Origin of the sequence: Nonomuraea maritima (assembly GCF_900100395.1) — a bacterium.
GTDB classification, from domain to species: Bacteria; Actinomycetota; Actinomycetes; order Streptosporangiales; family Streptosporangiaceae; genus Nonomuraea; species Nonomuraea maritima.
In genome coordinates, this window is sequence record NZ_FNFB01000013.1 from 56,465 (window position 1) to 112,342 (window position 55,878).

A 55,878-nucleotide genomic window follows, 5' to 3' on the forward strand; every position below is an offset into this window, starting at 1 on the left:
GGGCTCGCCGCTGTGTCGCTGCTGCCGGCGAGCCCGGCGCGGCTGATCACGCGGCACGCGACGGCGTTGTTCGGCGCGCTGGCGTCGACGCTGCGCGCGACGGCCGACGCGATCGATCAGTCGGACTCGGCGCTGGCCGCGACGGCGCTGGAGTCGGCGCGGACGACCCAGGAGCACGTGGAGGAGTTCCGGCAGGCGCTCGACACCGGCCGGGAGATCTCCCTCATCTCCCCCGTGCACCGGCGCTACCGCTGCCATCTCGAAGGGTACGAGAAGGCGGCCGTCCCTCTCGACCACGCCCTGCGCAACGTACGGGTGCTGGCGAGGCGGGCGATGGTGGCGCTCGACGGCGGCAGTCAGCTGCCGCCGTGGCTGCCGGGGGCGCTGCGGGAGCTGGCCGACGCGGCGATGCTGCTGTGCGACGAGCTGGCCCAGGGCGGCTCGCCGCGCAAGGCGTGCATGGCCGTGCTCACGGTCGCCTCCCGGCAGGGAAGCGAGCGGTGGGGGTTCTCCGCGGACGTGATGATCGCGCAGCTCCGGTCGATCATCGTGGACCTGCTGGAGGCCACGGGCACCGGGCGCGGGGAGGCGCTGTCGGCACTGCCGCCGCTGGACGCGCCGCACCGGCCCGGACGCTCCTGACGGTTTTGTACCGAGCCCCGAGTCAACACCGGAGTCAGTCAGGGAGCACGAAAGGGAATCCCTGGGGCAAACGTGACCCCAATGTCATATAGATCCGCCATCGTGGACTCGTGCGAACCACGGTCAGCGATCTTGTCAAGGAACGAATGGGCACGTTCGGCCTTGTCGCCCCCTCCATCGCTCAGTGCGCGGTCGGCTCGGCCATCGCCTGGATCATCGCGATCGAGCTGCTGGGCCATCCGCGACCGTTCTTCGCGCCGATCTCCGTGCTGATCTGCGTCGGCATGGGGCTCGGGCAGCGGCTGCGACGCGTGGTCGACCTGGTGGTCGGCGTCAGCGTGGGCGTGGGCGTGGGCGACCTGCTCGTCTCGTGGATCGGCTCAGGCCCGTTGCAGCTCGCCCTGGTGGTGGCCCTGGCCATGACCGTGGCGGTGCTGCTCAACAGCGGGGCGCTGTTCGTCGCGCAGGTGGGCTCGTCCGCGGTGCTGGTGGCCACCCTCGTCCCGGTCGACGGGGCGGGCGGATTCGACCGGATGGCCGACGCCCTGACGGGCGGCGTCGTCGGCGTGGCGGCGGTGGCGCTGCTGCCCGCGAGCCCGTTCTCGATCGCGGCCAAGCACCTGTCGGGCGTGCTGGACGCGATGTCCACGGTGCTGGAGCGGTCCGCGCAGGCCATCGAACGGCACGACATGGACCTGGCGGCGGACGCGCTGGAGGAGGCCAGGACGACGCAGGCGGCGGTGGAGGAGTTCGAGGCGGCGCTGGAGACCAGCAAGGAGATCACCCTGATCTCCCCGCTGCACTGGCACCGGCGGTCGCGGCTCGCGCGCTACGAGACGGCCGCCGTGCCCGTCGACCTCGCGCTGCGCAACGTACGGGTGCTGGCGAGGCGGACGCTGGCGTCGCTCGGCGAGTCGAGCCCACCTCCCGCCGCGCTGGCCGAGGCGATGCGCGAGGTGTCGGAGGCGGCGCTGCTGCTGCAGCTGGAGCTGAGCGCCGGGCGCGAGCCGACGCTCGCCCGGCAGGCGCTGCTGGCGGTGGCCGCCCGCGAACGCCCCCGCGACCTCGGCTTCTCGGCCCACGTCATCATCGCGCAGCTGCGCTCGGTGGTCGTCGACCTCCTCCAGGCGACCGGCATGGACAACAAGGAAGCAGCCGCGACCCTCACCCCATTGGACGACCCGGCCCACCACGACTGACCTCGGACCGAGGGCCCGGCCGGCGGTGACGCGCCCGCCACCGCCGGCCCGGCCAGGGCTCTCCGCCTGGTCACGGTCGCGCCGGGCGCCGGGTGACCCACGGGCGCCGCCAGGACGCCGGCCGGGCACGCCCACCGCGGACACGACCGGTGCGGCTCTCAGGGAGTGAGGACGGCGGCTGCGTTGCGGTACATGATTTCCGGGTCCTCGGACAGCCAGGACTTCACCTGGCGGCTCCAGGTGTCGGCGAGGACTTCGAGGCGGTGTGCCTCGAGGCCGTCGAGGGCGGCCGCGACGACCGCTTCCGGGGCGCTCTTGTCGCCGTCGTACCAGGCCATCATGTCGGTGTCGGCGGCGCCCAGGTGCAGGCCCGTCACCAGGGTCCGCTGTCCGGCGAGCTCCAGGCGGGCGTTGCTGGTCAGCGCCCACTCGGCGGCCTTCGCCGCGTGGTACGCGCCCGCGCCGTCGACGCCGAGCCACGAGACCGCGGACAGCACGTTGAGTATCGCGCCGTCGGCCAGCTGGGGCGCGAAGGCGCGGATCACGTTGAGGGTGCCGTAGAAGTGGGTGTCCATCTCGCGGCGGATCACGTCGAGGTCGCCGGTGACCAGGTTCGCCCCGGTCGAGATGCCCGCGTTGTTGATGACGATCTTCACGTCCGGCGCCGCGGCGGCCGCGGCGGCGACCGAGGCGGGGTCGGTGATGTCCAGGCGCAGCGGGACGGCGCCCGGCACGTCGACGAGCTCGGGGCGGCGGGCGGTCGCGTACACCTTGCCGGCGCCACGCTCGAGAAGGGACAGGACGAACTGCCGGCCCAGGCCCCGGTTGGCCCCGGTGACCAGCACATGTGCTCCGTTGATCTGCATGCGGCTACGCTAGGACCTGACGTTGACGTCAGAGGCAAGTGTTGTGATGGAGGTCACGATGCGGATAGGCGAGCTGGCGGCGAGGTCGGGCGTCAGCGTCCGGGCCCTGCGCTACTACGAGGAGCAGGGGCTGCTGGAGGCGTACCGGAGCGCTTCCGGGCAGCGCCGCTACCCCGAGGCGGCGGCCGACCGGGTCGGTCTCATCCAGACGCTGTACGCTGCCGGCCTGTCCAGCCGGACCATCGCCGAACTGCTGCCCTGCGTCGACGCCAAGGAGAGCACGCCCGAGTCGCGTGCCCGCCTCGCCGCCGAACGCGACCGCATCGACGCCCAGATCGCCGCGCTGACCCGCACCCGCGACCGGCTCGACGCGGTCATCGCGTCTTCCGTGCACCCGTCCAGCGGGTGCTCATACGTCACCGCGACAGGTGCTTGAGGCGGGTGACGGCCTCGTCGATGACCTCGTCCTTCTTGCAGAACGCGAAACGGACGTAGTGCCGGCCGCGCTCCGGCCGGTCGTAGAAGACCTGCGTCGGGATGGCGACCACGCCGGCCAGCGCGGGCAGGCCGCGGGTGAGCTCCAGCCCGTCGGTGAAGCCGAGCGGCCGGATGTCGGTCTGGACGAAGTACGTGCCCGAGGGCCGCAGCACCTCGAACCCGGCCGCCGACAGGCCCTCCATGAGCCGGTCGCGCTTGTCCTGCAGCCCCGCCGCCAGCGCCGACACCCAGTCGAGCTCGTGCCGCAGCCCGTGCGCGACGGCGAGCTGCCAGGGCGCGGACGCCGTGAAGGTGAGGAACTGCTTGACCGTCTGCACGGCCGTGACCAGGGCGGGCGGGGCGCACACCCAGCCGGTCTTCCAGCCGGTGACCGAGAACGTCTTGCCCGCCGAGGAGATCATCACGGTGCGCTCGCGCATACCGGGCAGGGTGGCGAGCGGTATGTGCTCGACGCCGTCGAAGGTGAGGTGCTCGTACACCTCGTCGGTGACGGCGATCAGCCCGCGCTCCTGGCACAGCTCCGCGATGACCGTCAGCTCGTCTCGGTTGAAGACGGTGCCGGTCGGGTTGTGCGGCGAGTTGACGAGGACGGCGCGGGTGCGCGGCGTGACGGCGGCGCGCAGCTCGTCGGGGTCGAACGTGAAGCGGCCCTGTGACGGGCGCAGCGTCACAGGCACCAGCCTGGCTTGGGCCAGGGCGACGGAGGCGGCGTAGGAGTCGTAGAAGGGCTCGAAGGCGATCACCTCGTCGCCCGGCTCGCACAGCGCGAGCACGCTCGCCGCCACGGCTTCCGTGGCGCCCACCGTCACCAGGATCTCGCCCACCGGGTCGTAGGAGAGGCCGTAGCGGGCCGCCCGGTGCTCGGAGACCGCCTGGCGCAGCTCCAGCACGCCCGGCCCCGGCGGGTACTGGTTGGCGCCCGCGGCGATGGCCTGCGTGGCGCGGTCGAGCATCGCGGCGGGGCCGTCGGTGTCGGGGAAGCCCTGGCCGAGGTTGATCGATCCGGTCTGCACGGCGAGCGCGCTCATCTCCGCGAAGATCGTCGTGCCGAAATTGCGCATCCTGGTCACCAGTGGTTCGGTCACGACCCCAGCCTATTAGGCTCGTACGTGATCGTCGGGGCATTGCTCGCCCCGCATCAGCCGCCGCGAATGTCCGCATGCGCCCGGCGCCGGTTTCCTCGTATGGTGGTTCACCTGTGACGCGCATTCGTGAGCTGGACGCCCTCCGCGGCTTCGCGGTGGGCGGCATCATGGTGGTCAACACCTGGCAGTACGTCACCAAGCAGTCTCCCGGCACGCTCGACTGGACGATCCAGGCGCTCTTCCAGAGCCGGTTCTATCCGATCTTCTCGATGCTGTTCGGCATCAGCTTCATGCTGTTCCTGCGCGGCAACAGCCGCTGGGCGCTGCTCAGCCGGCTGTTCTGGCTGTTCTGCCTCGGCAAGATCCAGCACCTCTGGTACGAGGGCGAGGTGCTGACCGACTACGCGTTCTACGGCGCGCTCGTGCTGCTGCCGGCCTCGTTCCTGCCCGGCGGCCCTCCGGTGCTGCTGCTCGGACTGGTGGTCGTCGTCTGGGGAGTGATCGTGGGCGGCGGGGTGTGGCTCATCCCCGGCCTGTTCCTGGTCGGCATGGGGCTCTACCGGCTCCGCCCGTCCAGAGAGCTGCTGCTGCCAGGGTTCGCGGTGTCGGCGCTGGCCATGGCGCTGCTCACCATGGCCTACGCCGACACCAACGACTGGAAGGTCTACAGCGTGGCGGCGCTGGCCGGGGCGGCCGCGTACGCGCTGGGGCTGCTGCTCCTGCTGCGGCCGTGGCTGTCGGCGGCGCTGGAGCCGCTGGGGAAGATGGCACTGACCAACTACGTCACCGGCACCGTGGTGATCGTGCTGGCCTCGCCCGCGCTGAACGCCGACCCGACCCGCTGGTCGGCGGTGGCGCTGGCGGCCGTCACGCTGGTCGTGCAGTACCTGTTCGGCCGATGGTGGCTGACGCGATACAGATATGGCCCCCTTGAGTGGATCTGGCGCTGCCTGACCCGGTTTCGAGTGGTGCCCAACGGGCTAGAGTCAGGCCGTGACCAGAATCGCCCTCTGCCAGATCCCGGTGTCCCCTGACCCGTCGGTGAACCTCAAGAGGGCCAGAGAGGCGCTGGCCCGAGCCGAGGGCGCCGACCTGGCGATCTTCCCGGAGGCCACGCTCACCCGCTACGGCCGGCGCGTCACCGATCTGGCCGAGTCGCTGGACGGGCCTTTCGTGTCCGGTCTCGCCGAGGGCGCCCGCCAACACGGGCTGGCGGTGATCGCCGGGGTGTTCGAGTCCGGCGGCGACCGCGTGCGGAACACCGCCGTGGTCATCGACGCCGAGGGGGCCGTCACGGCGGCGTACCGGAAGATCCACCTGTTCGACTCGTTCGGCGCGAGGGAGTCCGACCTCGTCGCGCCCGGCGCCGAACCGGTCGTGGCGGAGGTGGCGGGGGTCCGCGTCGGGCTGATCACCTGCTACGACGTACGCTTCCCCGAGCTCGCCCGGGCGCTGGTCGACCAGGGCGCCGAGATGTTCGCGGTGATCGCGGCGTGGGGCTCAGGGCCGCTCAAGGAGGACCACTGGGTGACCCTGGTGCGCGCGCGTGCGCTGGAGAACACCATGTGGACGGCGGCCGTCGGCCAGGCTCCCAACCCCGGCGAGTCGTCCGACGGCTACGGGGTCGGCCGCAGCATGCTGGTCGATCCGCTGGGCGTGGTGCGCGCCGACCTGGGCACCGGGCCCGGCGTGCAGGTGGTGGAGGTCGACCACGAGTACACCGCGGCCGCCCGCGCGACCCTGCCGTGTCTCGAACACCGCGTCATGCGGGGGTAAACCACCGCTCCGGCGATCGTAAAGTATGAGGGTGAGCGGAACGCAGATGCAGAAGGTGGTCCCGCCGCGTCTGCTCGTGCCATACCTGTCGGGCAAGCGCACGGTCATCTCGGGTTACGTCTACCGGGTGCAGGACTGCGTGCGGCTGACCACGCCAGAGGCCCTCTTCCACGGGCTCGACCTGTCCTTCGACGGATCGGAGTTGTTCCCCGAGGTGCCCGAGCTCTACGTCATGCGCTGGCACGCCCGCGACGTCGACACCTACGCGGTGCCGTACGGCCCGCACATGGGGGGCGACTGGAGCGACGCGCCGCCGTTCGCCGGCAACGGGTTCACGACGTCGTCCGACCACGTGGTGCCCCAGTTCCACACGGTTCCGACGCCGATCCCGGCCGGAGCGGAGATCATTCACGTGACCGACGAGGGCGAGCGGCGCTTCGCCGAGTACGACGGACTGACCTGGCGGCCCTGCGCATGAGCGACGAGATCACTCCGGTGGCGTCCGGGTTCGTGGCCCGTTTCGGCGAGCGCACGCTGGCCGCGGCGCTCGGCCCCGACGGCGACCAGGTGGTGCTGTTCAGCGAGGTCGAGCTCGACGGTTTCGAGTCGACCTCCGGCTACTGGCGGCGGCTGGTGCCGAGGTCGCAGGTCGAGTCGCTGGTGCTGGTCCGCACGGTGGGGGCGTTCGGCGGCGAGCCGTGCATCGTGCTCGACGAGGACGAGGACGGCCTGCACATCGCCTACACCGGGCACAGCGGCACGAAGGCGGAGGCACTCGGCTACTGGATGGTCGACCACGGCGCGTACGAGGTCGTGGTGCCGCGCGAGGAGGTCTCCTCCATCCGCGTCGAGCGGACGCCGGTGCCGTAGAACGCCGCGTCAGGCGCCGATCGTGCGGTAGCGCGTCCTGCGGGCCGCGAGGCGGGCGGGCGGGTCTTCGGCGAGCAACCCGCCGATCTCGTGCTCCAGGGCGCGGCCCACCCGTTCGCAGAACTGGCGCGGCTCGTACGCGGCGTCGGGCAGCTCCGGGATGACCCGGTCGACGATGCCGTCGCGGCGCAGGTCGGTGGCGCGGATGCGCTGCGCCTGGGCGATCTCGGGAGCGAAGTCGACCGAGCGGTAGAGGATCGTCGAGGCGCCCTCGGGCGGCAGCGGGGCGAGCCAGGCGTGCTGGGCGCACAGCACCCGGTCGGCGGGCAGCAGCGCCAGCGCCGCCCCGCCCGCGCCCTCCCCGAGCAGCAGGCAGACGGTCGGCGCGGGGAGCGTGGCGAGTTCGGCCAGACAGCGGGCGATCTCGGCGGCCAGCCCGCCCTCCTCGGCCGTCTTCGACAGGTCGGCCCCTGCGGTGTCGACCACGGTGACCAGCGGCAGGCCGAGGTCGGCCGCCAGCCGTACGCCGCGCCTGGCCATGCGCAGCAGGGCCGGCCCCGGCGGTGAGCCGACCCGCTGGAGCCGCCGCTCCTGGCCCAGCACCACGGCGGGCGCGGTGCCGAACCTGGCCAGCGCGAGCAGCAGCCCCGGCTCGTTCTCGCCCGTGCCCGAGCCGCTGAGCGGCGTGACGTCGGTGGCGGCCAGCTTGAGCAGGGTGCGCACGCCGGGCCTGTCGTCGCGGCGCGAGCGAGTGATCGCCTCCCACGCCTCCACCGGGCGCAGGTCCTCCTCTGGCGGCTCCCCCGCCTCGACGTCGGAGCCCCCGGCGGCGAGCACGGACAGCGCCCTGATGGCGATGTCGCGGACGTCGTCCGCCGGCACGACCGCGTCGACCAGCCCGTGACGGTGGAAGTTCTCCGCCACCTGCACGCCCTCGGGGAAGGCGTAACCGTGCAGCGACTCGAACACGCGCGGCCCGAGGTAGCCGAGCAGCGCCCCAGGCTCGGCCGCCGTGACATGGCCGAGCGACGCCCAGGAGGCGAGCACGCCGCCCGTCGTGGGGTGCCGCAGGTAGACGAGGTACGGCAGGCCCGCGGAGCGGTGCTCCTGGACCGCCACCGTGATCTTCACCATCTGGACGAACGCGAGCGCGCCCTCCTGCATGCGGGTGCCGCCGGACGCGGGCGCCGCCAGCAGCGGCAGGCGTTCACGGGTGGCCCGCTCGACCGCGGCCACGATGCGCTCGGCCGCGGCCACGCCGATCGAGCCCGCCATGAACGAGAACTCGGAGGCAACCACGGCCACCCGGCGTCCGCCGAGCAGGCCCTCGCCGGTGATCACCGCCTCGTCGTACCCGCACTTGGCCCGGGCCGCGGCCAGCTCGTCGGCGTACGACGAGCCGGGCGGGGCCGGGTCGGCGGGCGGCGCGTCCCACGATCTCCACGAACCCCGGTCGAGGACCGTGTCGATCAGTGTGCGCGCGTCGGGACGGCTCACGTAACGCTCCCTAGAGGTCAGCCGGCGAGGCAAGGGTGACGCACTGCCAGGGGCGGTGCCGCGAATTGCCGATCATCGTACGCTCTCCTCCGAGGTGGATCGTCGCTCGCATGCCTCCAACCAGGCGAGCACGGCTGCACCGTCCTGGCCGAGCGCCGGGGGCGCGGTGTGCCGCCCGCCCGTGAGCCCGTCGAACCGCAGCGGCGGCCCGGGCAGTTCGATCGGCCCGAGCACCGGGTGCTCGACCGTGACGACGAGGCCCTGCGAGCGGGTCTGCTCCCAGGCGTAGACCTCGTCGATCGACCTGATCGCGCCCGCGGGCACGCCCGCCTCGGCCAGCGCGGCCAGCCAGTGGTCGCGGTCGTGAGCGGCCAGCGCCTTCTCCATCTCGGCGATGAGCTCGTCGCGGTGGGCCGTGCGGTCGCGGTTGGTGGCGTAGCGCGGCGTGGCGGGGTCGATGCCGAGCAGCTCGGCGACCTTGCGCCACTGGCCCTCGTTGGCGGCGCCGACCTGCAGCAGGCCGTCGGCGCAGCGGAACGAGCCGTAGGGGGTGATGGAGACGTGGTGGTTGCCGTTGGCCGTGGACACGTGGCCGCCGACCGTCCAGGCGGTGCCGTGGTAGGCGTGCACACCGGTGATCGCGGCCAGCAGGGACGTGCGCACGACGCGTCCCCGGCCCGTGCGCTCGCGTTCGTAGAGTGCGGCGGCGACGCCGTACGCGCCGTGGATGCCGGCCAGCAGGTCGGCGATGGAGGCGCCGACGCGGGTGGGCTGGTCGGGTGATGGGCCGGTCAGCGACATGAGGCCGCCCTCGCCCTGGGCGATCTGGTCGTAGCCCGGACGGCCGCCCTCCGGGCCGTCGTGGCCGAAGCCGGTGATCGACAGGATGACGAGGCGGGGGTTCAGCTCGTGGAGGCGCTCGACGGGGAGGCCGAGGCGGTCGAGGACGCCGGTGCGGAAGTTCTCGACGAGGACGTCGCTGTGGCGGGCGACCCGTTCGACGAGCGCTTTGCCCTCGGGGGTCTTGAGGTCGACGGCGATGGACTGCTTGTTACGGTTGGCTGCCAGGAAATAGGTGGAAATGTCGTTGTCCGGCCCGACGAACGGCGGTCCCCATCCGCGCGACTCGTCACCCCCGTCAGGGTGTTCCACCTTGATGACGCGAGCACCCAGATCGCCCAGCAACTGGGCGGCGTGCGGGCCGGCGAGGGCCCTGGACAGATCGAGTACGACGATGCCTTCGAGGGGTCCGAGCAAGATCAGCCTCCTCTGCGTGTCCGGGTGAAAGAACATTCTCTCAGTTGTCCGCTTCTGTTCCTCTACCCTGGGTCCGATGAACGATCTGGCCCGTTACGTCGCGAATCTGCCGCCCTCGTGCGGGCCGGTCCGGCTCGTGGCCGTCGACGGCCCGGCCGGGTCCGGCAAGACGACGTTCGCCCGGCGGCTCGGCGCCGAGCTGGGCTGCCAGGTGATCCACAGCGACGACTTCCCCGTGCCCTGGGAGGACGGCCCCGGCGGCTGGTTCCACCTGCTGGAGTCGCAGGTGCTGCGTCCTCTGGAGCAGGGCCGTCCGGGCGGGTTCCGGCGCTACGACTGGGTAGGCGGGGCGTACGCCGAGGACGTCGAGGTGCCCGTGGCGCCCGTTCTGGTGATCGAGGGCGTCGGCACCGCGCGCGCGTCGGTGGCCGGGCTGCTGGCCTGGACCGTCTGGGTCGAGGCGCCCGAGCCGGTACGGCTGCGCCGGGTCCTCGATCGCGACGGGCCAGAGCTGGAGCCCCGCTGGCGGGAGTGGTTCGCGGCCGAGCGGGCCTGGTTCGGTGACGACCGCACGCGCGAGCGGGCCGACCTGGTCGTCACCACCTGACCCTCACAGGTGGGCGACGTCGTTGAACCGTACGAGCTCGAAACGGGCGCCGTCGGCGCGCCAGACCGACACGGAGGCGTTCAGCACCGGCGCGAAGGCGAAAACGGCGGCCAGTTCCGCGTCGGGAGCCCCGGCGATGACGTGGCGCAGCCCCAGCACCACCGAGTCGTGGGCGACGACCAGCACGCGCCTGCCGCCCGCCCGCTCGCGCAGCTCGGCGAGGAACCCGCGCAGCCGTACCACGACGTCGCCGAGCGACTCGCCCTCCGGCGGGCGGTAGGCGTAGACGCCCTCGGCCAGGCGCCGGGCGGCCTCCCGGGGGAAGCGCCGCGCGACGGCGGACGGGTTGAGGCCGGCGAGCACCCCCTGCTCCTGGTCGCGCAGGCGGTCGTCCACGGCGACAGGCAGCGGCGCGGCGCCCCACGTCCGCCACGCCAGCCGCCAGGTGTCGAGCGCGCGCAGGTACGGCGAGCACCACACCAGCTCGGGACGCTCCTCGGGCGGCAGCACCGCGAGCAGCCGCCCGAGCGCGGCCGCCTGGGCGCGGCCCAGCTCGCTCAGCGTCACCTGGTCGTCGCCGCGCTCGTAGACGAGAGGCGTCGCGCCCGCCTCGCGATGGGCGAGGTTGGCCTCGCTCTCGCCGTGGCGCACCGCCATGATGCAGGTCGGGGGCATGTCCTCATCGTCACACGCCGCCGCCCTGCGGTCACGCCGTCCAGCGGAGCTGCTCCCTGGTGATCTCGTGGTAGAGCGGCTCGCCCACGAGGAACCTCGCGATCTCCTCCACGGTCGATCTGCCCTGCCGCCGCTGGGCCTCGACGGTGCCGGCCGCCTGGTGGGGCGTCAGCAGCACGTTCGGCAGCGCGCGCAGCGGGCTGTCCACGGGCAGCGGCTCCTCGTCGAAGACGTCCAGCGCGGCGTCGATCCGTCCGGAGCGCAGCTCGTCGAGCAGGGCGTCGGAGTCGACCAGCCACGACCTGGCCGTGTTCACCAGCGCCGCGCCGTCGCGGAGCAGCGCCAGCTCCCCGCGTCCGATGAGGTGGCGGGTGGCCGGGATGGCGGGGGCGTGCAGGGCGACGACGTCGCTGCGGGAGAGCAGGTCGTCCAGCGGCACCAACTCGGCGCCGAGCGCCGCCGCCTCGTCCGCGCCGATCAGCGGGTCCGTGAGCAGCAGCCGCGCGCCGAGGGGACGGACGAGCTCCAGGTACGCCCGCCCGGTGCGGGAGGCGCCGACGACGCCGACCACGCTGCCGCGCAGTTCGCGCCGCGGCCTGGCGTGGGCCCTGGCCGCCGTCCAGCTCGCGCCGGAGCGCAGGTCGTGGTCGAACCGGTGCAGCTGGTGCAGCAGGCTCAGGGTGAAGGCGAGCGAGACCTCGCCGACGGCGGGCGCCATCGCCGCGCCGGTCTGGGTGACCTTGACGCCGCGGTCCCACAGGGCGTCGCTGACCAGGAAGCCCACGGCGGCGCCGGTGTGCGCGACGAGCCGCAGCCGCGGGGCCAGGGCCAGGGTCTCGGCGTCGAGGCGTGGCGTCTCCCAGCCGGTGACCAGCACCTCCGCCTCCTCCATCGGCACGACGGGTCCCAGTTTCACCAGGTCGGCCCAGATCGGCGGCGGCAGGAACATCTCTCGCAGTTCGGGCGTCAGCGACACAGCGATCATCGGCGTCCTTTCACGGAGGGGAGGAGGGGCGCCCGGGGGCGAGCGGGGCGCGTCCGGGGACGGGACCACCCGCGTCGGGGGGCTTCTGACTCGTGATCGTAGGGTGATGCGCATGACAACTGTCGCATTCCTCGGCGCCGGGATCATGGGCGCGCCCATGGCCCGCAACCTTCTCAAGTCCGGCATCGACGTCACCGTCTGGAACCGTACGGAAGCCAAGGCGCGCGCCCTCGAGTCCGAGGGAGCCGCCGTCGCGAGCTCCCCGGAGGAGGCCGTCAGGGGAGCCGACGTCGTGATCACCATGCTCAGCGACGGCGACGTGGTGCGGGAGGCCATCACCGCCGCCGCTCCCGGCCTGCGCGCCGGGCAGGTCTGGGCGCAGATGAGCACGGTCGGCGTGGCCGCCGCCGGGCGGCTCGCGGCGCTCGCCGCCGAGCACGGGCTGACGTACGTCGACGCGCCGGTGCAGGGCACCAAGCAGCCGGCCGAGCAGGGGACGCTGGTCATCCTCGCCGCCGGCCCTGAGAGCGCCCGCCTGGTGCTCTCCCCCGTCTTCGCCGCCCTCGGCCAGCGCACGCTGTGGCTGGACGACGACGGCGCGAGCATCGCGGGCACGAGGCTGAAGATGGCCACGGTCAGCTACAGCATCTCGCTGACCGCCGTGGTAGCCGAGGCGCTCGCCCTGGCGCAGGGGCTGGGCCTCGACGCCGCCCTGGTGCGCGAGGTCGTCACCGGCGGGCCCATGGACAACCCGTACTTCCAGCTCAAGTCGAAGGCCATCCTGGAGGGCGACTACACGCCCAGCTTCACCGTGACCAACGCCGAGAAGGACACCCGGCTCATCGTCGAGGCCGGCGAGTCGGCCGGAGTGAAGCTCGACATGGTGGCGGCGGCCGGCGCTCGCTTCCGCCGGGCGCAGGCCCAGGGTCACGGGGACGCCGACATGTCGGCCACGTACCACGCGAGCTTCGAGGCGTCCTAGAGGTCGTCCACCTCCGCGTGCGCGCGTCCGCCCGACAGCCTCGCGTAGCCGGGGCCGCGGTCGAAGAAGCGGCCGGCCGGCGGGCGCAGGCGGGCGCGCAGCTCGGCGGTGGCCTGCTCGTCGATGCGGTCGCCGTCGAGCACCACGCCGTAGTCGCCGAGCGCCCCGGCGATCGACACCTTGCCGTCGCGCACGTCGGCCGCCACCGCGCGCGGGTCGCGGTCGTACGGTGAGCCCCACCCGCCGCCGCCCGTCGTGCGGATGCGGATCAGCTCGCCCGCCTGCACCGGGTGGTCGTCGACGAGACCGTCCAGCTCCTTGCCGGCGATCTCGACGCGGAACGGGCGTCCGGCCAGGCCGCCCTTCACCCCCCAGCACGACAGGATCGAACGGTCGGCGATCGACATGTAGGAAGCGTCGCGCAGCATCCTGATGTGCTTGTCGTAGCCGAGCCCGCCCCGGTACATGCCGGGGCCGCCGGAGTCGCAGGCGAGCCCCAGCCGCTCGACCCGGAACGGCCAGCGCGCCTCGGCGAACTCCACGGGGATGTTGCGCGAGTCGGGCACGACGTGGATGGTGTCCTCGCCGTCGGCGTACCAGCGGCCGCCTGAGCCTCCGCCGAGGACCTCTCTCATGAGGTACGGCCGCCCGTCGGCGTCGAGGCCGTGGACGCCCGTGTAGCGGATGGTCTCCTGGTCGGCCGGCATGCGCCCGCCGGTGGCCTTGGCCAGCACGCCCGCGAGGACGCCGAGCAGGCGCAGGATGACGAACGTGCGGGCGTTGGTCGGGGCCGGGAAGACCGGGGTGAGCAGCGTGCCCTTCTCGGGGAAGACCATCTCGATCAGCGGCACGACGCCCTCGTTCACGTCGAGCTCGGCCATGCGCTCGGGGGTGTCGGCCAGGTTGCGCAGCACGGGGGCCAGCCACTTCTTCAGGAACACGCCGTCCGCGTAGTCGCCGGCGTGGTTGATCGGGCCCTTGGCCTGGGGCGACGTGCCCGTGAAGTCGATGGTCAGCGGGGCGCGGCCCTCGGTGTGATCCACCGTGAGCGTGATCCGCTGGGTGTGCAGGCGGGGCTCGTCCACGCCGTCGTGCTCGGCGTAGTCCTCCCACACGTACGTGCCCTCGGGGATCTTCGACAGCAGCTCCCTGCGGAAAATCTCGGTGGTCCTGTCGATGATCGCGTCGAAGCAGCGTTCGACCTCCTCACGGCCGTAGCGCTCGAAGAGCTCGGCCAGCCGCCGCGCGCCCATCAGGCAGGCCGAGGACTCGGCGTCCAGGTCGCCGGCGAGGGAGTCGGGCATGCGGGAGTTGCGGGTCATGATGCGCAGCGCCGCCTCGTTGGGCACGCCCTGGTCCCACAGCTTGATCGGCGGGACCATCAGCCCCTCCTCGAACACCGACCTGGCGTGCGAGGGCATCGAGCCGGGCACGGACCCGCCGATGTCGTCGTGGTGGCCGAACGCCTGCACGAACGCGACCACCTCGTCCTCGTGGAAGACCGGCACGGTGACGCACAGGTCGGGCAGGTGGCCGATGCCGCCCTCCGACAGGTAGACGTCGTTGTGGAAGTAGACGTCGCCGGGGCGCATGGTCTCGACCGGGAAGTCGCGCACGACGGGCTGGACGAGCGCGCTGTAGGAGCGGCCGGTGAGCTTGCGCATGCGGACGTCATGGATGCCGGCGCGGAAGTCGTGCGCGTCGCGGATCATCGGGGAGCGGGCCGTACGGGCGATGGCCGTCTCGACCTCGCGCTCGACGGAGGCGAGCGTGCCTTCGACGATCTCCACGAGGATGGGGTCAGCGGTGGTCATCACGCCCCCTGCCGGTCCGCGGTAATCACTACATTTCCGTATTCGTCGATCTTGGCGCTGAAGCCCGGATGGATCGGGATCGTGGAGCCGTACTCCTCGATCACCGCCGGACCCTGCACCGTGGCTCCAGGGCCGAGCGCGGCCCGCTGGTGGATCGGGGTGTCACGGGTCTCCTCGAAGTGCACCTGCCGGACGGACGTCGCGCCCTCGCCCGGCTTCTCGAAGCGACGGATGACCGGCCGCGAGATCGGCCCGATGCCCGACACGCGCAGGTTCACCCACTCCACGTCGTGGCGGGGGTCGTCGCGGTAGGCGTAGCCGTACAGCTTCTCGTGGGCGTCGTGGAAGCGCGCGACCACCTCGGCCCGCCAGGCGTCGTCCACCTCGCCGGCCGGCACGGGCACCCGCACCTCGTACGCCTGGCCGTAGTAGCGCAGGTCGGCCCCGCGCTGGAAGACCGGCTCGGCGAAGCCCTCGCGGCCGAGCTCGTCCCCCGCCTGCTGCTCCAACTCGCCGAAGATCGCGGCCGCCGCGTCCAGCGACAGGTCCCGGGTGACGTACGTACGGACGTAGTCGTTCTTGACGTCCACCGTGAGCAGCCCGAACGCCGAGACGTTGCCCGGGTCGCGCGGCACGAGGACCGACGGCAGGCCGAGGATGTCGATCAGCCGGCAGGCCAGCAGCGGCCCCGACCCGCCGAACGTCACCAGCGGGAAGTCGCGCACGTCGAGCCCCCGCTGGACGGTGAGCCGCCGGATCGCGTTGCTCTGGTTGAACGCGCTGATCTCGAGGATGCCCGTCGCCGTGCGCTCGAGGCTGAGGCCGAGCTTGCCGGCCAGCGCCTGGATGCCCGCGCGGGCGGCGTCGGCGTCCAGCGGGATCTCGCCGCCGAGCAGGTGCGGCGGGATGCGGCCGAGGAAGACATGGGCGTCGGTCACCGTCACCTCGGTGCCGCCCCTGCCGTAGCAGAGGGGGCCAGGGTCGGCGCCCGCGGAGCGCGGCCCGACCTTGAGCGTGCCCTCCGGGGAGACCCACGCCACCGAGCCGCCGCCCGCGCCGACCGTGACGATGTCGATCATCGGGATCTTGACCGGGTAGCGGCCGATGCTGCCCTCCGTGGTGACGGAGGGCTCCCCGTCGGTCACCACGGCCACGTCGGTGGACGTGCCGCCGCCGTCGAGAGTGATCACGGACGGGTGGCCCGCCGTGGAGGCGATGAGCGCCGCGCCGAGCGCGCCGGCCGCCGGGCCGGACAGGACGGTGGTGATCGGCTTGTTGACGACCTCACGCGCCGACAGGATCCCGCCGTTCGACTTCATGACCGAGAACCGCCTGCCGAGCCGGGTGGACAGGCCCGCGAGGTAGCCGCGCATGACCGGCTTGACGGCGGCGTCGACGAGGGTTGTCACCGAGCGCTCGTACTCGCGGTACTCGCGCAGCACGTCGCTCGACAGCGAGATCACCGCCTCGGGGTGCTCGCGCCACAGGATTTCGCGCATGCGGCGCTCGTGGGAAGGGTTGGCGTACGAGTGCAGGAAGCAGACCCCGATGGCGGTGATGCCCTTGGCGCGGAACCAGCGGGCCACCTCGACCGCCTGCTCCTCGCTGAACGGCCACACCTCCGCGCCGGTGTGGTCGAGCCGCCCGCCGACGGTCTTCACCAGGTGCACGGGGACGATCCGCGGCGGCTTCACCCAGAAGTAGGAGTTGCCGTAACCGTCGGGGACGCTCTGCCTGGCGATCTCCAGGACGAACTCGAACCCCTCGGTCGTGATGAACCCGAGGTCGCCGATCCGGTCCTCCAGCAGCCGGTTCGTGGCCACCGTGGTGCCGTGCACGATGCCCGTGACGTCGAGCGGGCCCAGCTTGCCGACGCCGGCGAGGAAGCCGTCGGCCGGGTCGGCCGGGGTCGACGGGGTCTTCGTGGTGAACATCTCACCGGACTCCTCGTCCACCGCCACGACGTCGGTGAACGTGCCTCCGGTGTCCACACCGATACGGACGCTACGCATGGGCTCCTCAGATTCGGCGACGGCCGAGCACTTCGTCGATGACTCGGGGCGCGTTCTCGGTGCCGACGTACGCGGCCAGCCGCACCACCATCTCCTGGGACTTGGCGAGTTCCGCCTCGACCCTCGCCTTCCCCGACTGGCCGGCCTGCACCCCGAAATAGGCCCCGATGATGGTGCCGACGACCCCGGCCACTCCGGCGAACAGGGTGGCGAACTGGCCGCTCGCGAACACGGCCGCCCAGAAGGCGGCCAGGACCGCGACGATGCCCACCACGACGACGAGGAAACCGTACCGCCACCGCGTGGCGTCGGCCTGGGCGGCCGTCAGTTCGTCAGGCGTCATCATCGCCTCCAGTGCGGGCGGAGCGGTGGGGGGCTTGTCGGTGACCACAGTTGATCCTCCCTGTTACGTAGGGGAGAAATGTCCCACGCGGTCAGGTGACTAGCCAAGCCACTAAGCTGACGGCCCGTGACTGAACTGTCTGCCTTGTCTGCCGTTCCCTCTGGTGCCAGAGATGCCGTACTGAAGTTCTACTTCGGCCCCATGGACTGCGGGAAGTCCACCCTGGCGCTCCAGATGAACTACAACCACGGCCGACAGGGCCGGCGGGGGCTGGTGCTCACCAAGCACGACCGCTCCGGCGGGCCCAAGGTCACCAGCCGGATAGGGCTCGGTCTCGAGGCCATCGAGGTGGACGACTCCCTCGACCTGCTCGGGCTGGTGACGTCGTACGAGCGGGTCGACTACCTCATCTGCGACGAGGCGTGCTTCTACACCGTCGAGCAGATCGAACAGCTCGCCGACCTGGTCGACGAGCACGGCGTGGACGTCTACGCGTTCGGGTTGGCCTCCGACTTCCGCGCGACGATGTTCCCTGCGGCGCAGCGTCTCTTCGAGCTGGCCGACGAGGTGTGCCGGCTGCAGGTCGAGGTGCTGTGCTGGTGCGGGCGTCCAGGACTGCTCAATGCCCGCGTGGTCGGGGGCGTCATGGCGCGTACGGGCGAGCAGGTCGTGATCGGCGACACCGGCGACGAGCCGGTGCGCTACCAGGTGCTCTGCCGCCGCCACCACCGCTCGGGCCAGCTGGGCGAGGGCTCCGGCGGCGCCGCGACCGCTTGACGCGCTCCCCGGCCTGAAGGCCGGAGCGCCACGGACGATCCCGGCAGCCGCCGACGCCCGGTCAGATGGCGCAGGTGCCGTCCTCGCACCCGTCGGCGGGGGTCGCGAGCTGCACGATCGGCGTCTGGCCCGTGCGCTCGGCCACCTCGTCGATGGCGGCGGCGAAGGTGTCCTCCGGCTGGGCGCCCGAGACGGCGTACTTGCCCTCGAACAGGAACAGCGGCACCCCGGTGACCCCGAGAGCGCGGGCGCGGTCGAGGTGCTCGCGCACCGCGTCGGCGCCCTCGCCGGTGTCGTCCACACCGACCTCGGCGGCGAGGGAGGCCAGCACGTCGCTGTCGGACACGTCGAGCCCCTCGACGAAGTACGCGCGGAACAGCCGCTCTGCCATCTCGGTGCCCCGGCCCTGGCGGGCGGCGAGCTCGGTCAGGCGGTGCGCCTCCAGCGTGTTGGCGCTGAGGGCGTCGGCATAGTTCATCTCCAGCCCGTCGTCCTGGGCCACGCCGACGACCCGGTCGATCATCTGCCGGGCGTTCGGGCCGAACTTGCGCTCCATCGCCGGGATGATCGACTCGGACTTCTCGGGGGTGCTCGGGTCGAGCTGGAACGGGCGCATCGTCACCTCGATGGTGCCGCCCTTGGCCCGGAACCGCTCGGCGGCCTTGGCGAACCGGGCGTGCCCGATATAGCACCAGGGGCACACGACATCAGAAAAGATCTCCACCTTCATGTACGGTCCCAACCCCGCCGCTCACTCCGTGATTCCTGCCCGATGAGTCCTGCACCGACGCCCTCCTCCAGCCGACGCGTCACCCAGCGACCGACTCCTTCGACCGGTGCGTCATCCGGCAGCCACTTCTCGGGCCGCTCGCCGCTCCTCCAACCGGTGGGGCCGGTACCGCGCGTCATTCGGCGGCCAGTTCCTCCAGCCGGTAGGGCAGGTACGCCGAGTCGTCCACCAGCGCCGAGGCGCCGCGCCACCAGCCGAACCACTCGCCGCTGCGCCACATCCAGTCGACCCGCTCGATGGCGGCCACCACGTCGCCGACCGTGAGCCAGTCGCCGAGCTGCTCCTCGGTCGCGCCGTGGCGCAGCGCCCACGCCCGCAGCGTGGCTGCGGCCTCGGCAGAGACCTCGCGCGCGTACGGGTCGGGGCTCTCGCCCGGCAGCCGGTGCGGGCCGAGCCCGGCCGCCACGCCCCAGCTCCACTGCGCCTCGGCGGGACGCGAGTAGCGCAGCGACTGGAAGTCGAGGTTGGAGCCCAGCTCGCCGCTGGAGCGCCGGGTGACGACCGCGTCGAGCCGTCCGCCCGCGTCGAAGTGGACGACGAGCCGCTGCCCCGGGCTCGCGTCCCCCGGCAGGTCGAAACGGTCTTCCGCCTGCCACGAGTTCAGGTCGACCTCGGCGACCGGCGGACCCCACACCTGGTCGGCGGCGTCGTCGGAGACCCAGGCGGCGAGCATCTCCAGCGCCGACAGGTCGGTCCACGGCTCGATGGCGACGGCGGTGCTCAGCACCTCGTCGGGTGCGGGCAGCTTGCCGCCGCGCGGTCGCGTCCACCACTCCTCGCCCAGCTCGCGGCTGCCGACCAGAAGCGCGGCGACGGCGGCCAGCTCGGCGGAGCGCCGGGTGAGGGACGCGCCGACGGCCAGTTCGAGCGCCCGCGCGGTACGGTCGTCGCCCAGCACGGGGCGCACGTCGGCGACGAGCGTCGCGGCCGTCGGCCGCTCCTCGCCCAGAAGGTTGCGTACGACTTTCCTGGCCTCGGTACGTGCGTCTTCAGCGTGTGCCTCCCGCATACCGCCACGCTACGCCGGGAGATCCTTTTCCGCGAGCCTCGAATCCCCCGCCGACCTGCACCAGTGCACCCACCGGTGACGGGCGGGACGGCGGCGGTGGTTCAGTGGCGGCGGTTCAGTGGCGGCGGTTCAGCGGCGGCGGGAGGTGCGGCCGACCAGCCAGCCGAGGGCGGCGCCGGCGAGGGCCACGGCCGCGCCCATGCCGAAGGACGCCAGCATCACCCACGGGCGGGTCTCGGCGGGCCGCCGGGCGGGGCGCTCGTAGACCGCTCCTCCGTGCTCGACAGCGGGGCTGCGTGCGGTCGTCACTCCTGCGGGGCCGGTCGGCTGTGCGGGGACGAATGGCCTGGCGGGCACGCTCTCCCGCACCCCGCCCGCACCCCCTTCGCCCGCGTACCGAGGGGTGCCGGGAGCTCCGGCGCCGCCGGAAGCCGTTCCGTGGGCAAGGCCCGCATCGGTGAGGACGGTGGGCTCCCCGCCGGCGAAGGCGGGCGCGGCGACGGCGGCTGGGGTGTTGAGGTGGGTGTCCACGGCGGTGAAGAAGTCGGCTGCTGTGCGGCGGGCGACCGAGGTCAGCATGCGCTGGCCGACGCCGCCGATCATGCCGCCCACCACGGCGTCGGCGTCGTAGTCGACGCGGGTGCCGCCGTCGGTCTCGCTCAGGCGTACCCGCACGGTGGCGTCCACGGTGCCGGGCGCGCCCTGGCCGCGCGCCCGCAGGGTGAAGCTCTCCAGTTCCAGCGGGTCGGACAGCACCACCTCCCCCTGGTAGACGCCCTTGATCGAGGCCACTCCGGCGGTGAGCGTCATCCGGTACGCGTCCGGCCCGGTCTCCTCCAGCCGCTCGCACCCCGGGATGGTGCGTACCAGCACCGCCGGGTCCTGGAGCGCCGCCCACACCAGGTCTCTCGATGCGCCGATCACGGCACTGCCCGCCACGTTCATGTGCTCACTCTAGGCACGGGGACCCCGCCCGATAAGGGCAAGACCTGCCAGAGGCGAGCCGCGTCGTGTCGCGGTGGCAGGATAGTGGCCCATGATCGAAGGGCGGCGGAGAGGCGCGGGACGAGCCGTACGGACGGCAGGTGTGGCGGGCTTAGTGGTCCTCGCCGCCTCGTGCGCCCCGGCCCGCGGGCCCGTGACCGCCCCGGCCACCCTGACGGCCCGGCCGCATGGCGGCGAGAGCACGCCGTCCGCCGGGCCCACCGGGCGGCCGTCCCCCACTCCCACCCCCGCTGTCACCGCGCCGCCGGGCGTCAAGCCGCGCGCGGGCGAGGTGCGGACGATCGCCGGGTCCGGTGGCCTGCCGCCCGTGGTGAGCATGATCCCCACGAAGCGCAAAGTCGTCTTCCTCACCATCGACGACGGATGGGAGCAGGACCCTGGCTTCGTCCAGCAGGTCCGAGACGAGCGCGTCCCGGTCACGGTGTTCGCCATGCGCGACGCCGTCGAGGCCCGAGGCGTCCCCGACCAGGCCGGCGGCACGGCGAGGTACGTCGGGGCCGGCAAGTGGGACTACTTCCGGCAGCTGCGTGACGCAGGAGCCCCCGTCGAGTCGCACACGCTCACCCACCCCGACCTGCGCACCCTCGGCTACGCGGCCCAGCGCCGCGAGATCTGCGGTTCCGCGCAACTGCTCGGCAAGGAGCTGGGCAGGCGGCCCGAGCTGTTCCGCCCGCCGTACGGGAGCTACAACACCGACACGCTGCGGGCCGCGAAGAGCTGCGGCATGGACACCGTGCTGCTGTGGTCGGCCACCGTCCAGCCCGGCGGCAAGATCGCCTACCAGGTGCCCGACAAGAAGCTGCGCCCGGGCGACATCCTGCTCGTGCACTTCCGTCCCGGTCTGGCGCATGACTTCCGCGTCCTGGTGAACAAGATCAAGCGCCGCGGCTTCGCGCTGGGCGACCTGCGCGCGTACCTGGACGCGGCCAAGTCGTAGTGACTTGCCCCTACGGGGACACACCAGGGTCATCCGGCCGAGAGGTCAGTGCCCCATGGAGATGAGTTTCGATCGCAGTGATTTTAATTCCTTCGAAACGGTGACATCAGGGATGCTCATGAGCCGGTCTACAAGCGTTGCCGTCTCATCTAAGCAGGCAGGGTTGCTGATGTTCTCGATGATCCATGTATCGCCGTCAGGGTAAAACTCAGCATCCCCTCCTGTGTCGACGACTGAGATGGGGCCGACGGTCGTCTTCGTTCCGTCGTGCTCGAAGACGACGTCTACCACTCCGTACCAGGGTCGCCCCCACCCGACCGTTTCAGGCCCCATAGTGAGGGTCAGACGATCGATCTTGTTGTCCTCGACTGTAAAACTAATATCCTTCGATTTTTCGTACGGCATCTTCGGAATTTCCGACGGCATCGGAAAATCGTAATTTACGGATATCATCAGCGGCCCCCCGGTGGCATGACACACCGGCAGAAGTCCCGCCTCCCGCAGCTTTAGCGTTGCCCTGGTGATCAGAGATGGACCGGGAGCTCGGTTCTCAAAGGTGATGTCCACGTGTGGGCCATGCAGGTTTTCAAGTTTTTCACCCCCAGCCCCTTCCGATAAGTCGGTGCCGTCGATCCCTCCCTCAATGTAGGCAGCGACACGCGCGACCTTGAGATTGGGCTGCCGCGCTGCTTCTGATATACCGGTGCGCGCTTGCACTTCGCCGCTCTCTGCCTGAGAGCGCCCGGACTTCGAGGAATCATTGCTGTAGTAGATGGTGACCCCGACAGCAACAACAGTAACAACAAGCGTGAGCAGACCGATGATGTTGGACCTGTCCCTCCAACTGGAGCTTGAGTCGCGGACGGCGGACGGCATGTCGGCTGCGGGAGCTCGACTCGAAGCTGTGGAAGTAGCGGGCGACGAGTTATCCAGTGGCGCCGACGTCGTCGCCACAGGCGCAGAGGGGGATGCAGCTGGTGTGGATACCTCATGCACGTCCGGCCTCTGCACAGACGGTAACTCTGCACTGGCTCCATCCGCCGGTGGACTTGTGCTTGCACTTTCGTCGGATCTATCTACTGGGTCTGCCATCGACATCCTTCGAAGATCGATAAGTCCATGTCCTCGGTGAACATGCGAACAACTTGATCATCTTCATGGTCGGGAATGGATTCGAACACCATTTGTGATGATATTCGCCCACATCCGCATCGACGAGCTGCACATACCGAAAAGAAACATTGCCTCATACTGTGGCCACGCGCACGGCGATCTTGGCACCCTCATCCGGCTCGAAGAACACCGAAATTGGGATGACCAGATTTCCCCAGGCAACATGAGTGCAGCCCCCTCGACTCGAGGCCGGCTCGAGCGGGGGGTACAGCCTTGGCCGCAATCGCGCGGGGGAAGGCGTGGAGAGGCGTGGAGGTAGGGCTTGACAGAAAGGCAAATGGATGACCCCCAGGGCACCCACCAAGAAGCCAAGTGATACATGCGCGCCGAAGCGCACGTACAGCATCTGGCTTGCACCAAGGCGGCCAACGCTATCGCCGCGCTCTTCAGAAAGGGGCTGCACACTACTGGCGCGAACCACTCCCGGAGCGCGGTCCCGTCGACAGAGACGGGCAGCCATCGCTACGCACGTGATCCGCGCATGACAAGCGAGCCCGACCACCACCACAGGAGTACAGCTAGACCGCTGTGACCAAGGTCGCATCGCGTTGCTCTACGAGCTGTAGTACTACTATGCATAGAAGTACTACAGCATGTAGAGCTCAGGAAGCTGCGGGGATATGGACGCACTTGACCTTGCGCGGTGGCAGTTCGGGGTGACCACCGTCTACCACTTTCTGTTCGTGCCCCTGACCATCGGTCTCGGGATCTTCGTGGCGGGTCTGCAGACGGCCTGGCACCGGACCGGCAAGGAGCACTACCTCAAGCTCACGAAGTTCTTCGGGAAGCTCTTCCTGATCAATTTCGCCATGGGCGTGGTCACCGGCATCGTGCAGGAGTTCCAGTTCGGGATGAACTGGAGTGAGTACTCGACCTTCGTCGGCGACGTCTTCGGCGCCCCGCTCGCCCTGGAGGCCCTGCTCGCGTTCTTCATGGAGTCGACGTTCCTCGGCCTGTGGATCTTCGGCTGGGACCGGTTGCCGAAGCGGATCCACCTCGCCTGCATCTGGGCGGCGGCCATCGGGTCCAACCTGTCGGCCACCTTCATCCTCTCCGCCAACGCCTGGATGAAGCACCCGGTCGGGTACGAGGTCGTGGACGGCAAGGCCAGGATGACCGACCTGTGGGCGGTGCTGACGAACTCGGCGGCGCTCGCCCAGATCCCGCACGTGATCGGGGCGGCCTTCATCGTGGCCGGCGGCTTCGTCCTGGCGGTGTGCGGCTACTGGCTGCTGCGGACGGGCGCCCCGATGTGGCGCAGCGCGGCCCGCGGGGCGCTGGTGATGACGGCCGTCGCGGGCCTGGTCGTCGCGGGCACCGGCGACACCTCGGCCAGGCTCCTGTACGAGCAGCAGCCCATGAAGCTGGCCGCGGCGGAAGGGCTCCGGCACGACACCGCGGGCGCCGGCTTCAGCATCGTGCCCGGCCTCGAGATCCCCAAGCTGCTGAGCTTCCTGTCCACCCACGAGCCCGACTCCGTCGTCCAGGGCACGGACGACCTGCAGCGGCGCTTCGAGCAGCAGTTCGGCCCCGGCGACTACCGTCCCGACGAGACGATCGTGTTCTGGTCGTTCCGTGTGATGCTGGCGTTCGGGTTGACCACCGTCGGCCTGTCGCTGCTCGGCCTGTGGCTGACCCGCCGCAGGCGGCAGTTCCCCGCCTGGCTGTCACGGGTGCTGCTGCTGGCGCTGCCGCTGCCGCTGATCGCGGTGATCGCCGGTTGGCTGCTCAGCGAGATCGGCCGCCAGCCGTGGACGGTCGCGGGCGAGCTGCTGACGGCCTCCAGCGTCTCGCCGGGCGTCTCGCTCGCGGCGGTCGCGACCTCCCTGACGGTCTTCACGCTGCTGTACGGCGCCCTCGCGGTGGCCGAGGGCGTGCTGCTGGTCCGGCACGTCCGCGGCGGCGTCGAGGAACACACCCCCACCCCGGTCGCCGAGCGGCGCGAGCCCTCGCTGATGTACTGACCCTGAGGAGCACACAGTGGTCGAGTTGTGGTTCGTCATCATCGCCTTCCTCTGGACGGGTTACTTCGTTCTGGAGGGCTTCGATTTCGGCGTCGGAATGCTCGCGCCGCTGGTGAGCAGGTCGGCCGCCGAGCACCGCGCCGGCCTGCAGACCATCGGCCCGGTCTGGGACGGCAACGAGGTGTGGCTGATCACCGCGGTCGGGGCCATGTTCGCCGCGTTCCCCGCCTGGTACGCGGGCCTGTTCAGCGCGTACTACCTGCCGATGCTGCTCGTCCTGGTCGGGCTGATCGTGCGCGGCGTCGGCCTGGAGTGGCGCGGCAAGGTGGCCGGCACCTTGTGGTGCGACCTCGGCATCGCGGCCGGCAGCGCGCTGCCCGCGTTCCTGTGGGGCGCGATCTTCGCCCACCTGCTGTTCGGCAGCACGTCCGCGGCGCTGCTCGGCGGCGCGTTCACGCTGACGGTGTGCCTGCTGCACGGCGCGGTCTTCCTGGCGCTGAAGACCACGGGCCAGGTACGCCGCCGCGCCCGCGTCGCCGCGCTGGCCGCGGCCGTGGTGACCGTCCCGGTGGCGGTGGCGGCGCTGTCGGGCCTCGGCACGTTCCCGGCGCTGGCCGCGACGGGGGCGCTGGCGGCGGCCACGGCGCTGATCTGGCGGCGGCGGGAGGGCTGGGCGTTCACGGCGACCGCGGCGGCCGTCGTGCTGACCGCGCTGGCGGTGTTCCTGCAGCTGCGGGTGCGCCCCCTTCCGGGGTTGACGCTGGCCGAGGCCGCCTCGGGGGCGTACACGCTGACGGTGCTGAGCTGGATCGGGCTGGCGACGCTGCCGTTCATCCTGCTCTACCAGGGGTGGTCGTACTGGGTGTTCAGGAAGCGGGTTCAGGTGGCCGGCTGACCGCCCAGGTAGAGGCGGCCGAGCCGGGGGTCGGCCGCCAGCTCGCGCGCGGGCCCGGAGATGTGCACGCGCCCGAGGTCGAGCACGCAGCCGACGTCGGCCATCTCCAGGGCCCTGCGCGCGTTCTGCTCCACCAGCAGCACCGCGACCCCGGCCCGGCGCATGAGGTCGATCTGGTCGAAGACGACCTGCGTGTTGCGCGGGTCGAGCCCCATCGACGGCTCGTCGAGCAGCACCACCGACGGCTCCAGCATGAGCGCGCGGGCGAACTCCACCTGCTTCTGCTGCCCGCCCGACAGCAGCCCCGCCATGCTCCCCCACCGCTCGGCGACGACGGGGAACAGCTCCTTGACGACCTCGATGCGGGCGTCCAGCCGGGCCTGGTCGCGGACGGTGTAACCGCCGAGCCGCACGTTCTCCGCCACCGTCATCTCGCGGAAGACGCTGTGGCCCTGCAGCACGTGGGCCAGGCCGAGGGCGAGCAGCCGCTGCGGCGTGAGGCCGGTCACGTCGCGCCCGGCCAGCATCACCCGGCCGGAGCGGGGCGCGAGCAGGCCGCTCGCGACCTTGAGCGCGGTGGACTTGCCGGCGCCGTTCGGGCCGACCAGGCAGACCACCTCACCCGCGCGCACGGTCACGGACAGGCCGCGCAGCACCGGCGCGGCCCTGCCGTACCCGGCCACGACGCCCTCCAGGGCGAGTACCTGTTCGGCAGCGATCGGACCAGACATCGGATCAGACACCGGATCAGACACCGAGATACGCCTCCAGCACCCGCGGATCCTCGCGCACCACGGACGGCGGGCCCTCCGCGATGGGCGCGCCACGGTCGAAGACGATCACGTGGTCGCACATGCCCATGACCATGTCCATGTTGTGCTCGACCACGAGGAACGTGCGGCCCTCTGCGTTGAGGTCGCGGACGAGCCCCGTGATCCGGTCGATGAGCGCCGGGTTGACCCCGCCGGCGGGCTCGTCGAGCAGCACCAGGTCGGGCTCGGCCATGAGGACGGCGGCCAGCTCCAGCAGCTTCTGCTGCCCGTACGACAGGTCGCGGGCCTCGGCGTCCTCGAGGTGCTCGATGCCCATGCGGCGCAGCCAGTGGCGGGCCCGCTCGACCTCGCCCCTGTCGCGCAGCCCGGCGAGCAGCTCGCGCAGGCCGGTACGGCGCACGGCGACGAGCATGTTCTCCAGCACGGTCAGCCGGGGGAAGACGCGGCACAGCTGGAACGTGCGCCCGATGCCGGCGTGCGCGATGCGGTGCGGCGGCTGCCGGGTGATGTCGCGGTCACGGTAGAGCACGCGCCCGGCGTCCGGCCTGATCATGCCGGTGACGATGTTGAAGAACGTGGTCTTGCCGGAGCCGTTCGGGCCGATGAGACCGTTGATCCGGCCGTCGAGCAGCTCGACCGTGGCGCCGTCGACGGCCCGCACGCCGCCGAACGCCTTGGTCAGCCCGTCCGTGCGCAGCGAGGTCACGGGGTCACCTCATGAAGGCGCTCGCCGGCGCTGCGGTCGGGGATGGACGGCCCCGCGCGCCGGCGGGTGAACCGGGCGAGGATGCCGTCCGGCATGAACAGCACGACGAGGATCAGCACCAGGCCGGTCGCGGTCAGGTGGATCTGCGTCTCGCCGAGCGCGATGAGGAAGTACTCGCCCGCCGGGGCCACGATGAGCGCGCCGAGCAGCGGCCCGTACAGGTGCCGGACGCCGCCGAGCAGGCTCATGAGCACCATGTTCGAGCCGATGAGGATGGAGAAGACGAAGATCGGGTCGAGGCTGCCGAACCAGAGCGCGTAAAGGCCGCCGGCCAGCGCCACGAACAGCGCCGACAGGGCGAACGCCGTCACCTTGTAGGCGGCGGTGGGCACGCCCAGCGACTCGGCCTTGTCCTCGTCCTCCCTGATGGCCAGAAGGCCCGCGCCGAAGCGGGAGCGGGAGACGTACCACCAGGTCAGCAGGGCGAGCGCGAGCAGCGCGAGGAACAGGTAGAAGAACGCCATGTGCGTCTGACCCCGGTGCAGGCCGGGGAACGGCGAGGGCACCTGGAGGCCGGACGACCCGCCGGTCAGCGAGCGCCAGCCCTGCGCGACGAGGTTCGTCATCGACACGAGCGCGATCGACACGATCACGAACGACGCGCCGCGCACCCGGACGGCCGCGACGCCGACCCCGGCGGCCAGCGCCGTGACCAGCGCGGCCGAGACCGGCAGGGCCACCGCCCACGGCACGTCGAGGCGGGTGACGAGCAACCCGGTGCCGTACGCGCCCAGGCCGAAGAACGCCGAGTGGCCGAGCGAGACGTAGCCGGTGAAGCCGCCGAGCAGGTTCCAGGACGTGGCCATGGCGGCGTACATGACGGTCAGGGCGCCGGCGTACACGAGGTAGTAGTTGGGCACCAGCCACGGGTAGCCGAGCGCCAGCGCGGCGATCAGTAACGGGAACGCCCTAGAAGCGATGCGCAAGCCTGCCTCCGAAGAACCCCTGGGGGCGCACGAGCAGCGTCAGGAAGAGGAAGACGTAGAACATCATCGTGGCCCAGGTGGCGTCCACGGTTACCAGCACGACGCCCTCGACCACGCCGAGCAGCACGGCGGCCAGCGCCGCGCCGACCACGCTGCCGAGGCCGCCGACCACGATGACGGCCATGAGCTTGCCGATCCAGACCCAGTGCGAGGCGGGGAAGAACGGCGTGATGAGCGCCAGCACCGCGCCGCCCACGGCGGCGGTGGCCAGGCCCACGCCGAACCCGTACCCGGCGACCCGCTCGGTCGGGATGCCGACCAGGCGGGCGGCCTCGCGGTGCTGGATCGTGGCCCGCAGCGCCCGTCCGAACCGGCTCTTCACCAGCACGGCGAACAGCACCGCGAGCGTCAGCGCGGCGACCGAGAACGCGATGATCTTGTCGTACGGCAGGTGCACGCCGCCGACGGTGAGCGACCTGGTGGCGTAGTCCATGCTGACGGAACGGTAGGAGCCGGTGTAGAAGGTGCCGAGCAGGCCCTCGATGGTCAGCGCGAGCCCGAAGGTGAGCAGCACCGACATCATGGCCAGGTTGTCGGGGGCGAGCCGGGCGACGAGCAGCCGCTGCACGGCCACGCCCAGCGCGAAGAACAGCGGCACGGTCACCGGCAGCGCCAGGAACGGGTCGACCCCGAACGCCGTGTGCGCGGTGTAGGTGAGGTAGGCGGCGAGGAACAGGAACGCCGGATGGGCCACCATGACCACCCGCATGACGCCGAAGTACAGCGACAGGCCGGAGGCGAGCAGGGCGTACAGGCCGCCGGTCAGCACGCCCAGGGCCAGCCCCTGCAGGAGGAGGGTCACCACGCCTGCTTCGGGTAGACGAGGCCGGTGGTCCCCGCCTGCTCGGGCAGGACGATCTCGACCTTGCCGCCCACGTACTGCTGGATCATGTGCGCCTGCTCGGGCCTTCCCTTCTCGTCGAACGACAGCGGGCCGACGACCGTCTGGAAGGTGCCCTGCCGCAGGTGGTCGGTCAGCTTGTCCTGGCACGTCGGGCTCGGGTCGACGCACTGGACGGCGTTCACGGCGGCCTCGACGATCTGGCCGACGGTGTAGCCGTTGGCGGCGTCCTCGTGCGGTTCGCTGCCGAACATCTCGCGGTAGCGCGCCACCATCTCCTGGTTGCCGGGGAAGTCGGCGACGGCCGACCAGCCGACGGGCGAGACGATGTGCTCGGCCGCGTCCTTCACCGCGTCGGGGAACTCCGGCAGCGTCGGCCCGGTCGAGAACGCGGCGAGCTTGGGCTGGACCTTCAGCTCCTGGAGCGCGCGCACGAGGCCGACGGCGTCCTCGAACTGGGTGCCGCCCACGACCACGTCGGGCTTCGCGGCGGCGATCTTGGCGGCGATGGGGGCGAAGTCGGTGGTCTCGGGCGGGTAGACCTCGTCCACGACGGTCTTGATGCCGGCCGCGGCCAGCTTGTCGCGCAGCCCGTACGCGGTGCCCTGGGCGAACGGGTCGTCGAGGCTCGCGTACGCGGCCGTCTTCGGCCGCTGGTCGGCGGGCAGCTTGACGAGGTAGTCGGCCAGATAGTTGTAGTGGTCGTCGGCGATGGCAGGGGCGGCGTAGAACAGGCGGGTGAAGCCCTGCTCGAACACCTCGGCCGCGGCCCCGGCGGGTTCCACGAACAGCATGTCGTACGACTCGGCGACCTTCGCCGCGGGGATCACCAGCCGCGAGGAGAACGGCCCGAAGACCAGGTCGACCTTGTCCTGCGTGATCAGGGACTCGTAGTCGGAGCTGACCCGGTTGGGGTCGGAGGCGTCGTCGCGGAAGATCAGCTCGACCTTCCTGCCGAGCAGGCCGCCCTTGGCGTTCACCCGGTCGGCCCAGACCTGGTAGCCCTCCTGGATGCCCTTGCCCGGCTCGGAGAAGTCGCCGGTGAGCGGGAGCGAGATGCCGATACGCACCGCGCCCTGCTGCTGCCCCGGCGACTGCGCCACGCCGGGTTCGTCGGTCTTCGCGCACGCGGTCAGTCCCAGAGCGCAGAGGGAGATGATCGCCAGGCCCTTGTGCAGTCGTGTCATGGAGGGGACCCCCGTCATGAGAGGCGGAGCGAAAGCGCTTTCGGAAGCGCTTTCGGAAGCGCTTTCGGTTACGATTACACGGGATCCAGCCCCGGACAAGAGGGGGTTCGTGCACCGGATGGCCGAGCGACCTTCCTCTCCCCCACCGCCCCGCCTCGTCGACGTGGCGAAGGCCGCCGGGGTCTCGCTGGCGACGGCCTCGCGGGCGCTGACCGGCAGCAGCGGCGTGAGCGCCGAGGTCGCGGCGCACGTCAGGGCCGTGGCGTCCCAGGTGGGCTACGTGCCCAACAGCCACGCGCGGGCGCTGGCCGGCGGGCAGGCGTCGATGGTGGGGCTGGTCGTCCACGACGTCGGCGACCCGTACTTCGGCGAGATCGCGCGGGGTGTGCTGCGGGAGACCGACCGGCGCGGTTACCTGGCCCTGATCAGCCAGACCGAGCGCGACCCGCGTGCCGAGCTGGCCAGGATCAGGGCGCTGCGGGCGCACCGGGTGACCTCGATCGTGCTGGCCGGGTCGGGGTACGTCGAGCCGGGCACCGAGGCCGACATCGCCGCCGAGGTGCGCTCGGTGACCGCGGCGGGCGGCCGGGTCGCCGTGATCGGCCGCCACCACCTGCCGGTCGACGCGGTGCTGCCCGACAACGCCGCGGGCGCCGCCGCCCTCATGCGTCATCTGCTCGGCCTCGGCCATCGGCGGCTCGGGGTGATCGGCGGGCCGGAGAACCTGACCACGGTCGAGGACCGGCTGGCCGGCCTGCGCACGGCGTACGGGGAGGCGGGGTTCGACTGGCGGGCGGTGCCGGTGGCGTCCGGCGACTTCACCCGCGAGGGCGGCGCGGCCGCGACCGCCCGGCTGATGCGGGCGCACCCCCGGCTCACGGCGGTGGTGGCGCTGAACGACCCGATGGCGGTGGGCGCGCTGTCGTGGCTGCTCAACGCGGGGCGGCGGGTGCCGGATGAGGTCTCGGTGGCGGGCTTCGACGACGTGCCACCGGCGCGCGACGTCTATCCGCCGCTCACCACGATCCGCCTGCCCATGGTCGCCATGGGCAGGCAGGCCCTCGACCTGGTGCTCCGCCCACCGGCCACCCGCCCGAGACGCCGCCGCACCGGCCACGAGCTGGTGGTACGGGCCTCGACGGCCGCCCCTCCGACCCACTGAAGCAGGGGCCTCGACGGCATCCGACCGACACGGAACCCTCCGCACCACGCGATGGCGGTGCCCTGAAATCTCGATTTCGAAAGGGCCGAAATGGGTTTCGGGCTATCCTTCATGCGGATACAGGTCGCCGCCGAGGCGTTCCTGGAGCAGGCCCAGCACGTCGCGCCGGGACAGCACCGTCCAGAGGTCGCCGGCCAGGTGCGGGCCGGTCGCGGCGGCCATCCAGGCGTCGCGGCCCGTCCTGCTGGCGAAGGTCCTGATGGAGAACGCGCCGTCCGGGGTCCGGCAATGTCCCGTACGGACGTCGCCGGGCTCGGCCTGCAGCCGCGGCGCGCAGCCGACCCGGGCGGAGAGCTGCTCGACCGTCAGACCGGCGGTGCCGGGCAGGTGGCCGCCCCCGGAGGAGCAGGCGGCGACGAGCCCGGCCAGCAACACGATCGACGCCAGACGTGGAAATGTCGTCATGTGCGGTGGTACGCAGCCCCGCCGGGCGCGGTTCGAGAACCTGCTAGCTCGGTGTGGGCGTCGGGGTGACGCGGTGATCGGTCAGGTGCAGGTCGCCGTTGAGCGGCCCCTTCAACGCCTCCAGCACCTCCAGCGGGCCGAGCACCGTCCAGCGAGGGCCGACCAGGTGCGGGTTGTACTCCGGCGCCTGGTCCATCCACGCGTCCTTGAGCGTCTCCGTCCTGAAGGTGTTGACGAAGAACTCGCCGTCGGCGGTCTTGCAGTAGCCCGTACGGATGTCGTCGGCCTCCACCTGCATCTTGGGCGTGCAGGCGACCTTGGCCGAGAGCTGCTCGACGGTCAGGGGGGCGGCGTCTGCCGGCTGTTCGTCTCCCGCTGCGACGTAGTCGCCCCAGCCGCCCCCGGAGGAGCAGCCGGCGACCAGCCCGGCCAGCAGCGCGAAAGCGGCCAGACGTGGAAATGTCGTCATGCGCGAAGATACGCACCCCCACCGCCGCAGGTTCAGCGCCGCACGACGCAGCCTCACCCACTCCGGCTCAGCGCAGCACGACGCAGCCCCTCGCCTGGAGGCGGTGCAGGACCTCCGGGTCGCCGTCGAGTTTGTTCCAGCGCAGGTCGAGCTTCTCCAGCGCGGGCAGGTCGCCGAGGCTTTCCGGCAGGTCGCGCAGCCGGTTCTCCCGCAGGTCGAGGTGGGTGAGCCGGGGCGGCAGCGCGCCCGGCAGCTCGCGCAGCAGGTTGCCGCGCAGGTCGAGCACGCGCAGCTCGCCGAGCCCGGCGAGGGAGCCGGGCAGCCGGGCGATCCGGTTGCGCTGCGCGTGCAGCTCGCGCAGCCGCGCGAGACCGCCGATCGTCTCGGGCAGCGCCTCCAGCCGGTTGTGGTAGACCCGCAGCTCCACCAGCGCCCGCATGCCGCCCAGCACGTCGGGCAGTCGCCGGAGCCGGTTGTGGGTGAGGTTGAGGTAGGCCAGCCGGTCGAGCCGTCCGATGGCGTCGGGCACCTCGGTGAACAGGTTGTCGCTGAGGTAGAGGTAGTCGGTGAGCGGCAGGTCGCCGAGCTCCGGCGGGATCTCGGTGAGCCGGTTGTGGCCGAGGTCGAGCATGCGCAGCCGGGTCAGCCCGCCGACGGCGGCGGGGATCTCGGCGAGCGCGTTCTCCGCCAGGTTGAGCGATTCGAGCCGGGCCGACTTCCACAGCGAACCGGGCACGGAGGTCAGCCCGTTGGCGCCGGCCGCGAGGTGCCGCAGGGTCGCGGGCAGCCGGTCGGGCAGGGCGCCGAGCCGGTTGCCGTACAGGAAGAGACTTTCCAGCTGCGGCGGGCAGCGCGGGACCGACGTCAGCTCGTTGCCGTCGAGGTGGAGCGCGCGCAGCGCGGCGAGCGACGAGAGGTCGGGCAGGGCGCGCAGGCGGTTGCCGTCGAGCCGCAGCTCCTCCAGGGAGGCGAGGCCGGCCACCCACGCGGGCACCTCGGCGATCTCGTTCCAGGCCAGGTCGACGACCCGGGTGCCGGCGGGGATCGGGGGGAAGACGGTCAGTCCGTCAGCGGGGGCGCGCACGGCTCCCATGATCGCACGCCCGAGCCGTACGCCAATTCCCTTTTTGTCCGATTCAGGGCGATAGTTGAAGCAGCAACGGGGAGGTGAGAGAACGTTTCTGTTCACCTGGCCCAAGGAGACGGGCGTGGCATTCAAACGCTCTACCAAGGCACCCCGGTCGAAGACCGGCAGCCAGCCGTGGCTGCACCTGAACGGCATGGAGATCCAGGAGTTCGGCACCGTGCGGATGTTCCCGCTCGGCCTCTCGCGGGACGCGCGGGAATACTCCTGCCAGCGGCTCAACCAGATCCTGGCCGACACCCAGATCCTCTACGCGCTCTACAAGAAGCACCACTGGATGATGCGCGGCCCGACGTTCTACCAGCTGCACCTGCTGCTCGACAAGCACGCGGGCGAGCAGCTCGAACTGGTCGACGAGATGGCCGAACGCGTCCAGACGCTGGGCGGTGTCGCCGTCGGCGACCCGAGGCACGTGGCCGAGATGACGGTGATCCCGCGCCCGCCGAACGGCGTGGAAGAGGTGCCCGCGATGCTGTCGCGGCTCGTCGAGTCGCACGAGACCATCCTCATCGCCGCCCACGACGCCGCCTCGCGCACGGCCGAGATGGGCGACGACGGCACCAACGACCTGCTCGTCTCCAGCGTCATCAGGACGAACGAGCTGCAGAGCTGGTTCCTCATCGAGCACCTGGTCGACACGCCGCTGGTCGAGCGGCACGAGAGCTGAGCACCGGAGGCCGGCGCGATCACCGCCCGCTCGTCCGCAGGTGGAACAGCTCGGACGGCGAGATCGGCATGCGGTCGATCGGGATGCCCTCGGCGTCCTCGAGAGCCGAGGCGACGACCGCCGATACGGGGATCACTCCGGCCTCCCCCGCCCCCTTGATCCCGAGGGGGTTGAGCGGTGACGGGGTCTGCAGGTGGGCAGTCTCGACGTGCGGCACCTCGGTGGCGTACGGCATGAGGAAATCCATGAACGAGGCGTTGACCAGCTGACCGTGCTCGTCGTAGACCATGCGCTCGTACAGGGCGCCGCCGACACCCTGGGCCACGCCGCCGTGGATCTGACCCTCGACGATCATCGGGTTGATCAGGTTGCCGCAGTCGTGCACGACGGCGTACCTGACGATCCTGATCTCGGCGGTGTCGGGGTCGGTCTCCACGATCGCGGCGTGCATGCCCGCGGCGAACGTGCAACGGATCGGCGAGTAGAACTCGCGTCCTTCCAGCCCCGGCTCGTCGCCCTCGGCGACGGGCGGCCGGTTCGGGTCGGCGGCCCCGGCGAACTGCGTGGCCCGCGCGGTCTCCTCGTCGAAGGCGTAGCGCAGCGGGTTGGCGAGCACCGCCACCGTGGACAGCGGCATCGACGCCTGCGGCGCGCCGGCCACGTGCACCACCCCCTCGGTGATCTCGAGGTCGGCGGGGTCGGCCTCGAGCGCGTCGGCCGCGACGCGCAGTGCCTTCTCGCGCACCTTCCGGCAGGCGAGCGCGATGGCGTTGCCGCTGACGACGGCCGCCCGCGAGGCGAACGTCCCGACGGCGTAGCCGAGCCGGCGGGTGTCGCCGGTGACCACGCTGACCCGCTCGATCGGCACGCCGAGCTCGGTCGCGGCGATCTGCGCGAAGGCGGTCTCGTGGCCCTGTCCCTGCGAGGTGAGCCCGGTGGAGACGTGCACCTGCCCGTCGGAGGTGATCTGCACGTGCCCGCCCTCGTACGGCCCTGGCCCGGTGCCCTCGACGTAACAGCCGATCCCGATGCCTCGACCGGGAGCTCGCTCGAAGTCGTCCCAGCCGATGAGCTCCTTGAGCATCCGCAGCATGCGCGGGTAGTCGCCGCTGTCGTAGATCAGCGGCCGCCCGTCCTGGAACGTCATCCCCTGGTCGTACGGGAAATCCTCGGGCTGGATGAAGTTGGCCGCGCGGACCTCGGCGCGGTCCTTGCCGAGCCGGCGGGCGATCTTGTCCATCGTCCGCTCCATGCAGAACACGCCCTGCGGGCGTCCGGCCCCTCGGTAGGGGGTGACCTGCACGGTGTTGGTGTAGAGCGAGCTGAACTCGACACGGTAGGCCCCCACCTTGTACGGCCCCAGCAACTGCGTGGACGTGACGATCGGCACGATGATCCCGTACGGGGTGTAGGCGCCGTGGTCGTGCAGGATCGTCACGTCGAGCCCGAGCAGCCGCCCGTCGTCGTCGAACCCGACGCGCACGTGCTGGACCTGCCCGCGCTCGTGGGCGGAGGCGACGAAGTGCTCACGGCGGTCCTCGGTCCACTTGACCTCGCGGCCGAGCGTCATGGCGGCCCACGGCACGAGGATCTCCTCGGGCCACGGGTGCACGATCTTGACGCCGAAGCCGCCCCCCACGTCGGGCGCGATCACCTCGACCTGCGGCAGCGGCACACCGAGCACCGCCGACACCGCCATGCGGACGCTGGTGGAGGTCTGGGTGCTGGAGTAGACGCGCAGGTCGCGGCCGTCCCAGCGGGCGTACACGCCGCGCCCCTCCAGCGGCGTGGCGGCGCTGCGCTCGATGTCGAGCCGGAAGGACAGCGTGTGCGGCGCGGTCTCGATCGCCTCCCGCGCGCCGCGGCCGTCCGGCCCCGGCACCTCCTGGACGAGGTGCGCGCCGACGTTGCCCGGCACGTCGTCGTGCACGAGGTGGACGCCTGAGACTGCCTGCTCCGGGCCGACGACCGGCTTCAGCGGCTCGTAGTCGACCTCGATGCGCGCGCAGACGTCCTCGGCGGCGTACCGGTCGGTCGCGACGACCATGACGACGGGCTCGCCGACGTGCCGGACGACGTCGCGGGCCAGCGGGAGCGCGGTGCGGCCGTGGGTGAGCGCGGGGTGCGGGATCAGCAGGGGCAGCGGCCTGCCGACGCGTTCCGGCAGGTCGTCCCAGGTGTAGATCGCGACGAGCCCTTCGACGTCGAGCGCGGCCGTGACGTCGATGTCGCGGATCCTCGCGTGGGCGTGCGGCGAGCGTACGAACGCCGCGGCCAGCGCGTCGCGCCCCAGGTCGTCGACGTAGCGCCCGCCGCCGGTGAGCAGCCGGTGGTCCTCGCGCCGCTGGACGGGCTCGCCGAACAGCTTCGTCGTCATGACTCCTCCGCCCGCAGCTCGGCGGCCCGGTGGACGGCCTTGACGATGTTCTGGTAGCCGGTGCACCGGCACAGGTTGCCCGAGATGCCCTCCAGCACCTCGTCCTCGGTCGGCGCCGGGTTGTCGGCCAGCAGGGCGGTGACGGTGCACAGGAATCCTGGCGTGCAGAAGCCGCACTGCAGGCCGTGGCACTCGGCGAACGCGCGCTGCACCGGCGACAGCCGTCCGTCGCCCGGCGCGAGGCCCTCGACGGTGGTGATCTTGGAGCCGTCCACGGTGACGGCGAACGTCAGGCACGACCGCACCGGCCGCCCGTCGAGCAGCACCGTGCAGCACCCGCAGACGCCGTGCTCGCAGCCGACATGGGTGCCGGTCAGGCCGAGGTCGTGGCGCAGGCAGTCGGACAGCAGCCGCCGCGCGGGCACCCGCAGCCGCCGGGCGGCCCCGTTCACGGTCACGGTGATCTCGAACCGGGTCTCATCCCGCACGGGCCGCCGCCCCTTCCCGCGCCGCGTCGCGCAGCGCCCGTTCGGCCAGCACGCCCACCAGGTGCCCGCGGTAGGCGGCGGTGGCGTGGATGTCGTCCTCCGGCTCGGCCGCCTCGCGGACGAGCGCCGCCGCGCCGGCCCAGTCGGCCTCGCCCGGCGGCCGGCCCGTGCACGCGGGACCCACGTCGACGACGACGGGGACGGGCCCCACCCCGATGCAGGCGGCGCGGGCCGTGGCGACGCGACCGTCGTCGACGGTGACCACGGCGCAGACGCCGGCCAGCGCGTAGTCGCCGTGCCGGCGCGCGATCTCCAGGAACGCGCTGCCCGTGCCCGGTCGCAGGGCAGGGAAGAACGCGGAGACGGCCAGCTCGCCCGGCTCGATCGCCGGCTCCATGGGCCCGGCGAAGAAACCGGCGGCCGGCACGTCACGGACGGCGACGCCGCCGTCCCACCGGGCGACCCGCACGTGACCGCCGAGGACGGCGAGCACCGCGGGCAGCTCCGCGGCCGGGTCGGCGTGCGCGAGGCTGCCCACGACGGTGCCCCGGTTGCGGATCACCGGGTGGGCGACCAGCTTGAGCGCCCGGGTGAGCAGCGGGTGCGCCCGCGCCCGCTCCGCGTCGGCGTGCCGGACGGTCGCGCCGACGACGACGCCGTCCGCGGTGCGCTCCAGGCGGTCGAGCCCGGCCACCCGGTTGATGTCCACGAGGTCGCTCGGCTCGGCCAGGCGCATGTTGAGCATCGGGATGAGGCTCTGCCCGCCGGCCAGCACCTTCCCGCGCACCTCCGCGAGCGTCCGCAGCGCCTCGCCGAGGTCGCGCGGCGCGTGGTAGGCGAACGGCGGCGGCTTCACCCGGCTCCCTTCCCGGCGGTGCTCTCGACGCTCGCGCCTGGCTCTGGGGTGCGCCTGGAGATGGCGCGCAGCAGGTGGTATCCGCCCAGCACCACGATCGTGCCGAACGCGATGCCCTCCAGCGTGAAGCCGCCGCCGACGAGGTGCGTCACGGGTCCAACGGCGAGGATGATTCCCGCTCCGGTCGGAACCATGTTCACGGGATCGGCGAAGTCGACCCTGTTCTCGATCCAGATCTTGGCGCCGAGCAGCCCGATCATGCCGTAGAGGATCACGGTGACGCCGCCGAGCACGCCGCCCGGGGTCGCGGCGACGAGCGCGCCGAACTTGGGGCAGAGCCCGAACAGGATCGCGATCACGGCCGCGATGTAGTAGGCGGCCGTGGAGTAGACCTTGGTGGCCGCCATGACGCCGATGTTCTCGGCGTACGTGGTGGTGGGCGAGCCGCCGACGGCGCTGGTCACCATGGTGGCCGCGCCGTCGGCCAGCACCGCGCGGCCCACGTACGGGTCGACGTCGGCGCCGGTCATCTCGCCGACGGCCTTGACGTGGCCGATGTTCTCGGCGATGAGCGCGATCACCGCGGGCAGCACGAGCAGCACCGCCGAGGCCCTGAAGTCGGGCGCGTGGAAGTCGGGGATGCCGAACCACGGCGCTTCTGCCACGGCGTCGAGGTTCACCCGGTCGTGCGGGAACGCCGTCGCCACGCAGTACGTGCCCTCGACGGGACACAGGTTGCCGGCCGCGTCACGCAGGTTGGCCCCGGGCAGCACGGAGGTGATCGGGCCGCTCAGGCGGTCGAGCACCCACGACAGCGCGAAGCCGGCGACCAGCCCGACCAGCACCGCGATCCGCCCGACGAACCCCTTGAACAGCACGATGACGAGGAACGTGACGAGCATCGTGACGAGCGCGACCCAGTGGTCCTGCGTCCAGTAGACGTCGGCGACCACGTACGCGAGCCCGAACCCGATGAGCATCACGACCGCGCCGGTGACGACGGGCGGGAAGACGCGGTGGATGATCTGCACGCCCAGGAAGTGGATGGCGAGGCCGGCCAGCGCCAGCACGAACCCGGCGACCAGGATGGCGCCCGTGACGACCGCGTCGGCGCCCGCGGTGTCGCCGCCGGCCACCGCCCTGATGGCGAACACGCCGCCCACGAAGGAGGCGCTGGTGCCGAGGTAGCTCGGCACCTTTCCGTTCACGATGAGCAGGAACAGGATCGTGGCGACCCCGGACATCATCACGGCGACGTTGGGGTCGAGCCCCATCACCAGGGGGAAGACGAACGTCGCCCCGAACATCGCGATGACGTGTTGCGCGCCGAACCCCACCATGCGGGGCCAGCTCAGCCGTTCGTCGGGCCTGACCACCTCACCGGGCGCCAGGTGTTTGCCGTCACCGTGCTTGGTCCACATGTGAGCCCCCTTTGTACCGGGCGGGCCGGCGGACGTTCCGCTGCAAGCGCATGGGCGCCTGCGGGCACATTAGGCTCACTGACACGCGCTTACACGGGCATGTCTTGCCAAATCTAACCCGCCGGTCAGAGAGAACCTCGCGCACGCGCTGATGAGGAACATGTGAGGGATGGCCGGAGACCCCCGCGCACGCGCTGATCACGGGGGTGGGAGATCGCGTACGCGGTGATCACGGGGGTGGGAGAGCGCGTACGGGGTGATCAGGGGCGGGCGGTGGGTTCCGTGGTCGCGGCGGCGTCAGGGGTGGCCGGGAGAGTGTCGCGGCGGCGGGCGGCACGCAGGACGTGGTAGCCGGCCAGGAGGACGATCGTGCCGAGCGCGATGCCGCTGAGCGAGAACGTGCCGGTGATGGGCAGCGCGACCGGCCCGATGGCGCAGATGATCCCGGCCCCGATGGGCACGAGGTTGACCGGCGACGACAGGTTCACCCGGTTCTCGATCCAGATCTTGGCGCCGAGCATGCCGATCATCCCGTACAGGACGGTCGTGACCCCGCCCAGCACGCCGCCGGGAGTGGCCGCGACGAGCGCGCCGAACTTGGGGCAGAGCCCGAACAGGATCGCGATCACGGCCGCGACGTAGTAGGCGGCCGTGGAGTACACCTTGGTGGCCGCCATGACCCCGATGTTCTCGGCGTACGTGGTGGTGGCCGGGCCGCCGACGGCGGTGGACACGACGGTGCCGACGCCGTCGGCCATCACGGCCCGGCCCATGTAGCCGTCGACGTCCGCGCCGGTCATCTCGCCGACGGCCTTGACGTGGCCGACGTTCTCGGCGATCAGCGCGATCACCACGGGCAGCACGAGCACGACGGCCGACGCCTCGAAGACGGGGCCGTGCAGGGAGGGCAGCCCGATCCAGTCGGCCTGCGCCACGGCGTGCAGGTCGACGCGGAAGTGCTCGACCATCTTGCCGCTGTCGTCGGGCGACAGTACGGGGCCGCCGACGAGGTCCCATCCCCACGACAGCAGGAACCCGAAGACGAGGCCGAGCAGGACTCCGATGCGGCCGAGGAAACCGCGGAACAGCCCGACGAACACGAACGTGGCCGCCATCGTCAGCAGCGCCACCCACGGGTCCTTCGGCCAGTAGACGTCGGCGGCGACGTACGCCATGCCGAACCCGATGAGCATCACGACGCCGCCGGTGACGACGGGCGGGAAGACCCTGTGCAGGATGCCGACGCCGAGCCGGTGGATGACGTACCCGCACACCACCAGCGCGACGCCGACGGCGAGCAGCGCGCCCGTCACGGTGGCGTCACCGCCGCCGGCCGCCCGGATCGCGACCACGGCGCCCACGAACGAGGCGCTCGAGCCGACGTAGCTGGGCACCTTCCCCTTGACGAAGAGCAGGAAGAGGATGGTGGCGACGCCGGACATCATCACGGCGAGGTTGGCGTCGAGACCCATGACGAGCGGGAAGACGAAGGTGGCGCCGAACATCGCGATGACGTGCTGGGCGCCGATGCCGACCATCAGGGGCCAGCTCAGCCGCTCGTCCGGCTTGACCACCTCACCGGGCGTCAGGTGCTTCCCGTCGCCGTGCAGCTTCCATCCCAACGCCACGCCACACCTCTGCTGTCTCCCCTGGTCGGGGACATAACCGGACGAATGTTGCAGAGCACAATAAGGGGTGGCAGAAGGTGGTCGATGCGGGGGTCAGCGGACGTCGATCGAGAAGCCCTCGCCGCTGACGACCTGACCTGCCCTGATCTTGGCCGTCTTGCGCAGCTCGACCTCACCGTCGACGAACACCATGCCCGCGGCGACGAGTTGCTTGGCCATCCCGCCGGTCTCGGTGACGCCGCAGTATTTCAGCAGGTCGCACAGCGGGATGAAGTCGGAGCGCAGTTCGAATTCCACGCGACCAACCCTAGACGCTCCTAGATGCCGCGCATCCGCAGCACGTGCAGGGCCAGTGTGAGGTTCAGTCGCAGGTGAGGGTCGCTGGTGAAGGTGCCCAGCATGCGTTCCAGCTTGCCGATGCGGTAGCGCAGGGTGTTGTAGTGGAAGTGCAGGCGGCGGGCGGTCTCGGCGACGTTGAGGTTGGTCTCCAGCAGCACCTGCAGGGTGCGGCGCAGGTCGGCGTGCTCGGCGTCCTCGTCGCCGGCCAGCGGCCCGAGCGTCTCGCGGACGAACGCGTGCAGCTCGTCGGTGTCGTTGACCAGCGACAGCAGCCGGTAGACCCCGAGCTGGTCGAAGTGGGCCACCGCGCCGGGCCCGTGCAGCTGCCGCCCCACCCTGGCCGCCTTGAGCGCCTCCGTGTACGCCTCCGGCAGCGTCTCCACGCCCCGGCTCGGCCGCGAGGTGCCGGTGGAGAACGTGGCGCACGGCACGTCGGCCAGCGCGGCGGCCGCGTCCCTGGCCAGCCGCGCGACGTCGGTGGCGGCGCCCACCACGGCCACCACCTCGTGCGAGAACCCGGCCACGGCGCCGCGTGGGTCGTGCCGCCTGGTCGCCGCCGTCCAGCACGCCACCAGCCGGTCCTGGGCGGCGCGCTCGTCGCCGTCGGGGTCGAGCTCGGCCACCAGGACGGTCACCGGCCGCGCGAGATCCCAGCCGAACGCGGCGGCGCGGGCCGTGACCCGCTCGGTCGCGCCGGCCCGGCCGGTGAGCACGTCGCGCAGGAAGTCGGCGCGGTACTTGCTCTCGACGGCGTTGACGGCCTCCTGCCGGGTGACGACGAGCGCGGCGACGGTGGCCGCCCGTTCGAGGATGCCGACGTCGGCCTCGCCGATCGCGCCGGACGCGCTGTAGGCCACGATCCTTCCGTGGTGGTGCCCGCCCGCCAGCACGGGCGCCGACGCGAACGCCCGCCCCCTCCCGGCGGACGGGCCCGTCCGGCCCTCGCGCGCGATCGCGGTGCGCAGGACGGTCACGTGCTCGGCCGGACCGGCGGTGGCCAGCACCCGGCCGGCGCCGTCGACGGCCGCCACCGCCACCTCGAGCAGCTGCGCCACCTCGGCGGCGACCTCGCCGAGCCCGCCGCCGGCCAGCACCACGTGCACGAGCGCCCGGTGCGCCTCCTCCGCGCGGGCCAGCGCGGCGGCCTGGCGGTTGAGGATGTCGGTCAGCACCTGGTTGAGGATGTCGTCGAAACCGACGTCGTCGGGCAGCAGGATGAGCGGGAACCCGAGCCGGTCGGCCTGCGCGACCATCTCGGCGGGCAGCTCGTCGACGTACCGGCCGAGTTTGATCGCCAGGGCGGCCAGCCCGCGCTCGTCGAGGTCGGTCACCAGCCGTCCGAGCGACTGGGGCGTGTTGCGCAGGGGGTAGCCGGTGGTCAGCAGCAGCTCGTGCGGCTTGACCCAGGCGAGGATGTCGGGCACCTCCATCACGTTGAGCCGCTGCACGACGCGGCCCACCCCGCGTTCCCCCGCGATCAGCCGGGCCCGCGCAAGGGTGGACACGCCGAGCACCTCGCCGACGGACACACCGTGGATGATCGTGCCGGTGCTGGAGAGACGGACGGGCGGCTCCATGGGGGCATTGTGACTCCGAAGCCGTCTGGCAGGAAGAGCCAACCTTCGCGCTCGCTGTTGGCAAAATTCTCCGTACGGAGGGGTTCGCGGTCCGTTCTACGGTCAGGTCCAGGATCGATCAGGAGGTCCGGTGACCGTCACTACTCACGCGCGCGGCACCCACGTCCGGCGCGCGCACGCCACGGGTGCGGCCAGCACGGCGATCCGCCCCGTCCTGCACGCCCAGCGCCGTCCCGCCCGCGTGCTCGCGGTCTTCCCTTACGGGGTGTACCTGGAGATCAGGACCGACCAGGAGCCCTCGGTGATCGCCCTCATCACCGGCCGGGCGACCCGGCTGCCCAACTCCGTGCTGCTGGCCGAGCCGCTGCCACCGGTCGAGGTGGACGACGACGCGTCGGTGGGCGACCGGGCGATCGAGCTCGGCCCGCTGACCCTCGGCGTCCGCCGCTGGTGGGACCCGGCGCCGCAGCTCGGCCCGCTCACCGCCGGCGCGCTCGCCGCGTCCGCCGCCCTGCTGACCCGTCCGCCCAACGCGGGGCTGGCCGGCAACGCCTCGGTCGACCTGCTCGCGAGCAGCTGCGCGCGGGGCTGGCTGCTCGGCGCGGTGACGGCGGCCGAGCAGCTCGTGGGCCTCGGGCCCGGGCTCACTCCGAGCGGCGACGACGTGCTCGCCGGGCTCCTCGTGACGCTGCGGCACCTCGGCGCCGCGACGGGCGCGGAGCGGGCCGTCCGGCTGGCCGGATGGCTCGCGGCGACCGTGACGTACGACGCCCGCACCCGTACGACGCCCATCTCCGCCACGCTGCTGCACTGCGCGGCGCGCGGCCAGGCCAGCCCGGAGGTGATCGACGTGCTGCGCGCCCTCGCCGGACGGCAGGCGCTCAGGCCGGCGCTGTGCCGGCTCCACGGCCTCGGCCACACCTCGGGCTCCGACCTGGCGCAGGGCGTCGGCATCGGCGTCGAGACGGTCCTCGCCCTGGGCGGCGCGCGATGAGCGGGGCGACCGTCCTGGTACGGCCGGGCTCCTACCACGACTCGGTCACCCTCATGCGCGTGAGCCGCGCGGTGTCCGCCCTGCCCGGCGTCGAGGTCGCGATGGTCGCGATGGCCACGGCGCTCAACGTCTCGATCATCGAGGAGCTGGGGTTCGCCGTCCCCGAGGCAGGCCCCGGCGACCTGCTCGTCGCGGTGCGGGCGGACGACCCGCGGGCCGCCGTCGAGGAGGCAGAACGGCACCTGTCCGCCGCGCACCGGCCGCAGGCCGCGCCGGAGGAGCAGCGCCCGCTCACCACCCGCTCGGCCGCGACCGCCGCCGAGGACGCCGGGCTGGTGCTCGTCTCCACGCCGGGCGAGCACGCCTTCGCCGAGGCGTACGACGCGATCGAGGCCGGGCGGCACGTGATGATCTTCAGTGACGGCGTCCCCGTGGCACAGGAGCGCCGGCTGAAGGAGCTGGCCGAGGCGAGGGGCGTGCTCGTCATGGGCCCCGACTGCGGCACCGCCGTGATCGCCGGCGCCGGCCTGGGCTTCGCGAACGTGCTCTCCCCCGGCCCCGTCGGGGTGGTGGCGGCCTCGGGCACCGGTGCGCAGCAGGTGACGTGCCTGCTCGATCGGGCGGGGGCGGGCGTGAGCCACGTCCTCGGCGTGGGCGGGCGTGACCTGTCGGCCGAGGTGGGCGGCCTGTCCACGGTGCGGGCGTTGCGCATGCTGGACGACGACCCGGGCACCGAGCTGATCGTGCTCGTCTCCAAGCCGCCCGCGCCCGAGGTGGCGCGGGCGGTGCGCGAGCTGCCGTTGCGCACGCCCGTCGTCCCGGCGCTGCTGCGCGAGGGCGGGACGGATCTCACCGAGGCAGCCGAGCAGGCGCTGCGGCTGCTCGGCCGCCCGGTGCCCGAGTGGCCCGCGTGGCCCGCGTGGCGGGGGGCCAGGCCCGCGGCCAAGCGGGTCACCGGCCTGTACTCCGGGGGCACGCTCGCCGCGGAGGCCGCCCTGATCACCGGGTCGCGCGACATCGTCGACTTCGGCGACGACGCCTACACCCGGGGCCGCGCCCATCCGATGATCGACCCGGCGCTGCGCGTGGAGGCGCTGGCCACGGCCGGGGAGTCCGACGTGGTGCTCATGGACGTCGTCCTCGGCCACGCCGCCGACCCCGACCCCGCCGCCTCGCTCGCCCACGCGGTGGCCCGCAGCCCGGCGACCGTCGTCGTCGCCCTGATCGGCACCGAGGGCGACCCCCAGGACCTGCACCGCCAGGCCGCCGCCTTCCGTGAGGCGGGCGCGGCGGTCTTCACCTCCAACGCCCAGGCCGCCCGCCACGCGAGGAGCCTCCTGTGACCGGTCTGCTCGACACGCCGCCGCGGGTCATCACCGTGGGGGCCGGGTTGTTCGACGAGGCGCTGCGGGCGCAGGCCGTCCCGACCGTGCCGGTCGAGTGGCGTCCGCCGCTGCCCGGCACCGGGGAGGCGCTCGCCACGGTGCTCGCCGACCCGCGCAGGCGGGCCGCCAACGAGCTGGCCGTGGGACGGCTGCTGTCCGCCCGTCCGCAGCTGGTGGGCGTGCGCCGCGCCGCCGAGGTGCTGCCCGTCCGGACGTTCCTGCACGCGGGACCGCCCATCACCTGGGAGCGCGCCTCAGGGCCGATGCGGGGCGCGCTGATCGGCGCGATGCTGCTGGAGGGCCTGGCCGCCGACGCGGACGAGGCCGCCGACCGGCTCGCGGAGGGCGCGGTCGAGCTGCGGCCGTGCCACGAGCACGCCGCCGTCGGACCGATGGCGGGCGTGGTGAGCCCGTCGATGTGGCTGCTCGAGGTCCACGACGCCGAGCACGGAGGCACCGCGTACTGCTCGCTGAACGAGGGGCTGGGCAAGGTGCTGCGGTACGGCGCTTACGGGCCTGAGGTGCTGGAACGGTTGCGCTGGATGGACCGGGTGCTCGGCCCGGCTCTCGCGGCGGCGCTCGGGCGTACGGGCCCGATCGACCTGCGCGCGCTGATGGCGCAGGCCCTGCAGATGGGCGACGAGCTGCACAACCGCAACCGCGCGGCCACCTCGCTGCTGCTGCGCGCGCTGGCCCCTGCCGTGGTCGAGGCGGCCCCGGGCGAGGCGGCGGCCGTGCTGCGCTTCATCGACGGCAACGACCACTTCTTCCTCAACGCCGGCATGGCCGCGGCCAAGGTGAGCACGGACGCCGCCCGCGACGTGCCCGGCTCGACCCTGGTCGTCGCCATGGCCCGCAACGGCACCGATTTCGGCGTGCAGGTGTCGGGCCTGGGCGGGCGCTGGTTCACCGGTCCCGCCGGTGTGCCCGACGGCCTCTACCTCGGCTCGTACGGCCCCGGGGACGCCAACCCCGACATCGGCGACTCCACGATCACCGAGACGGCGGGCCTCGGCGGGTTCGCGATGGCGGCCGCCCCGGCGATCGTGCGGTTCGTCGGCGGCGAGGTGGCCGACGCGGTCAAGGCCACGCGCTCGATGTACGAGATCGCGCTCGCCGAGCATCCCGCCTACCAGATCCCCGGGCTCGGCTTCCGCGGCACGCCGGTCGGCATCGATGTGACCCTGGTGGCCAGGACGGGCCTGCCGCCTGTGGTGAACACCGGCATCGCCGGTCGCGTGGCGGGAACGGGCCAGGTCGGAGCGGGTTTGGTCAGGCCGCCGGTCGAGGCGTTCACCAGCGCGTTGACGGCCCTGGCGGACGCTTCTCCACAGCGCCCCTGAACCATGACAAAAGTTAACGTACGCTTCCGTTCCCGATTAACCGCCGATATGTTAACGAACCTCGTAATCTGCAAGTAGCGCGTTGACGCACGTGACAGATGGGGGCACAGCATGGCAGCCGACCGCTTGCTCAGCGGTTCCGGCCCGGACGGTGGCGCGGGGGGCGCGCCCAAGGGCCAGGGTCGCCTCATAGGCAGGCGGTACCGGCTGGTGTCACCCGTCGGCCGGGGCGGCATGGGGGTCGTCTGGCAGGCGCACGACGTGCTGCTCGACCGCGACGTCGCGGTGAAGGAGCTGATTCTCCCCTACGGCCTCGACCAGGCGGGGCTGCAGGTCGCGCACCGCCGGGTGCTGCGTGAGGCCCGCTCCGCCGCGCGGCTGCAGCACCCGGGCATCGTGACCGTGCACGACGTCGTCGAGGAGGACGGCCGGCCCTGGATCGTGATGGAACTGGTCCGCGCGTGGTCGCTGGAGCAGGCCGTCCGCCAGAGCGGGCCGCTGCCCGTCGTGCAGGCCGCCGAGATCGGCATCCGGGTGCTCGACGCGCTGCGCCACGCGCACGCCGCCGGCATCCTGCACCGCGACATCAAGCCGGGCAACGTGCTGCTGACCGCCGACCGGGTGGTGCTGACCGACTTCGGCATCGCCGCCGTCGAGGGCGACGTCACGATCACGCAGACCGGGCTGCTCATGGGGTCGCCCGCCTACATCCCGCCGGAGCGCCTGTCCGGCCAGCAGATCACGCAGGCCGCCGACCTGTGGTCGTTCGGGGCCACGCTGTACGCCGCCGTCGAGGGACGGCCGCCGTACGAGGGGCCCGATGCCGTGGCCGTGCTCGGGTCGGTGCTCACCCGCGACCCGATCAGGCCGCAGCGGGCCGGGGCCCTGCTGCCGGTCGTCGAGGGCCTGCTGCGCAAGAACCCGGCCGAGCGGATGACGTCCGAGCAGGCCGCCCAGCTGCTGGAGGACGTGCTGCGCACGCACGGCGCCGCGCTGCCGCGCCGGCCCGACACGCTTCCCGGCCCCGCCGACCCCACGCCGGCCGGGCTGCTGCCGCCGCTGGAGACGCCGTCGGGGCCGATGCCCTCGCGGATCGTGGAGACGCCGTCGGGGCCGGTGCGGGTGCCGTACGAGTCGGGCTCGTACACGTTGCCTCCTACGGCTTCACCTCCTGGAGGGGCTCCGGCCGACCCGCCGTCCGGCTCCTACGACGCGCCGGCCGGTTCGTGGGGTGGCTACGACTCGCTGTCCAGCCCGTCGGGCGGGGTTCCCCGGTCGCCGCTGGGCGCGCCCACCGGACTCGGGACCGGGCGCGACTTCCGCGACGACACTCCGGGCCTTCGAACGGGCCCCCAGCCGGGGTCACAGCCGGGATCGCAGACGGGACCGCAGCTGGGCTCACAGACGGGCCCGCAGACGGGACCGCAGTTGGGCCCGCGAACCGGTCCGCAACCCCAGCCGATCCTGCCGCTCACCTCCGACAGCCGTACCTCCGGCGCGACCCCGTGGCCGCTGGCCTCGCCCGCCGACCTGAGCGAGCAGTCGCGCGACGCCTACTCACGCGACACGGGTCGGGACACAGGGCGGGACTCAGGGCGGGACACGGGCCAGAACCGCCCGGCCGCACCGCCGGACACCGCGCCGCGCACGGGCAGGAGTCGGCGTCGCAAGGAGCAGGACGACGGTTTCTGGGCCCGCGAGGGACGTCCGGCGCCGATGCTGCTCATCGGCGCCCTGGTGGCGGTCGCCGCCGTCACCGCCGCCGTGCTGTTCCTGCTGGTCCGCTCCGACGACCCGCCGCCCGCGGCGGGCCTCGACGCCGACACCAGCGAGACCACCGCGGTCGGGACGGAGCCGTCCGCCATACCCGAGGGGTACCAGGAGCACAGCGGGCGCGGGTTCGCCGCCGCCACGCCGGACGACTGGAAGCCCAGCACGTCAGGCCGGACGACCCGGTTCGACGGGCCGAAGGACTCCGGCCTGCGGATCCTCGTCGAGCCGTCCACCCCGCAGCCCGACGGCGGGCTTTCCGTGCTCGCCAAGAAGGAGGCGGCCGGCGGCCTGGAGAGCTACATCCAGGTACGGCTACAGGCGGTCAATTACCGCGGCACGAAGGCCGCCGACTGGGAGTACACCTACACCAGCGACAAGGGCGTCCCCATGCACGCGCTCGTCCGCCACGCCACCATGGACGGCGCCGCGTTCCTGATCACGTTCGACCTCCCCCAGCTCAAGTGGGACGACCAAGCCGAAACCCGCAAAACCTTCCTCGACACCTTCCAGCACATCGACTGACGCCCCTCTCCGGCTCGCGGCCTCTTCGCCCTTCGAGCCCCGACCTTCTCCCGGTAGGGGCTCGACCTCTGGCCCGTGCAGACGCGCACGCTCAGCGGGGGTAGAGCTTGGCTGCCAGGGCGTGCAGGTGGGCGCGTTCGTCGGCGGTCAGGGGGGCGAGGGTTTCGTTCTCGACCTCGGCGATCACGCGGTGTGCCTCCTCCAGTGCCGAGCGCCCGGCGGCCGTCAGGGTCACGCGGTAGCGCCGGCGGTCGGACGGGTCGCGTTCGCGGTCGGCCAGGCGCATCTCGATCAGGTCGTCCATGAGACGGACCATGTCGCTCGGGTCGAGGCCGAGCCGGTCGCCGAGCCGCCGCTGGGCGGCCGGGCCGAAGTCGTCCAGGGCGGTCAGCACCGCGAAGTGCCACAGCCCCAGCCCGGTCCGCGCCGACAGCCGGTCGGCCAGCGTGCGGCGGTTGGCCACCGCGGCCTTGTGCAGCGTGAACGTCGTGACGGCGAGCAGCGACGGCGGGGTTTCCATGCCCGTTAGTGTAGGTTCTAACCAATCATTGGTATCTACCAACTATTGGAGCACCCCATGGATGTCCTCGTCCCCCGTCTGCTGGTCGACGACTTCCCGACGACCGTCGCCTTCTACGAGGGCGTGCTGCGCGACCTGCTGGGCGTCGAACCGGTCAAGGTGCTGCCCGACCACCGCTACGCCCACTGGGACATCAGCGGGCAGTCGGCCCTCGTCCTGTACGGCCGCGAGAACATCGCCCAGCTCACCGGTTCGACGGCCACGGGCCCGGCCGCCGACACGACGATGCTGGTCATGAAGGTCGACGACGTGGACGACGCCGCCGGCTGCCTGGTACGGCACGGGGCGGTGCCGGTCGCGCCGCCGCAGGACCGCCCGGAGTGGGCCCCCGGCCTGCGCACCGCGCACCTGCGCGACCCGGAGGGCCGGCTGATCGAGCTCCAGTCGTACTGAGCCGCCTCAGCCCCCGTACGCGCGCAGCACGGCCCGGCGGATGCCCTCGTACCCCGTGCACCGGCACAGGTTGGAGCTCAGCAGCGCGTCCAGGCGCTCAGGGTCGCGGGCGACGGAGGGGTCCGCGTCGAGCGCGCCGACCACCAGCATCACGAAACCGGCGGTGCAGAAGCCGCACTGCAGGCCGTGCTCGGCGGACATCGCCTCCTGGAAGGGGTGCAACCGGCCGTCCGCGGCGAGCCCCTCGACCGTACGGATGTCGCGGCCCGCGGCCTGCACCGCGAGCATCAGGCACGAGCGCACCCCCTCGCCGTCCACCAGGACGGTGCACGAGCCGCAGACGCCGTGCTCGCAGCCGAGCTTCGTGCCGGTCAGCCCGCATGCGCCGCGCAACACGTCGGCCAGGTTCCTGCGCGGCTCGACCGTCACGTCGTAGGCGGTCCCGTTGACCGTGAGCCGGATCGGTACACCAGCGCTCATGCCCGCCCCCTGCCGTCCTGCGCGTCCCGCAGCGCCTCCGTCAGCGCGCGCCGGACGACCACGCCCGTCGCGTGCCGCTTGTACTCCACGCCGGCGTGGAGTTCCTGGTACGGGTCGGCGGCGGCCGCGGCCAGCTCGCCGGCCCGTGCGAGGACGGCGGGCTCCGGCTCGCGGCCGGCCAGCCAGTCCTCCGCCTCGCGGGCGCGCCGGACGGCCGCGCCGGTCATGCCGATCCGCGCGCCGGCGATCGCCCCGTCCCGCAGCACGAGCGCGACGACGGCCGCGGCCTGCGCGAAGCTGAGGTGCGTACGGTGCTGCTCGACGAAGGCGACGCCCACCGCGTCGCTCTCGGGCAGCAACGGCAGCTCCACCGACGTCACGATCTCGTCCGGCTGCCGTACGGTGCGGAACGCGCCGAGGAAGTAGTCGCTGGCGGTCACCGCGCGGCTGCCCGACGGCCCGGTCAGCTCGATCACGGCGTCGAGCGCCGCCGCGGTCGCGCACCACTCCGACTGGGGATGCGCCCAGGCCAGACTGCCTGCCATGGTCCCGCGCACGCGGACCGGCGGGTGCGCGATGAACGGGCTCACCCTGCTCAGCAGCCGCCCGAGAGCCCCGGGCGCGACGGCCGGCGTCTCGAAGGCGCGGTGCCTGGCCAGGGCGCCGACGCGCAGCGCGTCCCCCGTCACGGTGATCGTGTCGAGCGCCCCGACGCCGTTGACGTCGACCAGCAGCGTGGGGCGTTCCAGGCGGAAGTTCATCAGGAGCAGCAGGCTCTGGCCGCCCGCCAGCACGCGGGAGGTCTCCGGCCGCTCGGCGAGCGCGCTCACGGCCTCGGAGAGCTCCGCAGGGGCCACGTAGTCGAAGGGTGCCGGTTTCATCGCACCCCCGCCTCCCGTCCGGCGACCGCGCGCCGGCACTCCTCCGGGGTCAGCGGGAGCTGGATCCCAGGCTCCCCGAGAGCGTCGACGACGGCGTTGACGACGGCGGGCGGCGTGCCGATGCACCCGGCCTCGCCGGTGCCCTTGGCGCCCAGCGCGGTGTTCGGGTTCGGGGTGACGGTGCTGCCGAGCGTCAGCGGCGGCAGTTCGCCGATCGTCGGCAGCAGGTAACCCAGCAGGTCGGCGGCCTGCGGGCGGCCCTCGTCGTCGTAGGGCATCACCTCGTACAGCGCCTGCCCGAGCCCCTGCACGACGGCTCCGCGCACCTGGTCCTCCACGATCTCGTCGTCGAGCCGCACGCCGCAGTCGTCCACCGCGACCAGGCGCAGCACGTGCACGACGCCCAGCTCCGTGTCGACCTCCACCACGGCGACGTACGCGCCGAAGGCGTACGCGGCCGGGGCCGCGTAGACGCCCTCGACCCGCAGCGGCTCCCCCGCGGCGGCCAGCTCGCCCAGCGTCCGGCTGCGTCCCCCGGCGGTGACGACGCCGTTCGCGTACGACGCTCCGGGGCCGGCGCGCCGCTTCGCCTCCTCGATCAGCTCCAGCGCGGCGCGATGCAGCGCCGAGCCGCCCACCTGCGTCGACCGGCTCCCGTACGTGCCGACGCCCTGCGGCACCTCCGCGGTGTCGCCCTCGACGAGCGTCACCTGGCGGGCGGGGACGCCGAGGGTGCGCGCGACGAGCTCGGCGAAGACGGTCTCGTGGCTCTGGCCCGTGGCGCAGGTGCCGACGCGCGCGACGACGCCGCCGCCGGGGGCGACGTCGATCGCGGCCCACTCCTGGGCCACCTCCTTCTGCTCCAGCCCCGACCGTTCCGCGAACATGCACAGCCCGACGCCGAGCGGCCACGCGCCGCCCGCCTCCCGGCGGCGGCGCTGCTCCTCGCGCCAGTGCGCGTAGTCGGCCAGCTCCAGGGCCAGGTCGAGGGCCTGCTCGTATCGGCCGCTGTCGAACCACCTGCCGGTCGGCGACTCGTACGGGAACGCCTCCGGCGGGACGAGGTTGCGGCGCCTCAGCTCGGCCGGGTCCATGCCGAGCCGGCGGGCGAGCAGGTCGACGGTGCGTTCGACGGCGTAGACCTGCTCGGGGCGCCCCGCGCCGCGGTAGGGCGTCGTGAGAGCCGTGGTGGTGACGACCGTGCGGACCCGGGCGTGCACGTCCGGCGTCCGGTACACGCCTGCGGCGGCGCGCCCGGTCTCTCCCGGGACGAACGCGCCCACCGGGTAGCCGCCGACGTCGGCGTCGACCTCCAGGTCAAGGGCGAGCATCCGGCCGTCTGCGTCGGCGGCGAGCCGTACTCGCTGGTTCTGGCCGCGACCCTGCGGGGAGGCGAGCAGGGACTCCGCCCGGTCCTCCAGCCAGCGCACCGGACGGCCCAGGCGCAGCGCCAGCCGGACCACCACGAGGTACTCGGCGTAGGTGCCGCTCTTCGAGCCGAAGCCGCCACCGCTGTCGGCCACGCGCACCCTGATGCGCTCGGGGTCCCACTTGAGGTCGGCGGCGAGGTCGTCGCGCAGCCGGTGCGGGGCCTGGTGCGAGACCCAGACGGTCAGGCGGCCGTCCTCCTCCGGCACGGCGAGAAGGGCTCGGGGCTCCATGGGGGTGGGCACCAGCCGGGGCTGCCGGTAGACCCCTTCGACGACGACCGCCGCACGCTGCCAGACCTCGTCGGGGACGGGGTCGCCGAACTCCATGTCGGTGACGACGTTGTCCAGCCCGTCGAACAGCTGGACGGCCGACGCGGCGGCCTCGCCCGGGTCGACCAGGGCCGGCAGCGGGTCGATGTCGACGCGCACGGCGTCGGCGCCGTCCTCCGCCACGTAGCGGTCGGCGCCCACGACGACGGCGATCGGCTCCCCTACGTACCGGACGCGGTCCACCGCGAGCGCCGGGCACGGCCTGTGTGCCGATCCTGGCGTGGCGAGGTAGACCGGCACGAGCGGGACCTCGTCGCCGAGGTCCGCCGCGGTCCACGCCGCCACGACGCCGTCGGTGGCGGTGGCCGCGCTCGTGTCGACCGCCACCAGGCGTCCGTGCGGGACGCGGCTGCGGACGAACGCGGCGTCGAGGCAGCCGGGCACGTCGAGGTCGCCGACGTACCGTCCGGCTCCCGTGATCAGCCGGGCGTCCTCACGCCGCCCGAGCCGCCAGGACGCGGCGGCGTCGGGCACCCGCACCGACACGGGCGCCGAATCCGCCGGCAGAACAAATCCCCCTACCTCCCGCAGTTTCTCCATGCCCCTCACGCCCATTCACCGACAAACCCACATTCACCCTCGATACACCGCCCTAACCCACAAACCGCACTGCATTCCTCACCCGGCCCATTCCCCACCCCCACGGACCGCCGCACGCGCACACCCCCACGCGAACGCGGCACGCCGGTACCTCACCACCCGCAAAAGGACTGCCACCTTCGTCGGTGAGAGTTGTGTCCCTGGGGGTTCGCGTCACGGCATTGGCGACTCTTCCGCCGGCGAGGTCGTGGCCGCACTTCGGTGGTGGAGGTGTGGGGGATGTGTCGCCCGCACAAAGGTGCGGCCATCGCCCCGGTCGGTGGGAATTCGCGGGAGCGCAAACGCTCCTCACGCGGCACATTCCTCTGCCGCCTGCGGACGCGGGACCATGGCCTGGTCGGCAGGGGTTTACGCACATGAAGCCAGGGCGGTGGTGGGGTAAAGTCTGCGCATGAGGCTGGCGAGCATTTCCCTTTATCCCGTCAAATCGACCACCGGACACGACGTGCCCGTGGCCGAGGTCGAGCCGTGGGGGCTGGCCGGCGACCGCCGCTACCTCATCACCGAGACCACCGACGCGGGCAGCGAACTCCTCACCGCCAGGGAAGAACCCCGCCTGCTGGCCTGCGTCCCGGTCCTCGACGACGGCGCGCTCACGCTCACCGGCCCGCACGCCGATCCGCTGCGGGTGGTTCCCGGCACGACCCGCTCCACGGTGAAGGTCCACCACGACCCGGTGGAGCTCACCGACTGCGGCGACGAGGCCGCCGCCTGGCTGTCCGCGCTGGTCGGACGCCCCCTGCGGCTGCGCTGGATGGACGACCCGACCCGCCGCCCGGTCAACCCCGCCTACAGCAGGCCCGACGACCGGGTGAGCCTCGCCGACGCCTACCCCCTGCTGCTCACCTCGACAGCGTCACTCACGCGGCTGCGCGACTGGATCACCGAGACCGCGCTCGAACGCGGCGAGGAGGCCCCCGAGCCGCTGCCGATGCGCCGGTTCCGGCCCAACCTGGTCGTCGAGGGAGCGTCCGAGCCGTTCGCCGAGGACGAGTGGAAGCGCGTCCGCATCGGCGAGGTCGACTTCCGGGTGTCCAAGGGCTGCGACCGGTGCGTGCTGACCACGGTCGACACCGCCGCGTACACGAAGGGCAAGGAGCCGATCCGCACCCTTTCCCGGCACCGCAAGCGTGACGGCAAGGTGTGGTTCGGCATCAACCTCATCCCGGACGGAGTGGGCCGCATCACCCAGGGCGACCCGGTCACCATTCTCTGATTCCTCCTAGTCCGAGCGGAGCGGCCCGAGCGGAGTTGTGCGAGCGGAGTTGTGCGAGCGGAGTGGGTTGGATCGCGCAGGGCGATCCGACTCGCATTCTCGGAAAGCAGCACCGGCGAGGGTGGCCGGCCCGCGGTCGGGCCCTTGGGCGAGCTGCAGAACTTATCGCGCTTTAGCAAGAAAAAAGCTTCACAGCGGTCTTTAGGGCGATGTTGGGGGATTATGGGAAACTTCACGGGTGACAAACGCCCCCGCGAAGCCCGCCGTCTCGTCCCCTGACCGGATCCGCGCCGTCCAGCGACGCACGCTCGTGGTCCTGTCCGCGGCGCAGATCGTGGGCGGCGTGGGCATCGCCGTCGGGCTCGCGCTCAGCTCGGTCGTCGTCGACCGGCTGTCGGGCTCCACCGTCATCAGCGGCCTCGCCGGCACCGCCACCGTGCTCGGCGCGGCGTTGCTCGCCCTGCCGACCGCCAAGGTGTCGGGGAGCGGCGGGCGGCGCGCCGGGCTGTCACTCGCGTACGTGGCCGCGCTCACCGGGTGCGCGATCTCGGTGCTCGCGATCAGCCTGCACACCTGGCCGCTGCTGCTGGGTGGCCTCGTGCTGGTGGGCGGCGGCAGCGCGGCCAGCCTGGCCGCCCGCTACGCGGCCACCGACCTGGCGCCCCAGGGCCGCTCGGCCCGGCACCTGTCGCTGGTCGTCTGGGCCTCCACGGTCGGCTCGGTGGCCGGCCCCAACCTCGCCAAGCCCGCCGACCAGATCGGCATGCGCCTCGGGCTGGTGGAGACGGCGGGACCGTTCGCGTTCGCGGCGCTGGCGTTCGGCCTGGCTCTGGTCGTGGTCCTCGGCTTCCTGCGTCCTGACCCGCTCGTGCTCGCCCGCACCCAGAACGGCACCCCGAACGCCGCCCCGGGAGGCGGCCGCACCGTCCGTACCGCCTGGCAGGTGTTACGGACGACCCCGGCCGCCCGCCGCGCCCTCGTCATGATCGCGGTCAGCCACACGGCGATGGTCTCCATCATGTCGATGACCCCGGTCAAGCTGCACCACGACGGCTCGAACCTGGACGTCATCGGCATCGTGATCAGCCTGCACATCGCCGGCATGTACGTGCTGTCGCCGGTCGTCGGCTGGCTGGCCGACCGGGCG

General features: G+C 72.2%; 54 protein-coding genes (2 of these 54 only partly in view). 22 read left to right on the forward strand and 32 right to left on the reverse strand.

Translation table 11 applies throughout. The annotated features are described in order from the left end of the window. Both BLR04_RS21165 and BLR04_RS21170 read left to right on the forward strand, forming a co-directional pair. Nucleotides 1-642: the 3' portion of an FUSC family protein gene (locus tag BLR04_RS21165; RefSeq protein WP_176903209.1), read on the forward strand. Its footprint begins 435 nt before the window's first position; only the last 642 of its 1,077 coding nucleotides appear in the window; its start codon lies beyond the left edge, outside the window; the stop codon is at nt 640-642. A 110-nt stretch (nt 643-752) separates the two neighbouring features. After that, a complete protein-coding gene (locus BLR04_RS21170; protein ID WP_090767964.1) occupies nt 753-1,841 on the forward strand; it encodes an FUSC family protein in 1,089 nt (362 codons plus the stop codon). A gap of 158 nt (nt 1,842-1,999) precedes the next feature. Here the strand turns inward: BLR04_RS21170 and BLR04_RS21175 are convergent, their stop codons facing one another. Beyond that, nucleotides 2,000-2,707, reverse strand: coding sequence for an SDR family oxidoreductase (locus BLR04_RS21175; protein WP_090767967.1), 708 nt, complete (start codon nt 2,705-2,707; stop codon nt 2,000-2,002). 58 nt (nt 2,708-2,765) lie between these two features. Here BLR04_RS21175 and BLR04_RS21180 point away from each other — a divergent pair, with 58 nt between their 5' ends. Beyond that, nucleotides 2,766-3,143: a MerR family transcriptional regulator gene (locus BLR04_RS21180; RefSeq protein ID WP_090768324.1), complete on the forward strand. Its 378-nt coding sequence runs from the start codon at nt 2,766-2,768 to the stop codon at nt 3,141-3,143. Here the strand turns inward: BLR04_RS21180 and BLR04_RS21185 are convergent. Continuing rightward, nucleotides 3,124-4,290 (reverse strand): pyridoxal phosphate-dependent aminotransferase, encoded by a 1,167-nt coding sequence (locus BLR04_RS21185; protein WP_090767970.1) that lies wholly within the window; start codon nt 4,288-4,290, stop codon nt 3,124-3,126. The two genes, BLR04_RS21180 and BLR04_RS21185, sit on opposite strands and share 20 nt — an antisense overlap. A 113-nt stretch (nt 4,291-4,403) precedes the next feature. Here BLR04_RS21185 and BLR04_RS21190 point away from each other — a divergent pair, with 113 nt between their 5' ends. The 4 genes from BLR04_RS21190 to BLR04_RS21205 are packed head-to-tail and all read left to right on the forward strand — an operon-like array spanning nt 4,404 to nt 6,936. Next, the gene (locus BLR04_RS21190; RefSeq protein WP_218129099.1) at nt 4,404-5,324 is read left to right on the forward strand and encodes a DUF418 domain-containing protein; all 921 of its coding nucleotides are present in this window, start codon (nt 4,404-4,406) and stop codon (nt 5,322-5,324) included. Beyond that, nucleotides 5,284-6,066 (forward strand): carbon-nitrogen hydrolase family protein, encoded by a 783-nt coding sequence (locus BLR04_RS21195; protein ID WP_090767975.1) that lies wholly within the window; start codon nt 5,284-5,286, stop codon nt 6,064-6,066. Before BLR04_RS21190 ends, BLR04_RS21195 begins: the two co-directional genes overlap by 41 nt. Nucleotides 6,067-6,097: 31 nt before the next feature. Next, a complete protein-coding gene (locus BLR04_RS21200) occupies nt 6,098-6,544 on the forward strand; it encodes a hypothetical protein (protein ID WP_245740393.1) in 447 nt (148 codons plus the stop codon). Continuing rightward, entirely contained in the window at nt 6,541-6,936 is a 396-nt protein-coding gene (locus BLR04_RS21205; protein WP_090767981.1) for a hypothetical protein, read from the forward strand. Before BLR04_RS21200 ends, BLR04_RS21205 begins: the two co-directional genes overlap by 4 nt. Before the next feature lie 9 nt (nt 6,937-6,945). On the opposite strand, the gene BLR04_RS21210 is transcribed toward BLR04_RS21205, so the two are convergent. Then, a complete protein-coding gene (locus BLR04_RS21210) occupies nt 6,946-8,433 on the reverse strand; it encodes a carboxyl transferase domain-containing protein (protein ID WP_090767984.1) in 1,488 nt (495 codons plus the stop codon). A 72-nt stretch (nt 8,434-8,505) separates the two neighbouring features. Continuing rightward, nucleotides 8,506-9,726: a CaiB/BaiF CoA transferase family protein gene (locus BLR04_RS21215; protein ID WP_090767987.1), complete on the reverse strand. Its 1,221-nt coding sequence runs from the start codon at nt 9,724-9,726 to the stop codon at nt 8,506-8,508. A 40-nt stretch (nt 9,727-9,766) separates the two neighbouring features. Here BLR04_RS21215 and BLR04_RS21220 point away from each other — a divergent pair, with 40 nt between their 5' ends. Beyond that, nucleotides 9,767-10,297 carry a uridine kinase family protein gene (locus BLR04_RS21220; protein WP_090767990.1) on the forward strand — a complete coding sequence of 177 codons (531 nt, stop codon included), beginning with the start codon at nt 9,767-9,769 and terminating at the stop codon, nt 10,295-10,297. A gap of 3 nt (nt 10,298-10,300) precedes the next feature. On the opposite strand, the gene BLR04_RS21225 is transcribed toward BLR04_RS21220, so the two are convergent. Further along, entirely contained in the window at nt 10,301-10,972 is a 672-nt protein-coding gene (locus tag BLR04_RS21225) for a histidine phosphatase family protein (RefSeq protein WP_090767993.1), read from the reverse strand. A 31-nt stretch (nt 10,973-11,003) separates the two neighbouring features. Further along, the gene (locus BLR04_RS21230) at nt 11,004-11,957 is read right to left on the reverse strand and encodes a hydroxyacid dehydrogenase (RefSeq protein ID WP_090767996.1); all 954 of its coding nucleotides are present in this window, start codon (nt 11,955-11,957) and stop codon (nt 11,004-11,006) included. A gap of 112 nt (nt 11,958-12,069) precedes the next feature. Here BLR04_RS21230 and BLR04_RS21235 point away from each other — a divergent pair, with 112 nt between their 5' ends. Next, the gene (locus tag BLR04_RS21235) at nt 12,070-12,939 is read left to right on the forward strand and encodes an NAD(P)-dependent oxidoreductase (protein ID WP_090768327.1); all 870 of its coding nucleotides are present in this window, start codon (nt 12,070-12,072) and stop codon (nt 12,937-12,939) included. On the opposite strand, the gene BLR04_RS21240 is transcribed toward BLR04_RS21235, so the two are convergent. The 3 genes from BLR04_RS21240 to BLR04_RS21250 are packed head-to-tail and all read right to left on the reverse strand — an operon-like array spanning nt 12,936 to nt 17,156. Continuing rightward, nucleotides 12,936-14,753, reverse strand: coding sequence for a hydantoinase B/oxoprolinase family protein (locus tag BLR04_RS21240; protein ID WP_090767999.1), 1,818 nt, complete (start codon nt 14,751-14,753; stop codon nt 12,936-12,938). The two genes, BLR04_RS21235 and BLR04_RS21240, sit on opposite strands and share 4 nt — an antisense overlap. Further along, nucleotides 14,753-16,765 (reverse strand): hydantoinase/oxoprolinase family protein, encoded by a 2,013-nt coding sequence (locus BLR04_RS21245; protein WP_090768002.1) that lies wholly within the window; start codon nt 16,763-16,765, stop codon nt 14,753-14,755. Before BLR04_RS21245 ends, BLR04_RS21240 begins: the two co-directional genes overlap by 1 nt. Nucleotides 16,766-16,772: 7 nt before the next feature. Then, nucleotides 16,773-17,156, reverse strand: a complete 384-nt coding sequence (locus BLR04_RS21250) for a hypothetical protein (protein ID WP_090768005.1) — start codon at nt 17,154-17,156, stop codon at nt 16,773-16,775. A gap of 78 nt (nt 17,157-17,234) precedes the next feature. Here BLR04_RS21250 and BLR04_RS21255 point away from each other — a divergent pair, with 78 nt between their 5' ends. After that, nucleotides 17,235-17,885: a thymidine kinase gene (locus BLR04_RS21255; RefSeq protein WP_176903210.1), complete on the forward strand. Its 651-nt coding sequence runs from the start codon at nt 17,235-17,237 to the stop codon at nt 17,883-17,885. Between the two features lie 61 nt (nt 17,886-17,946). Here BLR04_RS21255 and BLR04_RS21260 read toward each other — a convergent pair whose 3' ends face one another. From BLR04_RS21260 to BLR04_RS21270, 3 genes are all read right to left on the reverse strand, one after another. Continuing rightward, a complete protein-coding gene (locus BLR04_RS21260; protein ID WP_090768013.1) occupies nt 17,947-18,615 on the reverse strand; it encodes a DsbA family oxidoreductase in 669 nt (222 codons plus the stop codon). A 175-nt stretch (nt 18,616-18,790) separates the two neighbouring features. After that, nucleotides 18,791-19,684: a hypothetical protein gene (locus BLR04_RS21265; RefSeq protein ID WP_090768016.1), complete on the reverse strand. Its 894-nt coding sequence runs from the start codon at nt 19,682-19,684 to the stop codon at nt 18,791-18,793. A gap of 129 nt (nt 19,685-19,813) precedes the next feature. Beyond that, the gene (locus BLR04_RS21270) at nt 19,814-20,629 is read right to left on the reverse strand and encodes an SRPBCC family protein (RefSeq protein ID WP_090768019.1); all 816 of its coding nucleotides are present in this window, start codon (nt 20,627-20,629) and stop codon (nt 19,814-19,816) included. A gap of 142 nt (nt 20,630-20,771) precedes the next feature. On the opposite strand from BLR04_RS21270, the gene BLR04_RS21275 reads away from it, so the two are divergent. Continuing rightward, entirely contained in the window at nt 20,772-21,626 is an 855-nt protein-coding gene (locus tag BLR04_RS21275; protein WP_245740396.1) for a polysaccharide deacetylase family protein, read from the forward strand. 45 nt (nt 21,627-21,671) lie between these two features. Here BLR04_RS21275 and BLR04_RS39830 read toward each other — a convergent pair whose 3' ends face one another. After that, nucleotides 21,672-22,502 (reverse strand): hypothetical protein, encoded by an 831-nt coding sequence (locus BLR04_RS39830; RefSeq protein WP_143022129.1) that lies wholly within the window; start codon nt 22,500-22,502, stop codon nt 21,672-21,674. A gap of 917 nt (nt 22,503-23,419) precedes the next feature. Between BLR04_RS39830 and BLR04_RS21280 the strand changes: the two genes are divergently transcribed. Then, on the forward strand, nt 23,420-24,763 hold the full coding sequence (locus tag BLR04_RS21280; protein WP_090768025.1) for a cytochrome ubiquinol oxidase subunit I: 1,344 nt from the start codon (nt 23,420-23,422) through the stop codon (nt 24,761-24,763). Between the two features lie 16 nt (nt 24,764-24,779). Beyond that, a complete protein-coding gene (gene cydB, locus BLR04_RS21285) occupies nt 24,780-25,658 on the forward strand; it encodes a cytochrome d ubiquinol oxidase subunit II (RefSeq protein WP_090768028.1) in 879 nt (292 codons plus the stop codon). Here the strand turns inward: cydB and BLR04_RS21290 are convergent. Genes BLR04_RS21290 through BLR04_RS21310 form a run of 5 tightly spaced genes read right to left on the reverse strand, consistent with a single transcriptional unit; the run spans nt 25,643 to nt 30,211 of the window. Continuing rightward, nucleotides 25,643-26,389 (reverse strand): ABC transporter ATP-binding protein, encoded by a 747-nt coding sequence (locus tag BLR04_RS21290; protein WP_090768031.1) that lies wholly within the window; start codon nt 26,387-26,389, stop codon nt 25,643-25,645. The two genes, cydB and BLR04_RS21290, sit on opposite strands and share 16 nt — an antisense overlap. Nucleotides 26,390-26,405: 16 nt before the next feature. Then, nucleotides 26,406-27,137, reverse strand: a complete 732-nt coding sequence (locus tag BLR04_RS21295) for an ABC transporter ATP-binding protein (RefSeq protein ID WP_090768034.1) — start codon at nt 27,135-27,137, stop codon at nt 26,406-26,408. After that, entirely contained in the window at nt 27,134-28,123 is a 990-nt protein-coding gene (locus BLR04_RS21300; RefSeq protein WP_218129100.1) for a branched-chain amino acid ABC transporter permease, read from the reverse strand. Before BLR04_RS21300 ends, BLR04_RS21295 begins: the two co-directional genes overlap by 4 nt. Beyond that, entirely contained in the window at nt 28,107-28,985 is an 879-nt protein-coding gene (locus tag BLR04_RS21305; RefSeq protein ID WP_218129101.1) for a branched-chain amino acid ABC transporter permease, read from the reverse strand. Before BLR04_RS21305 ends, BLR04_RS21300 begins: the two co-directional genes overlap by 17 nt. After that, nucleotides 28,982-30,211, reverse strand: a complete 1,230-nt coding sequence (locus BLR04_RS21310) for an amino acid ABC transporter substrate-binding protein (protein WP_090768041.1) — start codon at nt 30,209-30,211, stop codon at nt 28,982-28,984. The genes BLR04_RS21305 and BLR04_RS21310 overlap by 4 nt, the downstream gene beginning before the upstream one ends. 118 nt (nt 30,212-30,329) lie before the next feature. Here BLR04_RS21310 and BLR04_RS21315 point away from each other — a divergent pair, with 118 nt between their 5' ends. After that, nucleotides 30,330-31,373 (forward strand): LacI family DNA-binding transcriptional regulator, encoded by a 1,044-nt coding sequence (locus BLR04_RS21315; protein WP_090768044.1) that lies wholly within the window; start codon nt 30,330-30,332, stop codon nt 31,371-31,373. A gap of 102 nt (nt 31,374-31,475) precedes the next feature. On the opposite strand, the gene BLR04_RS21320 is transcribed toward BLR04_RS21315, so the two are convergent. From BLR04_RS21320 to BLR04_RS21330, 3 genes are all read right to left on the reverse strand, one after another. Further along, complete coding sequence (locus BLR04_RS21320; protein WP_090768047.1) at nt 31,476-31,838, reverse strand: hypothetical protein; 363 nt, start codon at nt 31,836-31,838, stop codon at nt 31,476-31,478. 43 nt (nt 31,839-31,881) lie between these two features. After that, a complete protein-coding gene (locus tag BLR04_RS21325) occupies nt 31,882-32,307 on the reverse strand; it encodes a hypothetical protein (RefSeq protein ID WP_090768050.1) in 426 nt (141 codons plus the stop codon). Between the two features lie 67 nt (nt 32,308-32,374). Beyond that, nucleotides 32,375-33,400, reverse strand: a complete 1,026-nt coding sequence (locus BLR04_RS21330) for a leucine-rich repeat domain-containing protein (protein ID WP_176903211.1) — start codon at nt 33,398-33,400, stop codon at nt 32,375-32,377. Nucleotides 33,401-33,587: 187 nt separating this feature from the next. Here BLR04_RS21330 and BLR04_RS21335 point away from each other — a divergent pair, with 187 nt between their 5' ends. After that, nucleotides 33,588-34,118 carry a Dps family protein gene (locus BLR04_RS21335; RefSeq protein WP_090768336.1) on the forward strand — a complete coding sequence of 177 codons (531 nt, stop codon included), beginning with the start codon at nt 33,588-33,590 and terminating at the stop codon, nt 34,116-34,118. A gap of 19 nt (nt 34,119-34,137) precedes the next feature. Here the strand turns inward: BLR04_RS21335 and cutA are convergent, their stop codons facing one another. The 7 genes from cutA to BLR04_RS21370 all read right to left on the reverse strand — a co-directional run bounded on the left by cutA (nt 34,138) and on the right by BLR04_RS21370 (nt 42,804). Further along, the gene (gene cutA, locus BLR04_RS21340) at nt 34,138-36,495 is read right to left on the reverse strand and encodes an aerobic carbon-monoxide dehydrogenase large subunit (RefSeq protein WP_090768053.1); all 2,358 of its coding nucleotides are present in this window, start codon (nt 36,493-36,495) and stop codon (nt 34,138-34,140) included. Then, nucleotides 36,492-36,983 (reverse strand): (2Fe-2S)-binding protein, encoded by a 492-nt coding sequence (locus BLR04_RS21345; RefSeq protein ID WP_090768056.1) that lies wholly within the window; start codon nt 36,981-36,983, stop codon nt 36,492-36,494. The genes cutA and BLR04_RS21345 overlap by 4 nt, the downstream gene beginning before the upstream one ends. Then, on the reverse strand, nt 36,973-37,839 hold the full coding sequence (locus BLR04_RS21350) for an FAD binding domain-containing protein (RefSeq protein ID WP_090768059.1): 867 nt from the start codon (nt 37,837-37,839) through the stop codon (nt 36,973-36,975). The genes BLR04_RS21345 and BLR04_RS21350 overlap by 11 nt, the downstream gene beginning before the upstream one ends. After that, a complete protein-coding gene (locus BLR04_RS21355) occupies nt 37,836-39,260 on the reverse strand; it encodes a uracil-xanthine permease family protein (RefSeq protein WP_090768063.1) in 1,425 nt (474 codons plus the stop codon). The genes BLR04_RS21350 and BLR04_RS21355 overlap by 4 nt, the downstream gene beginning before the upstream one ends. 260 nt (nt 39,261-39,520) lie before the next feature. Continuing rightward, nucleotides 39,521-40,888, reverse strand: a complete 1,368-nt coding sequence (locus BLR04_RS21360) for a uracil-xanthine permease family protein (protein ID WP_090768067.1) — start codon at nt 40,886-40,888, stop codon at nt 39,521-39,523. Nucleotides 40,889-40,981: 93 nt separating this feature from the next. Continuing rightward, complete coding sequence (locus BLR04_RS21365; protein WP_090768069.1) at nt 40,982-41,185, reverse strand: RNA-binding S4 domain-containing protein; 204 nt, start codon at nt 41,183-41,185, stop codon at nt 40,982-40,984. 20 nt (nt 41,186-41,205) lie between these two features. After that, nucleotides 41,206-42,804: a PucR family transcriptional regulator gene (locus BLR04_RS21370; RefSeq protein ID WP_090768072.1), complete on the reverse strand. Its 1,599-nt coding sequence runs from the start codon at nt 42,802-42,804 to the stop codon at nt 41,206-41,208. A 130-nt stretch (nt 42,805-42,934) separates the two neighbouring features. Here BLR04_RS21370 and BLR04_RS21375 point away from each other — a divergent pair, with 130 nt between their 5' ends. The 4 genes from BLR04_RS21375 to BLR04_RS21390 all read left to right on the forward strand — a co-directional run bounded on the left by BLR04_RS21375 (nt 42,935) and on the right by BLR04_RS21390 (nt 48,821). After that, nucleotides 42,935-43,798, forward strand: a complete 864-nt coding sequence (locus tag BLR04_RS21375) for an oxamate carbamoyltransferase subunit AllH family protein (RefSeq protein WP_090768074.1) — start codon at nt 42,935-42,937, stop codon at nt 43,796-43,798. Then, a complete protein-coding gene (locus BLR04_RS21380; RefSeq protein ID WP_090768077.1) occupies nt 43,795-45,141 on the forward strand; it encodes an AllF/FdrA family protein in 1,347 nt (448 codons plus the stop codon). Before BLR04_RS21375 ends, BLR04_RS21380 begins: the two co-directional genes overlap by 4 nt. Beyond that, the gene (locus BLR04_RS21385; protein WP_090768079.1) at nt 45,138-46,526 is read left to right on the forward strand and encodes a YlbE family protein; all 1,389 of its coding nucleotides are present in this window, start codon (nt 45,138-45,140) and stop codon (nt 46,524-46,526) included. Before BLR04_RS21380 ends, BLR04_RS21385 begins: the two co-directional genes overlap by 4 nt. Nucleotides 46,527-46,637: 111 nt before the next feature. Beyond that, a complete protein-coding gene (locus tag BLR04_RS21390) occupies nt 46,638-48,821 on the forward strand; it encodes a serine/threonine-protein kinase (RefSeq protein ID WP_090768082.1) in 2,184 nt (727 codons plus the stop codon). A 91-nt stretch (nt 48,822-48,912) separates the two neighbouring features. Here BLR04_RS21390 and BLR04_RS21395 read toward each other — a convergent pair whose 3' ends face one another. Continuing rightward, the gene (locus BLR04_RS21395) at nt 48,913-49,341 is read right to left on the reverse strand and encodes a MarR family winged helix-turn-helix transcriptional regulator (protein ID WP_090768085.1); all 429 of its coding nucleotides are present in this window, start codon (nt 49,339-49,341) and stop codon (nt 48,913-48,915) included. Between the two features lie 57 nt (nt 49,342-49,398). On the opposite strand from BLR04_RS21395, the gene BLR04_RS21400 reads away from it, so the two are divergent. Then, nucleotides 49,399-49,794 carry a VOC family protein gene (locus tag BLR04_RS21400; protein ID WP_090768088.1) on the forward strand — a complete coding sequence of 132 codons (396 nt, stop codon included), beginning with the start codon at nt 49,399-49,401 and terminating at the stop codon, nt 49,792-49,794. A 6-nt stretch (nt 49,795-49,800) separates the two neighbouring features. Here the strand turns inward: BLR04_RS21400 and BLR04_RS21405 are convergent, their stop codons facing one another. Genes BLR04_RS21405 through BLR04_RS21415 form a run of 3 tightly spaced genes read right to left on the reverse strand, consistent with a single transcriptional unit; the run spans nt 49,801 to nt 53,455 of the window. After that, nucleotides 49,801-50,274, reverse strand: a complete 474-nt coding sequence (locus BLR04_RS21405; RefSeq protein WP_090768091.1) for a (2Fe-2S)-binding protein — start codon at nt 50,272-50,274, stop codon at nt 49,801-49,803. Continuing rightward, complete coding sequence (locus tag BLR04_RS21410) at nt 50,271-51,155, reverse strand: FAD binding domain-containing protein (protein ID WP_090768094.1); 885 nt, start codon at nt 51,153-51,155, stop codon at nt 50,271-50,273. Before BLR04_RS21410 ends, BLR04_RS21405 begins: the two co-directional genes overlap by 4 nt. After that, nucleotides 51,152-53,455: a xanthine dehydrogenase family protein molybdopterin-binding subunit gene (locus BLR04_RS21415; RefSeq protein ID WP_090768098.1), complete on the reverse strand. Its 2,304-nt coding sequence runs from the start codon at nt 53,453-53,455 to the stop codon at nt 51,152-51,154. The genes BLR04_RS21410 and BLR04_RS21415 overlap by 4 nt, the downstream gene beginning before the upstream one ends. A 451-nt stretch (nt 53,456-53,906) precedes the next feature. Between BLR04_RS21415 and BLR04_RS21420 the strand changes: the two genes are divergently transcribed. Both BLR04_RS21420 and BLR04_RS21425 read left to right on the forward strand, forming a co-directional pair. Continuing rightward, nucleotides 53,907-54,731 (forward strand): MOSC domain-containing protein, encoded by an 825-nt coding sequence (locus BLR04_RS21420; protein ID WP_090768101.1) that lies wholly within the window; start codon nt 53,907-53,909, stop codon nt 54,729-54,731. A gap of 238 nt (nt 54,732-54,969) precedes the next feature. Then, on the forward strand, nt 54,970-55,878 hold the 5' portion of the coding sequence (locus tag BLR04_RS21425) for an MFS transporter (protein ID WP_245740397.1). 369 nt of this gene lie beyond the right edge of the window; the window shows 909 of its 1,278 coding nt (coding positions 1-909); the start codon lies at nt 54,970-54,972; its stop codon lies beyond the right edge, outside the window.

Excerpts from the sequence above, each read along its gene's own strand:
- BLR04_RS21175 (WP_090767967.1), bottom strand. The coding sequence starts at position 2,707 with ATGCAGATCAACGGAGCACATGTGCTGGTCACCGGGGCCAACCGGGGC.
- BLR04_RS21180 (WP_090768324.1), top strand. The coding sequence starts at position 2,766 with ATGCGGATAGGCGAGCTGGCGGCGAGGTCGGGCGTCAGCGTCCGGGCC.
- BLR04_RS21205 (WP_090767981.1), top strand. The coding sequence starts at position 6,541 with ATGAGCGACGAGATCACTCCGGTGGCGTCCGGGTTCGTGGCCCGTTTC.
- BLR04_RS21215 (WP_090767987.1), bottom strand. The coding sequence starts at position 9,726 with ATGTTCTTTCACCCGGACACGCAGAGGAGGCTGATCTTGCTCGGACCC.
- BLR04_RS21220 (WP_090767990.1), top strand. The coding sequence starts at position 9,767 with ATGAACGATCTGGCCCGTTACGTCGCGAATCTGCCGCCCTCGTGCGGG.
- BLR04_RS21225 (WP_090767993.1), bottom strand. The coding sequence starts at position 10,972 with ATGCCCCCGACCTGCATCATGGCGGTGCGCCACGGCGAGAGCGAGGCC.
- BLR04_RS21230 (WP_090767996.1), bottom strand. The coding sequence starts at position 11,957 with ATGATCGCTGTGTCGCTGACGCCCGAACTGCGAGAGATGTTCCTGCCG.
- BLR04_RS21235 (WP_090768327.1), top strand. The coding sequence starts at position 12,070 with ATGACAACTGTCGCATTCCTCGGCGCCGGGATCATGGGCGCGCCCATG.
- BLR04_RS21240 (WP_090767999.1), bottom strand. The coding sequence starts at position 14,753 with ATGACCACCGCTGACCCCATCCTCGTGGAGATCGTCGAAGGCACGCTC.
- BLR04_RS21245 (WP_090768002.1), bottom strand. The coding sequence starts at position 16,765 with ATGCGTAGCGTCCGTATCGGTGTGGACACCGGAGGCACGTTCACCGAC.
- BLR04_RS21260 (WP_090768013.1), bottom strand. The coding sequence starts at position 18,615 with ATGAAGGTGGAGATCTTTTCTGATGTCGTGTGCCCCTGGTGCTATATC.
- BLR04_RS21265 (WP_090768016.1), bottom strand. The coding sequence starts at position 19,684 with ATGCGGGAGGCACACGCTGAAGACGCACGTACCGAGGCCAGGAAAGTC.
- BLR04_RS21270 (WP_090768019.1), bottom strand. The coding sequence starts at position 20,629 with ATGAACGTGGCGGGCAGTGCCGTGATCGGCGCATCGAGAGACCTGGTG.
- BLR04_RS39830 (WP_143022129.1), bottom strand. The coding sequence starts at position 22,502 with ATGCCGTCCGCCGTCCGCGACTCAAGCTCCAGTTGGAGGGACAGGTCC.
- BLR04_RS21280 (WP_090768025.1), top strand. The coding sequence starts at position 23,420 with ATGGACGCACTTGACCTTGCGCGGTGGCAGTTCGGGGTGACCACCGTC.
- BLR04_RS21290 (WP_090768031.1), bottom strand. The coding sequence starts at position 26,389 with ATGTCTGGTCCGATCGCTGCCGAACAGGTACTCGCCCTGGAGGGCGTC.
- BLR04_RS21310 (WP_090768041.1), bottom strand. The coding sequence starts at position 30,211 with ATGACACGACTGCACAAGGGCCTGGCGATCATCTCCCTCTGCGCTCTG.
- BLR04_RS21315 (WP_090768044.1), top strand. The coding sequence starts at position 30,330 with ATGGCCGAGCGACCTTCCTCTCCCCCACCGCCCCGCCTCGTCGACGTG.
- BLR04_RS21320 (WP_090768047.1), bottom strand. The coding sequence starts at position 31,838 with ATGACGACATTTCCACGTCTGGCGTCGATCGTGTTGCTGGCCGGGCTC.
- BLR04_RS21325 (WP_090768050.1), bottom strand. The coding sequence starts at position 32,307 with ATGACGACATTTCCACGTCTGGCCGCTTTCGCGCTGCTGGCCGGGCTG.
- BLR04_RS21330 (WP_176903211.1), bottom strand. The coding sequence starts at position 33,400 with ATGGGAGCCGTGCGCGCCCCCGCTGACGGACTGACCGTCTTCCCCCCG.
- BLR04_RS21335 (WP_090768336.1), top strand. The coding sequence starts at position 33,588 with ATGGAGATCCAGGAGTTCGGCACCGTGCGGATGTTCCCGCTCGGCCTC.
- cutA (WP_090768053.1), bottom strand. The coding sequence starts at position 36,495 with ATGACGACGAAGCTGTTCGGCGAGCCCGTCCAGCGGCGCGAGGACCAC.
- BLR04_RS21355 (WP_090768063.1), bottom strand. The coding sequence starts at position 39,260 with ATGTGGACCAAGCACGGTGACGGCAAACACCTGGCGCCCGGTGAGGTG.
- BLR04_RS21370 (WP_090768072.1), bottom strand. The coding sequence starts at position 42,804 with ATGGAGCCGCCCGTCCGTCTCTCCAGCACCGGCACGATCATCCACGGT.
- BLR04_RS21380 (WP_090768077.1), top strand. The coding sequence starts at position 43,795 with ATGAGCGGGGCGACCGTCCTGGTACGGCCGGGCTCCTACCACGACTCG.
- BLR04_RS21390 (WP_090768082.1), top strand. The coding sequence starts at position 46,638 with ATGGCAGCCGACCGCTTGCTCAGCGGTTCCGGCCCGGACGGTGGCGCG.
- BLR04_RS21395 (WP_090768085.1), bottom strand. The coding sequence starts at position 49,341 with ATGGAAACCCCGCCGTCGCTGCTCGCCGTCACGACGTTCACGCTGCAC.
- BLR04_RS21400 (WP_090768088.1), top strand. The coding sequence starts at position 49,399 with ATGGATGTCCTCGTCCCCCGTCTGCTGGTCGACGACTTCCCGACGACC.
- BLR04_RS21405 (WP_090768091.1), bottom strand. The coding sequence starts at position 50,274 with ATGAGCGCTGGTGTACCGATCCGGCTCACGGTCAACGGGACCGCCTAC.
- BLR04_RS21410 (WP_090768094.1), bottom strand. The coding sequence starts at position 51,155 with ATGAAACCGGCACCCTTCGACTACGTGGCCCCTGCGGAGCTCTCCGAG.
- BLR04_RS21415 (WP_090768098.1), bottom strand. The coding sequence starts at position 53,455 with ATGGAGAAACTGCGGGAGGTAGGGGGATTTGTTCTGCCGGCGGATTCG.
- BLR04_RS21420 (WP_090768101.1), top strand. The coding sequence starts at position 53,907 with ATGAGGCTGGCGAGCATTTCCCTTTATCCCGTCAAATCGACCACCGGA.